Genomic DNA, 53,791 nt, shown 5'->3' on the forward strand with positions numbered 1-53,791 from the left:
GGCCAGAATCGATTAAGGATGCCATCGGGCGTGTCCGTGCCCGGCTCCATGCGGCAGGTGCCAAATGCATACCAGACGGCCTTGGGATCGACTTGGGCGGCGTAGAGGCGCACTTTGTCGACTTCTTTGAGCGCGGCGACGTGGTCGTTGACAAAGGGACCGAGCAGCAGGCGATACCTGCCCTGGTCGTTTCAGCAGGACACGTAGTAGTTGCCATCCTGCGTATCAGGTCCTTGAAGCGGGGTCTCGGCGATTCTTTAATGGGCCTTCGTATTCTCCATTGAATAGCTCCCATGCGGGGGAGCGAATAAGCATTGCCCTAGAAATGTCGACACCGAAAAAACAAACCCGCATGGCCGGTGAGGGCGCATGCGGGCGAGTGGATCAAAGGACGCGGTTAGGCGTTGTTCAGGTCGAAGTGGCCGCGGCGGTTGCCGATGATCCAAGCCATCTTCAAGTCGCCATTGTCGGCATACTCGGTCGGCGCAAGCTTTTGTCCTTGGGCAGCGGCGCTATAGCCATCATGCGCGGCGCGATCGACACGGGCATCCTTGGGATACGGGTTGGACGAACTCATAGATCTCCTTGGTACGTTGAAGGCGGTCGCAGAACAAACACCCGCATTGTTGCACGAATTGCCATGCAGAAATAATGAAATGGTCATCATTTGGCCTCGTGTCCGCGGCGTTGTCCGATCTGCCATGCAGCGCTTAGCAGGTCGTCCATGGCATAGCGACTCGGCATCCGGGTCTTTCCGCGCAAGGCGGCACGGAAGCCGGCAAGGGCAGCCTGGTCGACGGCGCTGTCGCCAGCGAAGGGGTTCGACGAAACGCGTTTGTTGTGCATGTGCTCAGCCCTCCTGACGCGGATCGTTGTGTGCCTGAAGGGATTGGATTCCCCGATCGGTGTTCGACAGCTTTTCTTCGCGCTCAATGTCGTCCCCCAAGCGTCGGGCCTGTTCCTGCAAGCGTGCCAGTGTCCTGGCGTCCAGCGTGACGCTGGCCGCCAGATCCTTCAACAGGGTTTCCATGCGCTCTGCATGGCGAAACAGGGATACGAAGCGATGTACCCGGTTACGGCCATTGTCGAAGTTGTCGTGGAACTCTGCCACGATCGCTTCAACGCCTTCCGTATGGTCGACGACGGTAATCCCCTTCATGTCCTGGCCATGCGAAAGCAGTGGGCCATGAGGAAGTTCTTCAAACTCAATCATGCGATCTCCTTAAGAAGCGGCGGTTGCCGCGAACAATGCATGGTTTCCGACTGATGCCGGCGTCCCATTGCAGGCAGAGATGCGCCTTCAAAAATAAGAGACAAAACCATTATTTCAAAATCGCCTTTTTCGGTACGATCGCGCCGAACAGTCCCTTTTTCTTGTGGCCGCATGTCGTGGCGCTACGCTTGGTTAGCTTTTTGGGAGGAAGTAATGGAAATCGAATACACGTCGGCGATGGGAGAAGCCGGACAGAGATACATCGAGTCCTTGTGCTACGGCAGCCAGGGCGAACGCCTGATTAATCCGCCGTCCATGCCGGGGAACTTCCGCTGGCACGAGCTGCTTGCCCACATGCTCGCCGCGGCGCCGAAAGTCATCACGCCAGCCGTGCTCGAGGCGGTGTCGCCATCCCAGCGACTGCAACTGGTCGAGATGTACCACGACCTGAACAAGACGCCCGGCAATACCACCCGGGCGGCAGCCGAACACATGTGGCATGTGGGATACCGCAAGTACTCGCCGCCACTGTTGCAGCGGATGACGTCGCTTAAGGACCGCGTGCCCGATCCGCAGACGGTCGACCGTGTGTTGGTCTATACCGAGGGATCGGACTTCCGCGGCGAGCAGTTCTTCGACATCAAAACGGAAGAATTGCTTGGCGATGTCGATCCGGAAAGCGGGGAACTTGTTCAGTCCGAAGTTGCCGCCGCCGCCACGCACTGGATGCCCTTGCCACTGCCGGGCCTGTGGGGAGATGCGCCTTTGCTGGACGAAGGCGACTTTTCCAACCGAAGCCGTGCGGAGCTGGTGCATTACATCGCCCAGTGCCGGGCCGAGATCGATGGCCTGAGCCTTGTGGTCGCCCAGCATGAGGAAAGTGCCAAGAACGGCCGGGACTCCACTTATTGGATGATTCGTGCCACCGAGGCGCAGGAAGCTGCCGCGCAAGCGCAGTCCGAGTTGAGCTCGCTCAGGCACGACAAGGCGCTTGGCGAATCCCTCATGCACGCCGTGGAGGGACTGCTGGCCAATCCGGACTCGGCCTATCGCCGTGCGGAAGTGCAGGATCTCATTGCGCGCATGGCGAAAACCGTGGTGCCTGCCGGCGTTTGCATGGATGAGGCCTGCGCCGGCGGAACCTGCAACAGCAACATGTGCCGCAAATCCATGGACCTGCTGCAGTTGGAAAACCCGGCTGGCAACGCATCGAGCGCAGAAGGGGAGGCGGCATGAGCACCGAGTGCATGTATTGCAAGTGCTCGCTGGAGTTCACTGAGCATTTCGTGGTTCGGCGGGCCGTCAAGCCGCCCTATGCGCCGCGCCGCTGGCAAAAAATCGGCGCCTGCTGCGATAGCTGCGAAGCGGCGGGAAAACCGACTTCCATCGAGTACAAGCAACAGTGATCCACCAAGCCCACACGCGCCATGTCGCCGTGTGGGCTTTTTCTTTGCGCTACACCGGCGCAATCAGGCCTTCATCATTTACCCCGTCAGAGAGTACCCGCTTGGAGACGCGAAACGCATGGAAGGCATTTGCCGACAGCGCCTTTGTCCTTGCCAGCTGCTCGGCGTCTTCCGCACTGGTTGCCGGATCCATCCAGGCACGGGCGTCCTGCGGCGACAGGATCACCGGCACCAGGTCGCGCGGATTGCCAAACCCCAGCTGGCCAGCAGTCACAAAACACCATCCCATGCCCGGCAGACGTTCGGGTTTGTACGGCCGGAAGGACGAGATAACGGCGCACAGCATGATCCCGCCCTCTTGCAGCCGCACGTACCACGGGTTGGAGCCATCCGGCGGCAACTCATGGTAGCCCTCAATCGGCACGATAGCCCGTCCCTCGCGCCACATATGCCGGAAGTACCGCTCGCGCATGGCGAAGTCGATGCCCACAGCCTTGAACATCCGCGCGCCATCCTCGGGCGGCTCGAAGCCGAAGCGCACGGTATCCATCTCTTCGCGCCCGAGGTGGAGGCGATGCAGCATCCACGGCCAGCTTCCGGGCGCCATGTTGTAGTGCGGAACGAGGTTGCCGCCCTGGTACCTGCGCGGGTCGGACTTCGTGTCGAAGCCAACGGCGCTCGCATAGGCCATGCGGGAGAGCGTCTGGGTCAATCGGGCCGGCATGTGTCAGGTCCCAAAATATTAAATTTTTCGTTCATTTCCTTCGCTTTGACGCAAAACGGGCGATTTGCCCATTATTTTAGGAGAGAAGGAAAATGAACATCGCAATCGAAGTAAAACCCATCGTCGACCTCACCGCCAGCGGCTGGGCCGCACGCATGTTCCAGGCCAAGGTGCCGGTCCGGGTCAATACCGGCCGTATCAACAGCCGCAAGCTCAGCCACGTCGTCAATCTGGACAGCACCAGGCTCGAAATCGTTCAGGGAGAAGAGACGTCAATTACCATGCTGCACAAGGATGTGGGTCCGAACGAAGTCCGGATTCTCAACCTGCTCGCTGCCGCAGGCCTGCTCAGTCGCATCGGCATCGACGGCAACCTTGGCTCGCCCATCCCGGCGTTTGACGAGGACGAAGCCGCGCGCCGCTTCTGGGTGCTGGCGATCAAAGCTGGCGACGAGGTGGACGTGATCTACAGCCGCGCCCGGGAAGACATCCTGCGCATGACGGTGGTCAAAAACGAGGGTGGCTGGATTCGCCTGCTTCCGCAGGATAAGGAAGATGCCGCCAAAAACCACGTCATCGCCTGTGCGGTTAACGGCCAGACGGTTCCCTATCACGCCAAACTGGTTCGCCCCGGTTCGGTCTATCCGCTCTGAGAGAGGCAACCGTGGACATTCAGGAAATTCGAGCAAGATTGGATGAGCTTGGGGAAACGGCAAAAGCGCGCATGCGCGTGTCTGCCCCGGATTTCGCCGGCGCCGTGGGCGGTGCCGAAATCGACTTTATGACGGACCAAGAGCGCGCTGAGCGCCACAAGCTGGTGATGATGCTTCCCAGTTCGTTTGAAGAAGCCCAAGCAGCGAAAGCCAGGATTCAGGTCCGGATTGCGCAGCGTCGAAGCCAAACCACTAAGCCTGTCGATCTCGACGGAACTGTCTCCCGTTTCTTGTTGCGAGAGGCAACATCGCTTGTCCGCAAGGCGTACCCGGCGGTAAAAATACGACGGGCTTGGACATACCACTTCCATCAGGACCACTGGGAGTTCCACGGTCCGGACGGGTTTTACTGGGATGGCCGCGCGGACGGCGCGTATCACGCACGGTACCAGGGCTGGATGGCATGGCTCAAGACGATGGGAGTCAGCAAAGCCTAATGTTCCGACCTGTCACGGCTGCAAGCACTGCTGGTACACCGCCCCGTACGGCAAGGCAGGCGATTATCTGGGCAAGCCTGAGATATTGTCCAAGCCGCATTCGCGGTGCCTGAAGCTGCAAGCATATATCCCAATGGTATTGGGCGAACACGGCAAGTGGATCAGGTCGGAAGTCCCCAGTGACTGCCCGATGTTCCCATCAGACTGCCGCTTATAAGGTCTCTAGGTCCCTGCCTCATAGAGGGGTAGGCGACCCAGATCCGATCCACGACATCGACTAACGCAGAAAGGAAAAGCCACCATGCAATCCCCCATGATCACCAATGCTGACTATATCGAACCATCCCAAAAGGGGCGATACAGTCCATTGCAAGTATTGAAGTCCGCCGCCGGATACTACATCGGTACGATCTATACCGATGAATACGGCGACAAGGAGCCAGGTTCCCGGGATTCGGGTTACTTTGCGACACAGGAAAAGGCGCAGCAGTTTCTCGACACCGTATCCAGTGTCGCAAATCCGCAGGACTATCTGCGCGATCACCCCTAACCACGGAAAGGCAACATGAGAAAAATTGTTCCACTCTTCCTGATCTGCGCACTCGCCATTTCGCCGGCGTATGCCAGAAAGAAGTCGGCAGCACAGGAACTGGAAGGCGCAGTGACGTCGATGCTCCAGCCGGGGTCTTTCAAGGTGCCGGCCACCGGGGAGATCGAGGTCGCGTTTTCCCCAAACGAAGGTGCCGAAAAGCTGGTGATCAAGACCATCGACTCGGCCCGGTCATCCATCCGTCTCATGGCCTACAGCTTCACGTCGGCAGCGGTTGTGTCGGCCCTATTGCACGCCAAGAAGCGTGGCGTCGATGTTGCCATGGTCGTCGACAGCAAGGGCAACATGGATGAGGACAGGAGCGGCAAGGCCACGGCAGCGCTCTCCACATTGGCCACGGCCGGCGTGTCGGTGCGCACCATCAGCATCTTCGCAATTGCCCACGACAAGACCATCATCGTGGACGAGGCAACGGTCGAGACAGGCAGCTACAACTTCACCAGTTCGGCCGCCACGCGCAACAGTGAGAACGTCATCGTCCACTGGAACAATCCGCAGCTCGCCGCGGTGTACCTGAAACACTTCGAGCGCAACTGGAAACAGGGCGTCGACTTCAAAAAACGATACTAAGGAGAGACACCATGCAAACAGCAGTCGTCGAGAAAACCCGCGAGGAAGTCGAGGCTTTGAAGCGGAACTGGCAGGAGGATCCCTGCTGGGATCTGGGAGAGACGGAAGGGTTCGAGGCCCACCGGGCGGAACTGGCCGCATTCCAGACGGAGAACGAACGTATCTGGCGCGACCAGGCAAAAGTGAGGCAAGCCAAGCAGGAGCAGGACATTGCGGACAAGGCGATCGCTCTGGGCATTCCCGGCAACATTGCGCTGGCCGGCTATATCCTTGACCTGGAGAGGCGAATCAGCAATCTGGAGAGCAAGGTCCTGCCGTTCTGACCGAACATTGACATCATCGACCCCATATCGCAAGCACGCGGTATGGGGTTTTTCTTTGCGCACTCAGCCCCGAAGAACAGGAACATCCTGCTTTTGAAACAGGAAAGCCCTTCGGACCCAGCGACTGCGCAGCAGGCGCGTACAGCCGCGCTGCCGGCGAGCCGAGCGAGCCACGAACCGGCCAATCATAGCGCACAGGGTAGGGCTGGCCACCCGGCGCCATCGCGCCCTGTACCGCCTCCAACACGCCATCAGCAGCGCACATCGCACCGACGCGCCATCCACTCCAGCAGGCACCACGTACCAGCATCACCAAGGACATCGACCGGCCACATCGCATCCGGCGCGAATAGCGCCTTCCGTTGCCGCGTAGCGGCTTCCCCGGCGCGAAGCGCCATCCCCAGCGCAGCGCGCTCACCCCGGCCGCGACCAGCGGCTTACCCGGCGGTGGTTTCATCGCCGCCTTATACCTGCCGAGACGCTAGGCGAGTGCAGGGGGTCCCGGTGTGCGGCACGCCCATACCAGCTAGGTTGCCTGGACGAGCGCAGCAGCTACCGGCAGGCAACCAGGACAGCCCGCGCCGAAAATTCCAGTCCGTGCCTCAAACCTCGATGGGGCCTGCAGTCCAACTGTGCGCGCCTTATATACGGGGCCGGCTGGCGAGAAGAAGCAGGGCTTTCCTGAAGTTGAACCACAATAATTAGCAGCAGTGGTCGATGGTTCGATGTCTACGAGGGAAATCCTCCTAAGGTCCCGCTTGATCCATCGCGCAAACGTCGCCGCCCGCTAAAAACGTGCACCCAACAGCCTCTTTGTTTCAATCTAATTGGACCGGTCCCCAAGTCAACCTGTGCGCAACAGCAGCTTTATCGGCGTTCCGCGCAGGAGCATTTGATGCCTTACCTGATGGACGATCCGCACTGCCTGCGCGCAACGTTTGCGTTCATTTTTCGATCGTGTAATATCCCCAATAGGGATATCCAAAAGGTAGCACGATGAGATGAAGCAACGGGAATTATTGCAGACCGCTATGCACGACCTTGACCTGACGCGTGAAGCGTTTGCAGAAAGGCTTGGATGCGCCAAGCGGACCCTCGATAAATGGCTCCTACCCGATACATCGAACGACTATCGGAAGATGAACGAAACGATTTGGAACCTGGTGCGCGAAATACTCGCTCATGAAAAGCTGAAAGCCAAGCATGAGAGACTTCAGAAACGGATTATAAAAGACGACTAGTTATTTCATTGGAGATAAGAAATAAAGCCGGCGCTTATGAACCACCAAAGGAAAGACATGGGTAGAAAACACAAGACCTTAGCTCAGTCAGAAATCGGCTCTAAAAAATGGGACGAAGAAATGGAACGACAAAACCCCGGTTGGGGCAAGCGGCATGCAGCGCGCGCTCTTATCGGGCAGTTTCCAATTCCAGCTGAACGATTGAAGCGCTTAACAGGCCCAGCGATTGACTTGAACCCACTTCCGCCATTGAAGTAAAGGGAAATGATGAGAGACGTTGCAAAGCAGGCATATGAGGCAACCAAAATTGGCGCCACAGGATGGATGCGCCCAGATGCTACAAAAGGTGAAACACTGGAAGGATTCCAATCGGTATTTCACAGTGCACAAGCGATGCAGGACGCTGGATTGATCTTAATCCAGCAAGTTCACCGTGAAAGCGCTAGTGGGAAAAAGCTGATCGACGCGATTCAATTCATGCGCGCGAAATAGCGACGCACGAATTGACGCTCTGGCGTAGAAAAGAGCTAAACAGGGAGATTGTGATGGCAAATTTTTTGTATGTTGATAATTCCAATATTTGGATTGAAGGAATGCATGTGGCGGCCTATCAAAATGGGCTCGTCCCCGATGTTTGGTCCGCAGTACAAAACAAAATTACAGACCCCACTTGGAAACTGGATTTTGGCAAGCTTTTCGAATTTGCGGGGGGGCAAAAGGCAGATGTCGCAAAAGCTGCTCTTTTCGGGTCGCGTCCTCCACAAAACGATTCAGTGTGGTCCGCAGCGGAGCGTCGCGGTTTCCAGGTCATTACTTATGACCGTAATGTGGCCAACCACGAAAAGAAGATAGATACCGACATCGTTGCCACGATGATCGAAGATTCGTACGAGCTAATGAAAGCAGGCGACGAAATTACGCTGGTGGCCGGAGACGCAGATTATGTCCCAGCCATCGAAAAGCTTAAAAGACGTGGCTTCCCTGTTCACGTCGTGTTTTGGAAGCATGCATCGCGCGAGTTAAAGGATGTCGCCACTAGATTCGTGCCGCTCGATGACTATCTAAAGCACTTGGCGCGCTGATAAGAATATCCAGCGGTTAGCGAACCATTAGTTCATTTTTCATTTCTCCGTTAGCATGCTGGCCATCCGAGTTTTTATCGCGCTAGCACTGGAGAGCCCATGTCATTTGCTTGGCCCACATTCACGACCGAGACGGCCGCCGCCAAGAAGCCGGCAAAGCCGAAACAGCCGGCAAAGCCCCGTCCCGGCGCTGTGATCATCCAGAATGGTCAACCTCTGAGGTATTGCCCGTCACCCGCGAATTGAATAGGAATGGACATTAAGTTGAGGTGCATGTGTAAAGGACATTCAAGAAATCGCCATGTCCATACCATTTGTATTAAAAGCGGGTATTCATCATGCACTATGTCCATACCCTTCGTAACGCAATTTGGCGGGATTTAACGACTAAGTAAGTGCGACCGGCGATGCGCGGTCAACCTACCTCGCGCCGGATGGCGGCGCGATCCGCGCATAGCGCGGACTGCGGGCCAGCCTTCCCTTGAACAGCCGAGTGCCGGCTCTATTCGCCCGTCTCTCGGTGTGTTGACCAACCGCCAAGGCAAGCTTGCAATACAAGAGAGCGAACTCCTCGCCTTGGCGTGCGTATTCTGGACCTCGCCCGAGCCATGTTCGGCGACGTCTTCACTTAGACAGAGTCATAAGCGGATTTGGAAAAGGGATTAGTCCGCATCGCTTCAAGAAGCGGCCATCCACGGTGTTCAGTTGATCGCCGGCAGTCGACCCCAAGCCGACTGTCAACATTCTCTATAGCAGACGTTCCGCTAGCAACTAATACGGAGTTTTCACACGCCTTCGACCCCTCGTTGCCACTGCTGAACTTCATAAACAGACGTTACTTCCATTGTTCGGCAATATGACCGCCACGAATTTTGCCTGTAGCTGAATCCGCTCATGTAGCCTCCGCGTATATAAGAATGGACGCTCAACTATCCCCACTTTTCTACAGAGGCAATCATGAAAAAATTCAGTCAATTATTACTGGTTTCAAGCATTGTGCTGGCATCTGGATCAACTTTCGCAAACGACAAGGTCATGGTCGGTGGCCAATCCATGCTGCCGTCAAAGGACATCATCGATAATGCGGTCAATTCAGCCGATCACAAAACCCTGGTTGCAGCAGTCAAGGCTGCCGGTCTAGTGGAAACTTTGAAAGGAAAAGGCCCATTCACCGTATTCGCGCCAACGGACGCCGCCTTTGGCAAACTACCCGCTGGGACTGTCGATAACCTGGTCAAGCCGGAAAGCAAGGCGGCTCTAACCAAGGTTCTTACTTACCATGTCGTTTCAGGCAAATATGATTTCACAGCCCTGTCTGATGCAATCAAAAAGGGTCAGGGAAAAGCATCGCTGCCAACAGTAAGTGGCGGCAAATTAATGTTTGCCATGAATGGTCCGCATAATATCCAGGTTTCCGATGAGGCCGGCGGTGCCGCCAATATCAGTGTCTACGATGTATATCAATCAAACGGTGTCATCAATGTCATTGATTCAGTGCTGGTGCCGAAGTAAGAATTGATGCTGTAAGATTGAACGGGACCTTAGAATATCGAGACCCGTTGATCCAAGTGAGTCTTCTCCTGAGGGTGAATTGGCGTAATTGCCGACCTTGGCCGAACCATAGAAAGTTCGGCCTTTTTTTGTCTGAAAAGTTTTATCAACAAGAGAGCATACTGCTACTTTGCCGGATCATCATAGGCTCTAAATTTTGATATCTTCAGGATACAATTGAGGACATCTTCATTCCGGAAAAACTATGCGCCGTATTACCATTTCTGTTGACGAGGAGCTTGCCCGTCAATTCGACGATCTCATCGAGCGGCGAGGCTATGTTAATCGCTCAGAAGCATTCCGTGATCTTCTTCGCGTGCGAGTCGAGGAGGAGCGCAAAGTCAGCAATCAAGCTCGGCATTGTGTAGCAACGGTCAGTTACATCTATAACCATCATGAGCGCGAACTGGCCCGGCGTTTGACGACACTTCAACACGATCACCACGACATTTGCGTCTCTACGATGCATGTGCACCTCGACCACAATAACTGCATGGAAACGGTCGTATTGCGAGGCGCATTTTCGCTAGTGAACACCTTTGCTAATCAGCTTGTTGCGGAAAATGGCGTGCGGCACGGAAACATCCATATCGTGCCTGTAGAAATGGCGACGCCTTCTACAAAAAAGCATCGCCATATTCACCTGATGCCAAAGACGTGAAGCACGTCAATAGTCTCAGTAGTTCATGACCAGCGTCGCCCTGAACGAACGGGATTCAATCGGGTGGAAATGCACGTCATTGACTGCCGCCGATTCACCAGGCAAGCGCGACTCATAGTAATAATCAATTGCTGAAGCTTTTCGGTTGAGCAGGTTATAGCCTTCCAGTTCAATCCGCATCTTCGGGTTGATCTTGTAACCGATGCGGCCATTTAGCGTAGTTGTACTGTGCGAACGCACGCTATTGTCTTCGATCAGCGGACGTGGTCCAAAGTAGCGCAATTGCAAGGCTCCAAAATACGGGCCAATATTATCCACTGCAACCGCCACCGATCCTACGCCTTCGACAGCGCCTGGGATCCGGTTGCCAACGGGGTCGGCATCGCGGAATCGGGCACGTGCAAAAGCGATATCCGCATCCACGGTCAACCATTTGGTCGGTTTGTAGTAGTTATTGAACTCGAAGCCGTAACGACGGCTTGGCCGACTGGCCTCGGTCGTACCAGCGTCACCGACAAAGAGGAGTTCCGAGTCGAAATCCAGCCGATAAACCGCCAACGAAGTCTGCAGGCCTGGCACGAATTCGGAACGCACGCCGAGCTCCATGCCCTTTGCCCGCACCAGCGGTGACACGCGGTCAACAGGGTCGCCCGATTTCGGATCAATCGTGATCGTTGTACCTCGTGCATCGTTACTATGGAACCCGTTCCCCAGATTGACGTAGTACTCAGTCTTGGCCCATGGACCGAAGATGAGGCTTAATTTTGGACTGACGATACTGTCATTGCTCTTGCCTGAATTGACCGGGTTGTCACTGCGCACATCGAAACGATAAAAATCGCTGCGAATTCCCGCGACGGTACGGAATTTTTCGCTCCATCGCGTATTGTTTTCAACATAAATACCTGCGCTGCCTTCGACTATATGGTCGGTTCGGGTTGTTGACAGGCGCTGTCGCGACACAGTGTTATGCAGGCCATTAAAGATATTGTCATTCTGCAGTTGCAAACCCACCGTGTTCTCTGACTGCCGTCCCAGCAGCTTGGTTTCCCAGGTGTGGCTGAGATTAGCTCCAAAGGTCGTGCGCCGGTCGGGTTGATTGAACTGGTCGCCGTTGACCGGATCATCATTGAAGTAGGTGAAATTGGAGTACAAATCGAGCTGATTGTGAAGGACGTATGCGTTCGCACGCGTAGCAGAAGAGTCGCCAGTCTTGCGCCAGGCCGTCGACAGGCTATACCGGTGTGACTCGCCGCCATCGGTGGGGTCAATGAAACCGAAGCGAGAAAGTGCACCACTATCGACCGCGCGTTGTGGGATTTGGTCAGTAGCCTGCCATCGGGCGCGGTAGGCCATTGCCGATACATTGAATCCGTTTGCCTCTGTGCCTTCGCTATAACGCAGCACACCATTGGTACGTCGGTAGTTGTCCGGCATTACAAACGGACCGTCATTGTGAAACAGCTCCAATGCATATAATAAATGGCCATTGCCCACTGCTGGCGAATCCGCCAGCAAGGTGCGTCGGTAACCATTCTGTCCGATACCTATGCTCGCAATACCGGCTGCGAGCTTGTCCGCATACACCACGCTGGACGCACCTGCAGACGCGAAGTCGCCTTCAGAGGCGTAGTACGGACCTTTTTTGTACTCCAGGCGAGTGGTCAACTCCGGGATCAGGAAGTTCACATCGGTCCATCCCTGCCCATGTCCGTGGGAGCGCTGATTGACTAACATGCCGTCCACGGTAGTTCTGAAATCGGTACCATGATCAAGGTTGAAGCCGCGCAGGTAAAACTGGTTGGCTTTGCCCTCGCCGCTGTGCTGGCTGACGATCATGCCCGGGGTCGCTTCGAGCAATTCGCCGGCCCGGTAAACCGTACGGGCTTCAAGCTGCTTTTGTGTCACGATGCCACTATTGGCTGAGTCCGCAATGCCGATTTGGCTGGTACGGGAAGTCTCAATAGTGATACTGGGGAGTGTGGCTTCGGCATCGGCTGCGTAAGCTCCCGACGCATGCACCAGAAAAGTGCTGAGTACAGCAGCACTCAGCGTGGTTCGGCGTAACTGGACGCCAACGATTTTCAACCTCACGGCAAGCCTTTCAAATTAACTTGTTCAATTCAGTAGGAAGAAAGGGCGGCAAGAAACAATGGCAGCCCAAGCAATAAACCATCCTTCAGTTTTCAACTAATACGGATACGCGTCGACGCGTTAAATGGATTCATACGATTTCAAATATTGTAGGATGCATTGCACATTTAATCACAAAATGGCGAGAAAAGATGATTCCCAACATCTTTCGTTGATGCCCGACAGAAATCTAGTTTCGCAATGATTTTGGCAGCCTGTATGTTTGTGCTGCGTGAGCAATTGGGTTTGGGTTGACCGTCATACTTACTCTACCAACACCAACTAGGGAGAACCAGTGATAGGCCGGAATTGGCCGCAGGCGGCGCTAGCTGGAGAGTGTGTCGCTGGCAGCTATAGGACACTTTGCGGACCTTGCCTCAATGGCGGTGGCTGGCCCTTGCCGACCGAGGTTGTGCGGAAACGTCCTCAGAACGACCTCAAATGAGAATTTGGCGACCATGATTCAATTTGATCGCATGAGAAGACCTTTCGGCCTATCGTCTCATCGCCGCCATTAACGTATTCGGTCCCAAGATATTTATCATTCGCTTCAAGTTGTACGCCAGGACATGCAAGCTCATTTCGGTTGCCACGTTCGGCAGCCTTTTCATCAGGAAGTGCGTGGCACCCATCCATGCCTTTAGCGTGCCAAACGGATGTTCAACCGTGCAGCGGCGTGTTATTGCCAAGCCGGGCCGCTCGTCCAGTCGCCGCTGCATCCGCTCCAATATCTCCTCGTGCTCCCAGCGCGTAATGCGCCGGTAATCGCCAGTGGTGCACTTTGGTTTTAGCGTACACGTCGGACATGCTGAAGGCCAGTACTTATGCAGCAACTCACCACGCTCTTCGGTCTGGCATCGCCATGGGGCACGTTGACCGGCCGGACACAGATATTCATCGCTTTGTGCCATATAGATGAAGTCGCGCTTGTCGAATTTGCCCAGCGCCCGGTTGTTTGACGTAATCGGCTTGGGCACCAGTGGTACTGCACCTTGCAGTTCGCAGGCACGGATCTCCACACCGCTGAAGTAACCACGATCTGCTATGGCCACAAGGCCCTTCTTTTCAATAACCTGCTGGACATGTTCGGTCATGTTGGCAAGCTGGCTTCTGTCATGGCCGACATTGGTCACTTCGTGAGCGACGATCAGGTGGTGTTTGGTATCGACCGCAGTCTGTACGTTGTATCCCACCATGCCGGTGCCGCGCCCGCTTGTCGCCATGGACCGCGCGTCCGGATCGCTCTCGGAGATCTGCTGGTCTGGCACCTGCTGCAGCTGCTTCTCCAGTGCATTGAAGTCATCAATCTGCCGCTTGAATGAGGCGATCTTGTCCTTGATGTGCTGGACACGCATCTTGGTCGTCAGCTCCGGCTGCCGGTCCGCCCGGTCGAGTTCTTCCATGTAGCGGGCGATGCTTTCTTCGACCTGTTCAATACGTGCCTTGATCTTGCGCTGGGTGTAGTTCTTGTCACGGTTATTGACCGCCTTGAACTTGCTGCCGTCGATGGCGACTTCGCCGCCTTCGAACATGTTGAGTTTGTGGCACAGCAGGACGAACTGCCGGCAGACGTTGCGGATGGCCGTTCCATTGTCCTTGCGGAAGTCGGCAATGGTCTTGAAGTCTGGCGTGAGCCGGTTGATCAGCCACATCAGTTCGACGTTGCGCTGAGTTTCTCGCTCCAGGCGCCGACTCGACTGAATACGATTGAGGTAGCCATAGAGGTAGATCTTGAGCATGACCGCCGGATGGTACGAAGGTCTTCCCGTTTCAGCAGGAACCGCGCCATCAAAACCAAGCGACTTCAGATCGAGCGTGTCGATGAAGGCATCAACGACGCGCACGGGGTTGTCTTCGGCGACATACTCGTCCAGCTGTGCCGGAAACATTGTGCCTTGCGTGCGTTCGACTCCCTCTATGAAGCGCTTCATACGAATCCCCTTTGTTAGGTGTTATTCGTTTGACCCTTCATTCATAGTTTTGTTTACTCAAATTGAGGCGTTTTCACACACCCTGGACCCTAAGCCGTCATAGCCGCTTCCCAATAGCGACCTTCGTCTGCCTATTGGACAGACGAAGGATCGCTCAGTGCGAGTTGGAAGTCATCAAAACATTTTCACACATAGATGGTCGCCCCCAGTTTGCCAAGCGTTCAATTCATGATGTCGCGCCGGTGAAGATTGCAGCCATAGATCCGGACTTGTGATCGAGGCTATTGCCTCTGTCCCTGATGGAATATGCTGGCAGGTTCCTAATCAGTCTGTCGAGCTTGATGCTCCCCGTGTCAAATAGGTTTGGCCTGCCTCGGTCTGACCTGTTCTGCCATCACTTCATGATTGCCCGTGCAATCGGTGGAGGGTTCTTTCCCCTTGTATTTCTTCTTCTACTACTGGACTCTTTGTTGCATGTTCATGTGTTCTATATCTGGTTCGTCATCGTGGAATATTGAAAGTCAGGTTGAAGGTTCGGTCATGCGCAAGCAGCGCCCACATGATCCTGGCGTTTCTGTTAGCCAGCGCCACAGCGGCAATGTTGTGATGCCGCCGCTCTGATAGTTTGGACAGCCAGCCGCTCACGTAGTCCGTCTTTCGCTCTGCCACGCGCCAGACGGAACGCGCACCGTGAATCAATAACATTCTGAGGTAGGAGTTACCTCGCTTGCTGATTCCAAGTAGGTTTTGCTTGCCGCCACTGGAATGCTGACGAGGCACCAATCCCAGCCAGGCTGCCAACTCCTTGCCGCTCTTGAAGTTACGTGCGTCACCAATAGAGGCTACAAGCGCGCTGGCGGTAATAGGGCCAATTCCTGGAATTTACGCCAGCCTCTTGCTTGCTTCGTTCTCCCTGTGCCAACGCTGAATCTGCTGCTCAAGTTCCTCAACATGCCGATCAAGCTCGCGCAAATGTTCTACTAACCGCTGAAGCAGTTGAACGAATGTGCCCGGCAAATCAGCTTCATCAGCGCAGAGCATGTCTGGCACCCGCTTCAATATGTGGCATATCCCCTGGGGCATTACGATGCCGTACTCAACCAGCATTCCGCGAATCTGGTTAGTTTGCGCAGTACGTGCTTTGACGAATCCCCGGCGTGCCCGGTGTAGAGATAGTACCGCCTGCTGTTCGATGTTCTTGATAGGGACAAAACGCATGTTTGGCCGGATTACGGCTTCACAAATTGCCTCGGCATCGGCAGCGTCGTTCTTGTTGGTCTTAACGTAGGGTTTGACGAACTGAGGAGCCATAAGGCGCACGGTGTGCCCGAGCCCTTGAACCTCCTTGCCCAGTGATGTGCACTGCTGCATGCCTTCATGCCGATCAAACATGGCGTAAGCTTGGCTAGGAACGGTAACACCTGATCACGCTTGAGTGCCTTCTTGACTACCGTTCTCCCATGCTGATTTACCGGATGGAGTTGGATCACATTCTTTACCAGGTCCAGGCCAATCGTCGCAATTTGCATTTGTCGCTCCCTTGGTTGATGGTTGTCGCAGTTCCTCTACATATTACTGCGGTGCAATTTTGGGAGGGGGCGACCATTCCATTAGCTTGGACCCGTTAATGCCTTTGACGGCTATATAAAACTGCCATTCGCAACATTAAACAGGCCTTTGTCCCATGGCGATGAGGCCGGTTCGACAGAGAGCAACGCCAGCCACTTCAGTCCAAGTTGGGCAAACCCCGTCAACTAACCCCAAGTTAAGTGCGGTCACTTCGGCGCGGGCCGTGGAGAGCCCGGTCCTCGCGCGCGCAAGGTCGAGTTCGTTGATGTTGCCAATTTCGAAATGACACTGGCTGCTTCGCATATTTTATTCTCGGGTGCGGACCGTCCCCTGCAGGAATACCAGTTCGGCGTAAGTGGCACGCAGGCAGAAATAGGTCTGAGCCACATCCGCCTGCATGTCCAATAGCACCAAACGGAAGATGGCTTCACTGGCGTCGGCAATGGCGGCCTTCAGCCTCACCGCGCTCCAGTCAGCAATTCGATGGGCGGGTGCCAAGTTCCTGCTGTTCGTCTAGTTGACGCTTGGCGGCGCGGCGATCAACCGGCTTGTCATGGCGTTGTTTGCCTAATAAAGCATGGATGGCGCCGCCGTCCGGCACCGGACGACCAGGAAAAAATTTTTTGCCTTCGATGGAATAAACGGAATCCCCGTTTCGTATACGCATGTGTAGGCAGAAGCAAGATGTCTCGCCGCAGCGCAGCAGGTCTGTCAAATTCAGTTTCGATTCACCCACAGGAGTATTGCCATGAAACACTTCGTGATCGTCGCCAGCCTTTCCCTCGCCTCCATCGGCAGTGCCATTGCCGGTCCTGCCACCGACGCGGCGCAAACCCACTTCAATGCGATCGCCACCGGCGACCTCGGCGTCGTGATGCGCGGTTACGCTGCCAATCCGCAGCTGAACTGGGTCGGCGGCCCGCTCGACGGCACTTATGTCGGCGCCGACAACATCCGCGGCACCTGGGAAAAATTCGGCAAGGCGGTCGGACCGCTGAAGGTCACCGTCGCCAACCTCGAAGAGTCGGCCAACCCAAAGGGGTCCACCGTGTCGGCCAATGTGCAATTCGAGGGCAAGCAGCCGATCAAGGTACGTTACGTGCTAACTTACCGTGACGGCATGCTGGTCAGCGAAACCTGGCAGATCGATCCAAAGCTGGCCGTCGCCGCCGGTTATTGAACGCCCGCTCCATCCCGGGGAGGGGATTGTCCCGCGCCGATCCGATGTGCGACCGTTCCCGCTCCAGCTCTCTTGCCCTAGGAATCATGATGAAACCAGTCCGCACCTTTCTGCCGGCCCTCGCCGCGCTTATCCTGGTATCCGGCGCCGCCTTCGCCGATAGCCCGCCGTTGAAGAAGGTCGACGGCATTGCCGTCGATGCCGCCGGCATGACGGTCTATACCTTTGACCAAGACGCCGCCGGCAGCGGAAAAAGCGTCTGCAACGGTCCCTGTGCCGGCCTGTGGCCGCCGGTCGTCGCCCCCGCCGGCCAGCTTGCCGCACCGTATTCGGCAGTCACCCGCGACGACGGCACAAAACAGCTCGCCTACAAGGGCAAGCCGGTCTACCGCTTCGCCTCCGACCAGAAGCCGGGCGACCGCAGCGGCGACAACCTGAAAAACGTCTGGCATATTGTCCAGGATTGAGCGTGCGCTCTCGACCGATTTGCGAAAGCCCTTTATGCAAGACGACAGCGCCCAACTGATGATTGCCTGCATCCCGCGCCTGCGCCGCTATGCGCGGGCGCTGATCGGCGACCGTACCGGGGCCGATGACCTAGTGCAGGACACGATGGAGCGCGGCTGGAGCAGGATGTCGTCGTGGCGCTCCGGCAGCGACATGCGCGCCTGGTTGTTCGGCATCATGCACAACCTGCACATCGACCAGGTGCGCCGGCCGTCGATCACCACTGTCGAGCTGGGCGACGAGACGCCGATGCCCTCCATCCATGCACCGCAGGCCGACAGGATGCAACTGCGCGACATGGAATCCGCATTGAAGACGCTGCCGGCGGAGCAGCGCGAAATCCTGCTGCTCGTCGCGCTCGAAGAGATGACGTATGAGGAAGTGTCGGCCACGCTCGGCATTCCAGTCGGCACCGTGATGTCGCGGCTGTCGCGCGCCCGCGAACGGTTGCGCGCGCAGATGGAAGGACAAACTGTCGCATCCCCGTTGAAAGTCGTGAAATGACCCAATTACCCGTTACCGAAGCCGATCTGCATGCCTACGTCGACGGCCTGCTGCCAGAGTCGCGACGCGACGAGATTGAAGCTTACCTCGCCGCGCGCCCGGAAGAAGCCGCGCGCCTGCAGGCTTACCGCAACCAGAACGACGCGCTGCGCAAGCTGTTCAACCCGGTGCTGTCTGAGCCCGTTCCTGCCCGACTGAATGCGGTTCCCCACCGGCGCAGCTGGATGCTGCAGCAACTCGCCGCCGGCCTTGCGATCGCCTTTCTTGGCGGCGGCGCCGGCTGGATGCTGCATGAGCGTGTCGGCCCGCAAGCCGAGCTTGCGCTCGCTCCGGCATCGGCGCCGGCGAACGTGCAACGGGTCGCCAGCCTGGCGCGCCAGGCGGCGATCGCCCACGTGGTGTATAGCCCCGATGTGAAGCGCCCGGTGGAAATCGGCGCCGACCAGGAAGATCAGCTCGTCACCTGGCTATCAAAACGCATCGGCAGCCAGATCCGTCCGCCGAAGCTTGGCAAGCTCGGCTACGAGCTGATCGGCGGCCGCCTGCTGCCGGGCGAAACCGGACCGGTCGCCCAATTCATGTACCACGACGTCGCTGGCCAGCGCCTGACCCTGTATGTCTCCACCGAGCAGGCGCAGAACAAGGACACCGGCTTCCGCTTCGCGCAGGAAGGACCGGTCAATGTCTTCTACTGGATCGACGGCAAGTTCGGCTATGCGCTGTCTGCAGGCGCCGACAAGGGTGAACTGGCGCGCATTGCCACAGTCGTCTACGAGCAACTTCAAAAAACCTGATGAACAGACATCCAATGCTGATCCTCTCCAATATTTTCGACATTCGTTCGATGTTGCGCGCCGGCATCGCCGCCACTTGCCTGGTCGCCGCCGCGTCCGCCGCCGCCCAGCATGCGCACGGGCACGGGCATGGCGCCGCTACCGACGCACCGCCGCCGGCCTTTGTCGCCAGCACCGCCAAGCCGTTCGCTGCCCTGATGGACGATGCAATGGCGGTGATGGACCACGGCATGAAGCGCGCGCCGATGAACGGCATGCCGGAACATGACTTCATTACGATGATGATTCCGCACCACCAGGGGGCGATCGACATGGCGAAAGGCGTGCTCCTCAACACCAAGGACCCCGAGCTGCGCAACCTGGCGCAGGGCATCATCACCGAACAGCAGAACGAAATCCGCGTGATGCAGGCGTGGCTGCAGCGCCACCAGGCGCAGCATGACGCCCGCGCCGTCGCGCCGAAGTGAACACCTCTCACCATACTGAAAGACAACCATGAAACCTCGCTTCTTATTTGTCGCCGTCACCGGCGCGCTTGCCGTCAATTTCGCCTGGGCCACGTCCGGCACGGCCGACCGCGTGTACACCGCCGACCAGAACAGCAACACCGTCTCCGTCATCAATCCGTCCACCAACACGCTGCTCGGCCAGATCAAGCTCGGCAACCAGCGCCCCGACGTGTTGTCGCCGCTGTACAAGGGCGAAATCAATGTGCACGGCCTCGGCTTTTCGCCGGATCACAAGACCCTGGTCGCGATTTCGAACGGTTCCAATTCGGTGACCTTCATCGATACCGCGACCAACCAGGTGAAGGGCAAGACTTACATCGGCCGTTCGCCGCACGAAGGCTTCTTTACCGCCGACGGCCGAGAAGTCTGGGTGGTGGTGCGCGGCGAAAACTACATCTCGGTGATCGACCCCACCACATACAAGGAAACCGGCCGCATCGAAACCACACCCGGTCCCGGCATGGTGTTGTTTCATCCGAACGGCAAGCTGGCGTTCGTGGTGTCGAGCTTCAATCCGGTGGTGGATGTGATCGACGTGCAGTCACGCCGGATCGTTAGGCAGATCAAGGTGGTCAGTCCGTTTTCGCCCTTCCTGCAGTTCACGCCCGACTTCAAGGAAATCTGGATGACGCACAAGGATGTAGGCAAGGTCACCCGTATCGATACCGCGACGCTGGAAGTCAAGGGCGTGTTCGACACCGGCATGATCACCAACCACATCGGCTTTGCGAAGACGGCGACGGGGACGCTGGCCTATGTCACCATCGGCGGCGAGAATGCAGTCAAGGTCTATACGCTCGACGACACGCCAAAGCTGGTGACGACGATCCCGGTCGGCGCGCTGCCGCACGGCGTCTGGGGTTCCGACGACGGCAGCCGCATGTACATCGGACTGGAAAACGGTGATGCGGTAGACGTGATCGATACCGCGTCCAACAAGGTGACTGCGCGCGTGCCGGTTGGACAGGCGCCGCAGGCGCTGGTGTATGTGTCGAACGCGGCGCCGCAGGGCGACGGCACCGCAAACCTTGCGCCGCGTGGGAACAGCGACCCGATCAATATTGCCTTGAAACCTGCGTCAGGCGACGCCAAGGGCTTCGTGGTAGCGCGTAACCTCGGCGTCATCGATTCCCTGGAAGTGTCGCTGTTCAAGCTGAAGCCGCAGACGGTGTACAGCGTGTATGTGAGCGGCCAGAAGACACCGGTGGCAAGCTTCAAGACCAATGCGATGGGCATGGCCAACGGCACCGCGATCGGGCCGCTGCGCGAAGTGTCCAACAGCCTGTCGGGCAAGGATGCGTCGCCCAGCAAGATCACTGTGATGGAAGGCGATGCTGCCGCCGACAGCGGCAAGGCGGTGCTGGTGGGCGCCAGCTAATCAGTTGGGCGCCGGCGCGGCAAATGGTCCATGATGGCATACTGTCTATCTACAGGGGAACCAGTGAAAACAATGGAAATGAAAAAAGTGCTGTTGTCAGTCGTTGCCGGCCTCGCGCTGGCCGGCTGCGCCGTCACGTCGCCGTCCACCGTGCCGCGCATGGGCCAAGCGAAGGTCAACGGGGTCAATTTCCCGTATGTCGAACAGGGCGTAGGCGTGCCGGTGGTGTTCGTGCACGGATCGATGACCGACTACCGCATCTGGGAAGCGCAACGCCCGGCGGTCGCCGGACGCTACCGCTACATCGCCTACACCCAGCGCTATTTCGGCAGCGAGCCGTGGACCGACGAGGGCCAGAATTTTTCGCAGAAGACCCACGCCGCCGACCTTGCGGCGTTCATCCGCCATCTCGATGCTGGACCAGTGCATGTGGTAGCGTGGTCGTATGGCGGATCGGTCGCCACGTTGGCCGCAGCGCAGCATTCTGAATTGTTCCGCAGCCTGTCGCTGCACGAGCCAACAATCGGCAGCCTGATCGCCGGTTCGCCCGAAGGCAAGGCGGCAGTCGCTGATTTCGGCAAGGATGTGGCGCAACTGCGCGCGATCGCCAATTCGGGCGATGCGCTGCGCGCCACCAAGCGGTTCTGGGAATTCGTGACCCGGCAGCCGGAAGGCGGTTTCGAGAAAGAGCCGCAAGCTTTGCAGCAGATAACGCTGGAGAATGTGCGCTCGGTGCCGCTCACGCTCAATGCGCCGCCCCAGCCCATCATCTGCGACATGGTCAAGGCGATCCGCGCGCCGGTACTGGTGACGATTGGCGCCGACACCCGTCCGCTGTGGGCCCTGGCCGGTCCTGCGTTGAAACAATGCGTGCCGAACGGCGAACTGGCGAGCATACCGAACAGCAATCACGATGCGATCGTGCGCAATGCCCCCGACTTCAACCGGGAATTGCTGGGTTTTCTCGCGCGTCATTGAAATGCTTGATTTTTAGCAACCGGGGCGAGCCGCCGCCGGAACAAGTTAGTCAACATTCCATCAAGGAGACATGATGCACACAAAACCAGATCAGCATGGCGAGCGCACTGACCAGATCGCCGATCCGGGCCGTCGCCGCATGCTGGCGGGAAGCGCCGCCGCGGTGACAGCTGTCGGGCTGGCCGGATTCACCAAGTCCGCCATGGCGCAGGCCGTGACGAGCACCGTGGCCCCTGTTAAACCGCTACCGGCCTATGTGAACTGGAAAAATCCGGATGCGATGATCGTGCATTCATCCAGCACACTGGAGACGAAGCGCGGCGCGTTCGGCTCCAGCATCGTCACCCCCACCAACCAGTTATACATTCGCAACAACCTGCCGGCGCCGGATGCGTCGATCGTCGCCGACCGCGACAGCTGGGAAGTGGCGATAGAAGGCGTGAAGAATCCGCGCACCTTCAAGGTGAAGGAGCTGAAGTCGATGGGACTGGAAACGACGGCGATGGTGCTGCAATGCTCGGGCAACGGTCGGGGCTACTTTCCCAGCAAGCCGAGCGGCACGCCGTGGCAGGTCGGCGCCGCCGGCTGCGTGATATGGAGCGGCGTGCCGGTGCGCGCCCTCACGGAAGCGCTCGGCGGCATGGCCGACGGCATGCAGTACATGACCGGCACCGGCGGCGAAAAGCTGCCGGAAGGTCTCGATCCGAAGAGCGTGATCGTCGAGCGCTCGGTGCCGGCGAAGGCGATGGCCGACGCGTTGCTGGCGTGGGAAATGAATGGCGAGCCGATCCCACTGGCGCACGGCGGACCGCTGCGCCTGATCGTGCCCGGCTATAGCGGCGTCAACAACATCAAGTACATCAAGCGGCTGGCCTTCACCGAGGCGCAGACCGATGCCGCCATCCAGGCGCATGGCTACCGCGTCTCGCCGCCGGGTCAAAAGGGCGATCCCAGCCAGCCGTCGGTGTGGGAAATGGGACCGAAATCCTGGATCAATTCACCTGCGCCCGAGAATGGCTCAGTGCAGGCCGGGATAGCGCAGATCAAGGGCGTGGCCTTTGGCGGCGTGCATGCGGTGAAGTCCGTCGAGGTGTCGGTCGACGGCGGCAAGAGCTGGAAGACGGCGCGCCTCGTCGGCCCTGATCTCGGCCGTTACGCATGGCGCCAGTTCGTCCTGCCGGTGAAACTCGAACCCGGTACGTACACCATTGCCTGCGCGGTGACGAATGCCGAAGGCAGCCGCCAGCCAGAGAACCGCATGGAAAATGCCGGTGGCTACAACAACAACAGCTGGCGCGATCATGCGCTGACCATCACTGTCGTTTAAAGGAAACCGCATGTCATCGACAATCACACGCAGCGCCGCGTTCGCCGCACTGGCGGTCGCGCTTGCCAGCCCGACCGTCTTCGCCCAGGACAAGCTGGCGGCCGGCCGCACGTTGTTCAACAAGACTGCAGTGCCGGCATGCGCGTTATGCCATACGCTGAAGGATGCCGGCGCGGAGGGCGCGATCGGCCCCAGTCTGGATGAATTGAAGCCGGACGCGGCAAGGGTGGAGAAGGCTGTGCGCAACGGCATCGGGCAGATGCCGGCGTTCAAGAACTTGACCGACGACCAAATCAAGGTGCTCGGACAGTACGTCGCTACCGTGACTGCGGCAGGGAAGTAACGTCGTGAGTTCCGTAACTGCCGGGCGGATGCGGCAGGGATCTAGACCGGCGTCGCCTATCCTTTCCTTTAGCAACGGGACACAACCGGCAGGAAGATCTTTTACTTGTTGCTTTCGATTTTTTCTACCAGTGTAGACAACTAAACCGTCCAACTAATTAGGGCAAGCGCATCATATGTAAGCAATGCCTATCAGACTCCAGGAGCCACCAAGCGGACGAAAGCTGATTACGGATGTTGTTGAAATAGTCGCTGAGCAACGTAGTAATGTCTTGAATCAAAATTCGATATTTATATTGGCTAACGCATATGAGAACGCGATAGTGCTTTTTTAGCGTACTCATGCGGCCGAAGGGCTCAGATTGTTGAATTTCACCTGAAACTGACCCACGGGGGTGCTGACAAAGGGCCGCTAAAAGCCGACGCTCAGGGAAAAAGATCCAAAGTGTAGAGCCCCCGCGACTGACGCGCCCTTACTGGGCTTGTCTCCAGTCCAGTTCGCTTCGCGAACCGACCCCCGACTATGCCGGGGGTGGATCCGGCTGCAGGGCTGCGCGCTTCGCTTGCTAAAACCAGAATGATACAAACCATACAAAAGCAGTTTGCCAACTTATCAGGAAATACCAACTTCGGCGCTTACTACGCTAATCAATCCTGCTTGTGTCCATAGGTTATTGCAGGAGGGTAGATGTCAATACCAAGCTATGCGGGGGAATCCAGTTGCACCTGCATGAGACCATTAATCACCGCCTGGGCCACGAACTCGTGACGGTAGATACCACCATTCACGATCAGACCAGTGGCGACCACGGCACCATAGCGCCCACTATGGATCCGGACTATAACCGTCGGTCCCGGGATCACACCGGGTCTGCTGATCTTGCGGTAACGGTAAGTCGACCACTCAAGCCGTTTCCTGCAAGCGCTCGCGGACTAGGCAAGAAGACTGCCATTACCGCCGGTGGGGACTTCCACCCCGCCCTGAGAACGTTTGTCGCGCCCTCAGGCGCAGCAAGAGAAATTTATCATAGTCAGATAACGTCACAGGGACTACTCCCAGTCCGCAAGCGCAGAACTGCTACGAGCGATTCAAGCCAACAAGGAAGGGAACCAGAGCACGGGTAAGGGACCATCGTAATGAGAGTGCTGCCAACATCGGATAGCCGGTTATTAGTTATGACCGCTTGTGGCCGATTCTGTTGAAGAAGTCCCATTGACGTTCAGGGCAGCCGATGTATGGTGACTGAATGGCATGCACCAGCGGAGGCCATCATGATGGGACGTAATCTTGTTGCAAGGGAACGTACCGAGACCATCAACCTGGAAGCGTTCGTCCCACAGGATCATCTTCTCAGAGCGATCGACCGCTACCTCGATCTGACCGCATTTCGCGACCACCTTAAACCGTTCTATAGCCACATGGGAAGGCCGTCGGTAGATCCGGAACTGCTCATCCGCATGCTCATCATCGGCTACTGCTATGGCATCCGCTCCGAACGGCGGCTGTGCGAGGAAGTGCACCTGAACCTGGCTTACCGCTGGTTCTGCCATCTTGGCGTGCATGACCGCGTGCCCGATCATTCCACCTTCTCCAAGAACCGCCATGGACGCTTCCGCGACAGCGATGCGTTTCGTGAACTGTTCGAGTCTGTCTTGCGTCGCTGTATGGTCGAGGGGATGGTGGGAGGCGAAGGGTTCGCCACCGATGCCAGTGTCATCAAGGCCGATGCGCAACGTCAGCGTGCGGTGCCTGGTATGGAACGCATTGACTGGGGTGACCCTAGCCGTCTCGCCCGCCCAGTCAGGGAGTACTTGGCAGCATTGGAGGCCAGCGTGCCAACTGATCCGCCCAAATCGATCTCCCTCACTGATCCTGCAGCGTCCTGGACTGCCACCGCCGGCCCGGCATTCTTTGCCTACTCCACTAACTATCTGGTCGATGTGAAGCACGGCATTATCGTTGACGTCGAACCGTCGTCCTCCAGCCATGCGGCCGAGTCCCGGGCCACGCGCACCATGATCGACCGGACCGAGCAGCGCCTGCATATCAAGCCATACCGCCTTATCGCCGATACCGCCTATGGATCTGCTGCCATGCTGGGCTGGCTGGTCAAGGATAAAGGCATCACGCCACATGTACCCGTATGGGATCGAAGTCAGCGCAAAGACGGCACGTTTATCGTTGGCGATTTTGTGTGGGAACCAGAGGCTGATCAGTACCGCTGTCCCGGCGGCAAAGCCTTGCGCAAGGAATGGCGCGCCTTTACTCATGCTCGGGTACACGTCACGAAGGCCGGTACGGTGAACTATCGCTCTAGCGGGATGGACTGTGCGCCTTGCAAGTTGAAACCATGGTGCTGCCCACACACGGCAACGCGTAAGATTGTGCGCAGTATCCATGAAGATGCCCGGGACGTGGCCCGTCGCATCATGCAGACACCGGAATACGCGCAGTCACGTCGGGAGCGCAAGAAAGTCGAAATGCTGTTCGCGCATCTTAAGCGGATTCTAAAGCTGGATCGGTTGAGACTGCGGGGTCCGACGGGTGCCCATGATGAGTTTCTCTTGGCTGCCACGGCGCAGAATCTAAGGCGCATGGCAAAACGGCTATATGTGGAAGGGATGGTGCCGACGCAGCCAGTGGCATGAAGATGTTCAGATAGCCGCCCGGCGTCCTCATGTGCAGTTAATTGATCTAAGTAGCGAATTGAGGATGCGCTAGCAATCCACATTGCTTCACGACTATTTCAACAGAATCGGCCGATTTCTGCCTGTCAACTTTCTGTTGTGAGCGACTGCTGAAGGCAACAAAGCAGACCAAATGACATTGCCAATTCCGCCCATCTCTGCAGCTCTACTTACGGTGTCGGTGAACCACACCGGCAACGGTGGAGGCTGGTTGGTTTAAGTTAATACTGGTTCGGCAATGGCAGTTCTGAGTTGCTTGTAGTAGTTTGCCTCAGCTTCGGCGGGCGGGATATAGCCTAGCGGCTCCATGAGCCGGTGGTGGTTATACCAAGCCACCCATTCCAGGGTCGCTACCTCGACGGATTGCTTGGTCTTCCATGGGGCGCGACGATGAATCAGTTCTGCCTTGTACAAGCCGTTGATCGTTTCAGCCAACGCATTGTCATAGCTGTCCCCCCGGCTGCCAACCGATGGCTCGATCTTGGCCTCAGCCAGCCGCTCGCTATAGCGAATGCTGAGATATTGCACGCCCCTGTCGGAGTGATGTATCAAGGTTCCATCGTCGCCGGGTTGCCGAGCGTAGAGCGCCTGTTCCAGTGCGTCCAGGACGAAGTCAGTGGTCATCGAAGAACTCACACGCCAGCCGACGATACGACGGGCAAACACGTCGACAACGAACGCCACGTAAAGCCAGCCCTGCCAGGTCGAGACATACGTAAAGTCCGACACCCAGAGCTGGTTCGGTCGATTGGCCGTGAACTGGCGGTTGACCCGGTCCTGCGGCCGCTCAGCGGCCATGTCGGGAATCGTCGTTCGAACGCGCTTGCCACGCACCGCGCCGCGCAAGCCCTGCAACTTCATGAGCCGACCGACCGTGCAACGCGCCACTGCAAATCCCTCTCGATTCATCTGCTTCCAGACCTTCGGCACGCCGTAGACTTGCATGTTGGACTCCCAGACACGCTTGATCTGCGGCTGCAGTGCTTCATCGCGCTGGGCGCGGGCACTGCGTTTGGATGGATCGCGAAGCTGTGCTGCGTGACGTCGGTAGCCTGATGGGGCGATCTGCAGAACCTTGCAGAGCGGCTCAACTCCATACATATCGCGATGGTGATCGACGAAAGACTTCAAGATTTGAATCGGCGGTCGAGCTCCGCCTGGGCGAAAAAAGCACTGGCCACCTTCAGGATTTCGTTGGCGCGACGCAGCTCCTTGACTTCCCGCTCCAGCGCCTTGATACGTTCCCGCTCGTCGGTGCTGACCCCGTCGCGCACGCCACGGTCCACTTCGTCGCGCTTGACCCAATCCAGAAGTGTCTGGGCCGTGCAGCCGATCATCGGGGCAATCGTCTCGATTGCCGCCCACATCGACGGATGTTCACTACGCTGCTCGCGCACCAGGCGCACTGCGCGCTCCCTGACTTCCGGGGAAAACTTGATCTGTTTTTTGGTAACCGTTCACCCTGCCACGACGGCGAGGAATTCGTGATGAATCGTGCAGAGAATTAAGCTGGAACCAGTGAAGGCGCCGTGCCGTGGCCCCAGTGCGCCTGAATCGCCCGGGTGAGGATGCAGAGCACGTTGCGGCCTTGCAGCCTGCAACTGCCGGCGACGGTCATGATGCGCTCGACATAACGCGAGCCGCGTGGCGATTGCGTACCGAAGCTGATCTTGCGCCAGATGACGAAGCGGCGCAGCGTGCGTTCGGCATGGTTGTTGGTCGGCTCCACGCCGGGCGTGGTGAGGAACGTCCACAAGGCGCAGCGCAGGTTCAGGATGTTTCTGCAGGTGCGCGCCGTTTCGGCATGGCGGCATGCCGCGCCCTCCCGCAGCAAGGTTTGAATGCGATGCTGCAGGAACGGCATCTGTATGCCGAACGCCTCGCGGCGCAAGGTGCCGTCCCGCACTCGATGCCAGCAGGCGAACATGCGCTGCGTTGCCGCGATCAATTCGTCGCCGATGCGGCCGGACGCGCCGCTGCGCTCGGCGATCTTGGTGAAGTCGCGCATCAGGTGCGCCCAACAAAGCTGGCGATGCTGTGCATCGACCCAGGCATAGGCATTGTAGCGATCCGATACCAGGATGCCGGCGAACGTCGTACCCAACGCCGTCCTGGCCGCTTGCGCGCTGCGCGTGGCGGCGATCAGGAACACGGCCACGCATTGGGTCGCCACCAGCCACATCCAGTGCCGTGCGCCGCACTGCTTGTGCCCGGTTTCGTCGGCATGCACGACGGCGGCAGCCTGCACGTGCGCGTGCGCCTCGGCGACGATGCCGTCAAGCGCATGGCCGATCTCGCTTTCACCTTCGCTGATGGCCCCGACCGACAGGTCGATGCCGAACAGGTCGGCCAGCACGCCCTGCGTCTGCCGCTTGGACAGGTGATAGACGCCGCCAAGCGTGCCGATGACCGCCAGCAAGCGCGGGCCGGTCATACGATGGGACACGCCGGGCGGCAAGGCGGCGTCGACCATGCGGCCACACCCGCGGCAGGCGCCAGCGAACAACCGGTATTCGGTCACCACGGGCGCCATCGGCGGCAGGTCGATCACCTGATGCCGTGCGATGAGACCGGTGATCTTCACGGCGGCGCCGCAGCCCGGGCAGGGAGCGGGCTGGCAGTCGTGCGCTTGCGTGACTTGGTCAGGCGGCAGCAAGGTTCTGGCTTTGCCGGCATGGCCGGGCTGGGCGCCACGCTTCTTGCCAGTGGGCGACCTCTTCGCCTTCGGGCGATGCGGATCGGCCGACGGCGGCGTGGAGGAGTTGCGCGAGTTGGTGGCGAGCCGTTCTTCCAGCTTGGCGATGCGCTGGTTCAACGCTTCGATCTGCCGTGCCTGTGTCTGCGCCAGCGCCCACAGAGCGTCGATGAGTGACTGCGCCTCTTCCAGAGTGCGCACGCGCGGGGCCGGCTGCGAGAGGTCGATGTCCATGCGTGTGAGAGTCGTCGCACCGCATCCGCGTTGCGTGCCGCTCGCTCACACTCGCTATTCATTGCCGCCGGTCAGCACTTCGCCACGTCGGCCTTGACTCCCGCAATTTTCCTGCGGGGTGAACGGTTACTTAATTTCAGCGCCACCCAGGCTCTGGGCCAGGAACAGAACACCCAGGTCAACAATGGCAACAATGCCGCCTTCGTTTCCGGCATCACCTCCAACGTCAAGCCGACCCAGAACGGCTCCAACAACATCAGCTTCCTGTGATCGCAGCACCCGCTGCCTACTGACTCTCTATTGCCACGACTCTGTGCCACGACCCTACTACTCTACTGCTCAAGGAGCACTATCATGACTACACTTCTCATCAAAGACCTGTCCGCCGCTGCTCACCTCGATGCCAAGGCCATGTCGGCCGTAAGTGGTGGTGCCGCCGCCTATCCCGCCATGCCGTCGTTCGTCATGCCATCATTCGGTCCTTCGCTGTCACTGACCAAGAACGATTTCAACTTTACCGCCACCCAAGGCATGAGCCAGTCGCAAAATACGCTGGTCAACAACGGCAACAACGTCGCCTTTGCCTCTGGCATTACTTCTAATGTTAACCCGAGCCAGGCCGGCTCCAACAACATCAGCCTCGCTTAAACGCAGTGCGCAGCGCATTATCATCGATGTGCCGCGCTCCACTCAAGGAGAATAGCATGACACTACTTACCATTCGTGATTTGCCGCAGGACCAGGAGCTGGACAGTAAAGCCCTTTCCACGATTCGGGGCGGCACCAATTCCTGGCTCGCCGGCCTGGGCTCGGTTGCCAACGTCAACATCGGCATCAACCAGAACATTCAGCAGTTGCAGAACGTGCAGGTCAATGCATTGAACAATATCGGTGTCATCGGTGCCGGCTTCGTACCACCGAACATCAATGTCAGTCCTTCGCAATGGGCCAACGCCGCAATCGCCATTTAACGATATGCCATAACGGAGAGTGGGTAATGGCCCATGCAGGCTTCGCGCGGTTTAAAACTTGCTTTACTTGCCCACGATCTCCAATGGACGACTAGACCGATTTTTTCCAAGAACACGTTACTTGCTCGAGATTGGATGTTTACAGCAGCTTCGCTCGGTGTCGGTCTGTGACATGCTCAATTGATTCTCAAGCGTTAATTTTCTCCGGTGTGGTGACTTTACTGTCATCTTTGGCTGGATCACAAAAGTGATTCAGCCATTTTTTCGATGCCTACGCTGATTGAAAATGACAATTGGGGTCAGCTCAAGAAACTGGAAAAAAATCGTACGCTCAACCTCAGCAAACATCTGGAGAAGCATGACTTATCCTGTTCGACCTGCCGGCTCCGCCGCACCCGTTCGAGCAACGCATCGAACCAGCAAGAAGGCAACACAACTACAGGTTTTGGGGGAGATAACAACTCCAAGGCCACAACCCGTTGGAAACCGACAGAAGCACCTCCAGTAAATCGCATTACCTATGCTCAAAGCAAAGCGCTTATAGGTCCGCAATGGAATGCCGTATCATGCTACGAATCCGAGCGGCTTAGTTTTAGCTGGCAGTTGCGATGACGCCTTGATTGGCATCGATCCGTACCATCAGGCATATCAACGTGGCGAAAGAAGCCCTACAGGTGCTTGCTGGTACACTGCAAGAGCTGTCGACGCTCGTCGTATATTTACAAGCGACTTGTTTCTGGCACCACATTCTGAATGCGACGTAGGGCTCCGCACTCTGAGTAGCGGCCTTCGTCGACGCGTTGAAGTCAAGTAGGAGGCTTTCTGCAAAATATTTTAGGCTGCTTACCAGTTCGGTCAATTTTTACCTTCTGATATGGCCATCAGCTCGTCCCGATATGCATTTGCATTCTGCTAGCTCATTCGTTATAATTATACGCAATACGGCCCAGTCCTCTGCGAAAGCACGGCTGGGTTTTCTATTTGTGGTGCGGAAAAATAATTTCTTTGAAGCCAGCTTATAAAAAACCGCACCTCTCTTATCAGCAACAACTAGACTTGCTGAAACAGCGCGGCCTGACTATTTCCAACGAACAAGACGCGTTGCGCATGCTCGAGGTTCTTGGGTATTATCGGTTAAGCGGCTATCTATACCCATTTCGAAAATTCCCTGCACTTGGAACGACGCCATTTCGCAGACTCGATGAATTTATTGCTGGAACCACTTTCCAACATGCGGTTGATCTTTATCACTTTGACTCGGAGCTCAAGCTTTTGATCATGAGTGCTATTGAAAAGATCGAGGTGGCAGTCCGGGCTAAAATTGCATATCACATGGGTGGTGTCGACCCGTTCTGCTATGCCAACCCGGTGCATCTTGATCCTAAGTTCAGCAAGCTGCGCTTCCATAGAGTCAGTGGAGATCCGATGCCATCGTATTTCGACGAATGGCAGAAAAAGTTTGGCGAAAATTTCACACGCTCGAACGAGGAATTCATTAACCATTTCCGCAGCAACTACGCACCTCCCTTGCCAATCTGGATCGCCATCGAAGTCTGGGATTTTGGCTTACTTTCTCGCTTTTATGCAGGCCTCTTGCATGCTGACCGCATTGCGGTTACTCCACATTTTGGCTTGGGGTCAGAGGAAAGCTTGTTCGCTAGTTGGCTTCGTGCACTGAATTATCTACGAAACGTGTGTGCGCATCACAGCCGCTTATGGAATCGTTCACTGGTAGATCAGCCAAAATCTCCAAAGCGCGGCATGATTCCAAAACTTGACCATATTGTCGGACAGCCGCATGCGATGCTCCATCTGTATGGGATTCTGTGCATCTTGCAGCATCTGTTGAAACAAATCGACAGTAATAATGTTTGGGGCGAAAAACTCAAGAGATTGCTCGCCACTTTCCCCACTCTACCGGCCGTAGCAACTCTGCATGCAATGGGTTTCCCCGCTAATTGGCACAACGAAGCACTTTGGAATTAAGTTTATCTTTCCAGCCACAGAGCCAAAAACGCTGGAAGTGGCCTCAGTCATGACATCAACAGACACCACCCGTTTCTGCCAACCCCGCCATGCAACGCAGGTCACCTGTTCGATAGGGTATCGGGCTCTGCGGGGGCGTTGAGATTAGATGGAATAGCTTTTTGCAAATAGGTACGCAGGGTATCGGTCATCTCCTGCTGGGCGGCGAGTTTGGCCTGCACAGTCGCCAGTTCCAGTTGCAGCCCATGAACCTGTGCAGCCAGCTGCTCAGCATTGGTGACTGCCTGATTTTGCTTCTCCCTGAGTTGCAGCACCTGCTGATCGCGCTGCTCCAATTGCGCTGAAAGCTGCGCGGCACGTTGTTCGAATGCCTGCAAACTGTCAATTTTCTGCTCCAGGCGGCGAATTTGTCCCTGGGCGTCGTACAGCGATTTCTGCGCATGGGACAGGTCTGACACCAGCCGCGCGCCTTCCTGATTCAGTCGCGTGACTTCTTCCTGGCGGACGACGACTGTCTGCTGCGCCTGGCGCAATTCTGCCTGCAACTGCTGCACTTGCTGTTCATGCCGGCGCTGGTCCTGCTCTCGCTGGTCCTTGACTGATTGACGGTAATGCTCAAGCGCCTCGCGAGAATGGCGATGCTTCTCTTCCAGCGACTGCCGGTGAGCCTCATTTTCGGTCAGGCGCACCTTCAGGTCGGTCGCATGCTGCTCGGCGGTATGGCGGGCGATCGTCTCCTGCTGCAGCGCTTCACTTGTCGCGGCATGGGTTGCTTTTTCGGCGGACAGCAATTCTTCCAGCTGCTGGAAGCGGTTTTGCAGTTCGATGAATTCTTGTTTGGCGGCCATCAAGGCGTCGGCATGACGCCGCTCGGAAGCCTGCTGTTCAGCACGTACCGCGTCAATCTGGAGGCTTGCCTCTTCATGCAATCGCGCCGCAAGTCGTTCGACCAGATCCTGCAGTGCTTCACTAATGGAGGACTTGATGTCTTTTCCTCCCCCGTCCTCTTCCTCGAGCTCTTTAAGATAACGATGAATGGTGGTTTTGGAACCGGTGTTGCCAAGGGCGACCCGGACCGCGTCCACCGAAGGATTGATGCGCTGAGCAAGCAACGTATCGCGGGCCTTTCGAACGTCGGTTTTGTAGATTCCAGTCCTAGCCATAGAGAAAGTGTCCGGTTTTTTTTCGTAATGCCTATTGTAACGCTTATTACATGGTACTTTAATACCGATTAAGCATACTTTTAGTCCTTATTCTATATTTGGATAATACAACTTTATCCAATTTGATCCCCTTGGCAGACCCAATTTTGGGGTATCTTAGGCGTAATACCCGGTTTGGGCCCGACGCAGAATTACATGATGGATAAACTCGACCAGTACCTTGAAGCGGCCACCCGCAGTAATACACGGCAAAGCTATCAGTCTGCGATCCGTCACTTCGAGGTCGAATGGGGCGGCTTTTTGCCAGCTACTGCCGATAGCGTCGCGCGCTATCTCGCCCACCATGCCGAAACGCTGTCGGTGAACACGTTGCGTCATCGGCTGGCAGCCCTGGCGCAGTGGCATATCGAACAGGGATTTCCCGATCCGACGAAGACGCCTGTTGTGCGCAAGGTCCTGCGTGGGATTCAGGCGCTGCACCCGGCGCAGGAGAAGCGTGCCAAACCCTTGCAGCTGAATCAATTGGAGCAAGTGACCAATTGGCTCGATACCGCCATTGTGAAAGCCCGGGACGAAGGCAAGCGCTCGGCCGAATTGCGCCATCGGCGGGACAAGGCGCTTCTGTTGCTGGGGTTCTGGCGGGGATTTCGGGGTGACGAACTCACTCGACTGCGGATCGAACACGTTCAAGCGGTCGCCGGTGAAGGCATGACTTGCTATTTTCCGCAGACAAAAGGGGATCGTACCTACCAGGGGACGACCTTCAAGGCGCCCGCGCTTTCCAGGCTGTGTCCGGTGGAGGCTTACCTTGAATGGATCTGCGCATCACAATTAGAGAATGGCCCGGTATTCAGGGGAATTGACCGTTGGGGGCATGTCAGTGACGAAGCACTATGTATCGACAGCCTGATTCCGGTACTACGCAAAATGCTGAAAAACAGCGGTATCCCGTCCTCCGAACTGTATAGCGGGCACTCGCTGAGACGGGGCTTTGCCAGTTGGGCGACGTCGAACGGCTGGGACATGAAGACGTTGATGGAATACGTCGGCTGGCGGAACGTGCAGTCGGCAATGCGCTATGTCGACGCTGCCGACCCCTTTGCCAATTATCGCCTTCAGACCCTCCAGGTTCAAAACGAAGAACTCCAGAAGTAATGGATGGATTGACGCAAATTGGCACTTTTGCTTCATTGATGACGGGGATTGTCACGATTGCTTCATAAAACCGGGCAGTTTTACTTCACCGTACGAGAAAGCACGGGACGCCCTTATCGCCAAGGGGTTGCACCCCTCCGTGGATGCCGTTCGCATCGCCTTGGGCAATACCGGGTCGAAGACGACGATCCACAAGTACTTGCGCGAGCTGGAAGAAGAGGAGGGCGACCGCCCCGCCAACCGGGGTTCGCTGAGCGAGGAACTGCAGGACCTGGTCATGCGGCTGGCGGCCCGCCTCCATGAAGAAGCCATGGTCGAGGTCGCCAACATGCGCACCGAGCAGCAGGCGCAGGAGAAGCGCCACGCCGAAGCGGTCGCAGGTTTTCAGCACGAAGTCAGCACCATGCGGGCCGCCATCGAGCGGCTGGAAACTGACCTGGCGCTGGAGAGATCGGCACACGCTACCACGCGCGAGGAACTGCATCAGCAAACTGTCGCCCGGCACACTGCCCAGCAGCATGCCGCAGATCTCATGGAGCGGCTTGCCGAAAACGAGGCGCACCGCCAATCGCTGGAGGAAAAGCACCGCCATGCGCGCGAAGCGCTGGAGCACTACCGCCAGTCGGTTGTCACCCAGCGCGAGCAGGAAGCCAGCCGCCACGAACAGCAGGTCCAACAGCTTCAGGCGGAATTGCGCATGGCGAATCAGACGATCAGCGTCAAGCAGGAGGAAGTGACCCGGCTGAATCAGGATGGCGTGCGCCTGGTGTCAGACCTGTCGCATGCGCAAAAAGTGCTCTACGACACACAAACCCAACTACGGCAGCTGGAACAGAAGGTCGAGGCGCTGACCGGTGCGGATCAGCGCGCGACAATGCTAGACGAGCAACTGCGCGGCCGTGACAAGCAGATTCAACTCCTGACTGAGAGCCTCGCGCAGAAGTCTGCGGCGGTCGATGCCGCCGTCTCGCAGTCCCGGGCACTCGAACTGGAGATGGTCAGCCTGCAAGCGCGAATCACGACACACCAGGCGATTTCAGACGAACTGCGCCGATATGTCACAAGCGCTGCCGGCGTGGGCGCGTCAAAGGACGATCGGCCCTAACTCAAAGAGACACTTACAAAGTGGTTGGAAAAGAGACCGTCCTAATTCCTTCAAGCGTCTGATTCGGGCACATTTACTTCCGGCCGGTCGGCCGGTGCCACTTTCGCTTCCGAAATTCGGGTACTTTTACTTCAAAGGATGACCACGACAACCGGATCTTGGACCGCCTTTGCTTCAAAGAGGCTCAACAAGACCATGGAAGCTAAAAAATTTTAGTTAAATTCCCAGTTTTTTTAACATAGACAAAGTTGCCTCTTAGAATCTACAAGTCGATTGAACAGGTTTTAATCCTAGGTCTGAACTAGACAAAACCGTCCCCCGTCAAATTAATGAACTAGATTGACCTGTCCAAGCGCAATCAGTATCGTCAATTGTTCTTGCGTTTACCTGTTTCGATGCCAATACTTATCGAAATTGACGAGCCCAGATGGACGTGTGAATTGGCCTAAATGACGGCACGTCCGCCTTATTGCAATCGTCAACGAGAATTCGTCTATCGAGGAGACAACATGCCCAATTCCGCATTCCGCCCTTTGCGGCCATGCCTATCCTCTCAGTCACGCGGTGACCTGTGCAACCAGACTGGGTTTCGTCCCACCCCAGACTAGTTTCCCCTGCTGGGGTTTGCCCGATTCATCTCCGGGCTTTTTTCTTCGATATCCAAACGCGCTGGATGCGCAAACGGAAGGGAGTAATTGTGCCCGCCCTCTGCCTGCTTGGATTGCCTTATGAGCTCGGTCCGAACATTGAGACCTCTGATTCCTTCACTGTGCCAGGATGGATCGACTGGAACGGATTTCGTTTTCGCTTTGCCGGCGTCACGCCGTTGCCACTGGATCGGGTTGTTATCCGTGGGGATGTAATCCTGACGCCGCCCAACCTGCAGTTCCGCTGTTCGGATGAGTTGGCGACGCCAAGCGACCAAAGCGACGCACTTACTTGCCAAGTCGAGTAAGTTTCACCGGTGCGCGTCCCTGAACTCCAGTACGCCCTATCCCAAAACAGTGCAAACGCTTCAATCTGCTCTTCGAGGGCCGACCTGACCGTGACGAAATTCGTCATTTTAGTTGGACAAACGGAATTTTTTTGAAGTCTGCGCCATGTTGCACTAACTTTAACTACGCTCAAATGTGGTCTAAAGGGTGTCCTACATGTCGACTCAAATCATTTCATCGCTTGATGACAGCTTGGTGCGCGCCACGCCTGTAGACATTGTCTCTAGACACTCTCCTAGTCTGCGAATCCGGCTCACCACGCTCTCTATTGACCTCGCGCCGATTCAGGCAACATTCAGTTCATATCATCAAGTCATCATCCCGCTGGACGCCGAATTCCCAGACCACGTTGAGCACGTGATCCATGCACTGCGTCTTCACCCGTTCCACGGTGTCTATCTCGCCTCGGAGGCTTTCGGAATTACGATGAATCCTGTCAAGCAGGAAGTACTCAACTTGTTTCTCTACGAGTTGCTCGCTTACACCCACGCCGTTGCCGGGCTTGATGCAGTGTACGCGGACCTCATGCCTGGCGCGGGGTGGGCAGGCGCCGTAGCGGGAACAGCCCTGCGGCTACCTACTTACCTCATCGAGCCACATTGCTTCCGATCGACGAAAGGGCAACTTGATACGTTGCTGGAGGGTGTCCTCGAATGTGTGCATCGTGACGTGACTACTCTTCGGGCCTGCCTCTGTAAGGAATTTGATTAGACGTGCAACTGATCCAGAGTTAGCTTTCGTGCAGCGTCCATAGACGAACGCTCGACAAGAAGCCATCGGCCAAGCCACGACGACAAAAAAATCATTATTTCAAAAACCATTCTTCAGGTAATGTTCCCGGCGTTGGGGCGCGAAATCGTACGCGCCAGTCCGAATAAGGGCGTGGATGAATGGGAAGGCGAATACCGCAGTTGGGAAAATGGACTTGGCCTTTGAGGCTCGCATGGCATTGGCTGCTTCACGGGTACTCTACTACCGCGGCCTGCACCGACAATTGGCCGAGGACCTGGCTCAACAGTGCGGGTACGAGACCCACCCCGCGCAGCGCGTCTCTTTGTTCATCTCCGACGAGCCTATTTTATTCATGGCTTGGGTAGATGGTTGGCGAAAGCGCGAGCAGGAAGTGCATCCGCGTACTGAGGAACAGTTACTCGCCGAACTCAAGCAATTGAACCTGGACGCCATTACTGGTTGTGGCCAGTTCTACGAGCTGTATTCCCAGCGTTTCAGTGAAGCTGTCACGCGATGGTTTTACCACTTGGGAGAAGCCGAGTCCCGGATTGCGGTGCGACTTCTCGGAGATTTCCCGCTCGAGCCGCATCGGCATCAGCGCTTAGCGTCTCCTGCCAAAGTCGTCATCGCACCACCCGAAGCTGTTCTGCGCCACCCTTCGGCCGCACCGTATTGAGGAATATACATGCCTGCGTACAAGACGTCCAAACCACCACAACAGTCTGCCACACTCAAGGAACTGGCAACCTGTCCCATGCCCGACATGGAGCTTTACCGGCAGCAGATTCAAAGGAAGGTAGACAGCCGCCGGCGGCTGGAAGACCGGCGAGTCGAGCGCAAGATGAGGGAAGAGGAGGGCGCATGATCAGCGAATTGTTATGCCGAATGTTTGGCCATGCCCGGCCGGCCCGGCGTGACCTGGGACTCAAGGCCATCAGCTTCGCACCGGGTTATCAATGCCCTCGCTGCGGCACGCTGGTGCGCGCCAATGCGGCGCATGTCCACGGCAGAAAAGAAAAGAGAACCTGATGCTTGACTTCAGATTTACCCATTTCAGCGCGTCACGGCGAGCGCAGGAAATGGATGCGGCGCGGGTTCTCGTGATCGATTGCGAAGGCGAAAGTCTGCAATGGTGGAGCGAGGCAGACCTGCGCCACGCCATTGCCGAGCACGGCCGCCATCCGGCTTTGATCCGGGCGTTATCCGCTTACGGTGCGACCATCGAGCGTGAGCCGAATACCGACGTGGTCGACTGCCCCGCCATCCATGAACGCACAAGCAGCTATCCCCACGGACGCCGGGTTCCTAAACGCATTCGCATGATCAAGACGGTGGTGCCGGAACTGGTTGTGGGCGTGGGAATCGTGCTTTTCGAGAACGACATGCCGCAGATCGCAGTGACCGGCATGACGCTGGAGGCCTGGACAAACAGCGATGGCACGGTGGCCGGGGTATTTCCGAACCGGGAAATGCTGGCCCTGAAGGCGGGCGATTTCACGGTCACAGAATGGACCGACCTTCCGTAATGAGGCAAGAGCATGCCGCGTGACATCCCAAAACAGAAGCGGTTCCGGCCCTTCCAGCTGCAGCGCAAGTATGAAGAAGCGCCAGCCAAGGCGCTCACCATGACGCCAGCCGAAGTGCGCGACCTGGTCGATGCAGAACTGGCGTTCCTGGCCGACGTGCATGCGGCCGTGAGCTATTCGATGTTCGAGCGGATCAAGCGCCAGCAGTTCTGCGAACGCATTATGCAGAAAATGGATCTACGCATGCCGGTTTCCATGCTGACAAATAGAGAAGCCGGATTCTTGATTGATTTAGAGAAAAACAAATAGGATCGCGACCTTGCGGGCTATTCTTCGTGGCACCAACACGATCACAAACAGTACGAAAGACCACAACGCTATGGCAACCGGAAAGCATCCCTCACTCCGCGGAATCAACAAGATAGCGATTTCACCCGAAATGCGGAAACTTTTACTCGGTGTATGGCATGACCGGTTGACACCGCATGCGATTGTTCTTACATATCTTGCAGCACGCAATTTTGGTGTAATCCGCTTCCCGACACGGCCGGACAGAAGTGTTGACGGGGGAAATAAGGGTCACCAGGATGCTGTTGATCTCCTAGACAAGTATACCGACGACGAACTCGCCAATTTAAGCGCCGAGTTAAACCACATCACGTCCCAAAGCCAACAGATATTGTCCGCGTTGTATAAATCACCTTCGATATGTCTTGAGCGTGCGATTGCGCCAATAGATGCAAGGTCGCAATACCTGACTGCGAATCGAGCAGTAGACAACATTGAGCTCTACCCAGCACTTGCGTTGGCCGCAGAACGTGCGGGCTTAGCATCTATCTCAATGGACGTCGATATTGTGAGCGGGTGGTCGACAACTGCGACTCAACGGTACGGCACGTTGCACCTTAGCCGTGCTTGGGCTATAGATGATGTTTTATTGGTTTCTGATTTGTTGGACGGGCCGATGGAAAGCAATGAGTGGCTGTGCGTCAACCGCAATCCTCGCGGTCTGATGGAATTCCCCATTTCCTCGATTGTTCTAGTCGGAGTTCCGTCCAATATTTCGGACAGAATCGCCAATTCACAGGTCGTGTCCCGTTTAGCGAACGAACTGCAGGAGCAAGCGAATCGCGCCTCCAGCGAACGAACACTTGCACTCAGGCCGACGGAACTCTGGTGGCGCAGCGACTACAAACTGCCCCCTCAAAATATCTTGGACCGCCTCCGCGAATGGGCTGCTGGAATTATTAAAAAATGATGAATTGAAGTCGGCTTTACCAAAAATCATTATTTCATTTTTCAATTTCGCGGCAGAATTGTTTGGTCGGGCGTTTCGCCCTTAACCTGACCCCTATCAGCCACCATGCAAATCGTCGTCCTCCATTCGATCTCTGGCGACCCCGAGCGCCAGCATGTTCTCCTTGCCCCGAAAACCATGGCCTTTCCCGAAGACGCCGCCAACCTGGTCATCCGGCGCGTGGCCGAAACCAACAAGGATCTGGCCTGGGAAGAGGTGCTGCCAGCGCTTCTGGAAGCCGGATTCACGGAAGCCGCCAACGTCATCATCGTCAACCGGCCATGGGACGAGTCGCTGACGTCCAACCAGATGACCTTCAAGGTCCGCTTTCCCGTCACGGCGCCGCATGAGTATGCCGGCAAGACACTCGAGGCCACCAACAGCACGCCGTTCGAGGATGGTTCCGTAGTGCTGATCGATGCGGATAAGCAGATGCTCAATTCGGACGATCAACTCTGGCACAAGGATCAGCCCGACATGCTGCAGGTGCCCATCGGGCCCGTGGAGCTGCCTGACGCCCAGTTCGCCACGCCATCCGAATACCGGCGCGCGGCGCGCATGCTGCTCGGCTCCGGATACCAGTTGGCGAACAAGATCGCCGCGGCCTAACTGACGGGCGCACTGGGCAAACCATCCAAGAAAGGACAACAAGATGAATGCTACGAAAAATCTTTTGCTCGCCGTCTCAATGGTTTGCGCCTCTGAGGCGATGGCGCAATCAGACGAGCGGCAATTCGAAGTCCAGTTTACGAAAAACGCTGAGAATGTGCTGACTGCGATGGTTTATGCGCGGGAAAATTTTGCTACCCCATTCAGCTACAACCATGTGCACCGCTATGCAAAGGACTGCCAGGCAGCTGACAAATCGACGCGCGTCACGCCGGGCGAGCTCACCACAGGCAATTCGCTGCGCATGACGTTCGACGACGCGCCGGACAGTGTCACGCTCGAATGGCAGACGTCAGAGCTACTGGCAATGGAAACTGTTAGCAGCGGCGACTGCACCGTGGATCTGCCGAAGGTGGCAAAGGGCGGCGGCGGGACAACGGTTGCCCTTGCAATGGGGCAGAACTTCGTCGGGCAGAGCGGGGAATACGGGATCAGGGTGAAGCGGGTGAAGTGAGGGGATCGGAATTGACGGGGGTGTAACCAGTCAATTCCGATTCGTTTGAGATCGGCGCATGGCGGTCAGGCCGCAGACAGCAACGTCACCAGCTCGCCGTTGCCGCGACGTGCCTTGAGACCGAGGATCTCGCGGGCGACCACGCCTTTTTTGGCGGACTCGACATCGATCCACTCGGCAAAGCCGGGCTGGTTCACCAGGCAAGTCAAATCCGCTTCCACAGCTTCGCTGTCCTGGCCGGGGGGATTGGAAATTTCGATGCGCTCGAACACACCGGTCAGCGTGACGTAGTCGATCACCACCGTCACCCGGCGGGCGCGGGCGGCCAGCTTTTCTTCCCACTTCGCCTGTGACCTCAATTCGCGGCGAGATGGTGCCAGCGTATAACGGAACTGCTTGACCTGCTCGTCGGTGGCATCGCTCGAGCGCAGCGCGCGCAGCAGTTCGTACTTGCAGATCGCGCCGCGGTCGTTTTCATACTGCTGCTGGGTCAGCACCGTCACCAGCGAGCCGGTCTTCTTTCCCGGGTCGCAGGCAACGATGACGACATAGAAGGCCTGGTCGAGTGTGGAATACAGCAGCAGGTATGCGCGGTGCTGCCAGTGCCGCTCGGGATTGCTCAACCAGATGGCGCGGCCGGCCTGCAGGATTTCCATCAACTGGTCCGCGGTCATCTTCGAGCGCATGATCAGGCTCTCGATCGCGTGCATCGATTCGAGACGATACTCCGGCATGGCGCGCAGCTTGGGCGTGTCAGCAGTCGGCGGCGGAAGGATGGGCGTCGTCAAGCGTTTGCGGATGGGTTGTGCTGTCGTGTACATTTTTGCTGATTCTCCAAGTTTTGTCATTGCTCGGCTCATCCGAGCGACCTTGGAACCATATTAATTCGCATTTTGAATTTATACAATGCGTTTGTGATTATTTTTCAACTTGGGGAAATGGGCGCAAAAAAGCTGCCGTCCCATTGGGGATCGGCAGCTCCATCGTTCACCAGGATAGGTCCGTCACGGGCGCGGCCTCCTGTTTCGACTGGACGTCCCGGATGAGTTTAGTCAGCCCGGGTTCCGCAGCGGCGATCGGCTTGATCTTCGGTGCGAGCGACTGCGCCAGCATATTCACCAGCACGGCATTTGGATACTCGCGGCGGAAGAAGGCTGCCACCTCGCTGCGGTGCTCCATTGGAACGTCTTTCATGTCGACCTGCCGTGTGCGCACACAATCGACAATGGCCTTGGCGATCTGGTTCGTCAGCGCCACTGCATCGGCTTTGTCGATCTGGTTGAGCCGGATGACTTCGCGATAGCCATCCCGCACCTTGTCGGGAGCCTTGTTGCGCACGTACCGGCGCGCTTTTGCCTGCATGCTGAGCGTCTTGTCGGCTGCTCCGAAAAACAGTAAGTCACCACCATTGACTTCGCTTCCGCCGCCCCATACCTTTGGGGTCGCCTGATCCGGATTCGGATGGCTGTAAAACATGTAGTCCTGAATCACATCAATCTCCTTGTTAACCGTCGCTGCCTGCGACAAAATCATGGCAACGGGAGATGTGGGCGCGACGAAAAGGTTTTCCTGTTCCCCGCATATCCACTTGCTATGCAATCCGCATAGAGCGCCCAGGAGAAAAAAATGGGTCTTGCCACCCTCATGCATTACCACACCGTCGCCGGCATGCTGCTGCCGGTCAACAACAGCGTGGTCGATGCGGCACTCAAGAAAGCAGCAGAACAAGTGGGCGAAGCCGCGTGGCGATCGGGTTTTACCGGGTTTACCAAGGGCGGCGCGACGGAGGTGGCTCGTTCCCACCTCGAGCTCATCGGCGTCAAGCCCAGGCCAGTGACCGGCGCATGGTCATCCATCAAGCTGGCCACGACGAAGGACGACGCTGGCAACGAGTACCACAAAATCCGGATTGGATTCGACGCGAAAGAGGGAAACGTCATTGTCTCGCTCGATGCGGACTCGGAAATTGCGCAGCGCCTTGCACAGAAGCTGCTTAATGCCGCGCCCGGCGAGGTCCTTACGCTCAACCCGTTCTCCGCTCTGGTGAACAAGGGCGGTCGGGCCTATGCCAATCACGCCGTGGGTTTGAAGCGCGCGGACGGTACCGAGGTGACCGCGCCGCCAAACCTGTGGGTCCAGGCACAAGCCATGGCCGACGCAGCTGAAGCCACGTTGAAGGGCCTGAACATCACCGACCGTGCCACGATCAACAAGGTCAAGGCCACGAAGAAGGCGGAATTCCACTTGTGGCTCTATCGGGACAAGCTCATTCCCCAGTTCGAAGTCGCCGCGTGACCCTTGACAATTCCACCCGCATGCGCCGTCCTGGCCATGCGGGTTTTGTTGAGGTATATCAACTATCCACAGAAGCTGTGGATAACTTGAGCTAAGTCACTGATTCCATTGACCCCCTTCGGTCGATACAAAAAAGAGGCACCTCTTATTTTTGTTCCGCCATCTCCTGATGCAATGCCATCCGCAGCAATGGGCTGCATTCTTTTGAGGAGAAACGAAGTGGGTTCCAACGTATTTGATTTGAGTGACGACGCGTTCACGGTGTCGAGCCGTCCACGGCCGGCGCCGCCATCAGCAATTGCCATGGTAGCCAACGTCACGGCACTGCCGCAGCCGACTGTTGGCTATGCCGACGATTTGTTCGGCATTCCCCTGCCAAAGAACAAGCGCGATCTGGCGAAGTTTCCGATGAAGCCTGCCGGCCCGGACACTCCGGAGAAGGAACCGTACGTGTTTCGCAAGGAGCACATCAAGACCGCGCAACTGTGGTTCCTTGGTATCGGCAAAAACCTGCTGCTGACCGGTCCGACTGGATCCGGCAAGACCAGCCTGGTGCTGCAGCTGGCTGCTCGTCTTGGCTGGGGAGTGTACCGGCAACAATGCACGGGATCGCTGGAGTTCCAGGAGATGATCGGTCGCATCACCCTGAAGTCCGACGGCAGCACCGGCTGGCAGGACGGGCCGATCCTGTCTGCGATGCGCAGCGGCGGAATCCTGCTGCTGGACGAAGTCAACTTCCTGCATCCCGACACCGTGGCAGGCTTGAACGGCATCCTCGACGGCAAGGCGTACCTGATTCCCGAGACGGGTGAACGGGTGTTCCCGCATCCAGACTTCCGGGTCGCCGGTACCGGCAACGGCATCAATGGCGTGAAGGCTGCAAACTACCGCGGCACGAAGCGTCAGAATGATTCGCTGCTGGATCGCTTTACGCTGGGCATCGAAATCGACTACATGAGCGAGAAGGAAGAAGCCATCTTGCTCGCGCAGGCCGCGCCCCGGCTCGATCCGAAGATGATCGAGATCCTGCTGTCGCTTGCGAAATCGGTGCGCAAGTCCTATGACGAGGGAGACTCCATCAGCGTCACCCTGTCTTCCCGGGTACTGGTGTCGACCGCAAGCGTGCTTCAGCTTCAGGGCAATGACCTGGCCTCGCAAGCAGCGGGGCTGGCAACCGCGTTGGAGACGACCTATCTCTATCGTGTCGACAAGGGCGATCGCTCAACGATCATGACAGCAGCCAATGGCATCCTCCAGCGGGAAAACCTCGTTGCGAAGTGATGCTTGACCCCCACAAGGCCTCATCCTCTCGGATGGGGCCTTTTTCTTTTTGTTGCGAACGCATCTCTGACCGCTCTGGCAATGGTGCCGGGCAATCTTCTGGAGAATCCCATGCGTTCTATCACTCTGTTTCGCAATGACATGACCGCTGTTTCCCGTCTCGCCGCCAAGGCAGACATCCGTTACTACCTGAACGGGGTACTGCTGGAGATCGGCGCGATGTCCTCGCGCCTGGTGGCAACCGACGGCCACATCCTTGGCGTGCTGCACCTGCCGGACGTCGGTGATCCGAAACTGATCGGCCAGTCCGAGCAGCACATCATCCCCAATGACGTTATCGCCAAAATGAAGCCCAAGAAACGCGGTGACAACAAGGTGGAATTCATCATCAACGACCCCGACAAGGACGGTAACGTCAAGGCAGTTGCCCGCTTCGACGGGGAAACCATCGACTTCCAGATGGTCAATGGCCGGTATCCGGAGTATCGCAAAATCATTGGCAAGCGGGCCGCCGGCGGCATCGTCCAGATCGACCCGGAGCTGCTGGTGCGCTTCAAGAAGGCGGTCATCGACCTGGGCGACAGCCGTGGCTGGATGCAAGTCACGGCCAACCAAGCCGCGGGAACGTCAGCGTCCTTCCTGACCTGCTTCGACAAGCGCTTCTTTGCGGTGGTCATGCCGTGGATAAACGAGGGGCAGGCCGGTCCACTGCCGTATGACGCCCCAGCCTGGGTGCATGCCCCGATCGTGCCGCCGGCTCTGCCGCTACTGCTCGAAATGAAGGCCGCCGCCTGATCCCCATCCCGCCATGCTCAACCGAGCTGGCGGGATTGTTTTTTCCAGACATGTCGTTGCGCCATGCAATAACGCATGCATCCAATGGAGAACACAAATGACAACACCCGTACAAGAAGCCGCCTGCAGCACCATTCTCGATACTCCGCTCACTTATGCCGTCACCATGACCATCGCCGAATGGCAGGAGCAGTTCCGTCCGGTCACGAACCATCTTGTTCCAGGCGCCGATTTCAATGGCACCGCGTTCGAAACGTACGGTGTCGAGCTCAAGCACGTGCTGGCGATCTCGGTCGCCGAGCCAAACCGCGTCTGGACAGCCCTTTCGACAGACCATGGCATTGCCATCACCAACGGCATGGCATGGGTGAACCGCCTGCTGTATTTCGTCACCGAATTGCCAGCGCAGGCTAACGTCAACTATGACATTCATGACCATGACGACGACGAGCAATGCAGTCAATGCGAAGCTGTCCTCGACGGCGACGGATGGAACGGCAAGTGCGGTCACTGTGCCGATGCCGAAGACAACAAGATGGAGGGGTTGGCACTTGCCAAGGCGCACGGCTTGTCGTGGTACCGGGTGGGCGACGTCTATACCTTGGACAAGGCAGGCAAGCCGATCCCAGCGCACAATCTGGACAAGTGGTTCATTTCCGCCCAAGATGGCACACCAGCCGCCGACGGCATTGCCGATCTTCCTTTCTCAAACAGCGAAGACGAGGCGCGAGACCTGGCAATACAGTATGCCTACACACTTCAGTCCACCAAAGTAACGTCCGCATGACGCCCGAACTCCTAACCATTGTCGAGCATGCGAGCCCGCACTACGCGCCGCGCACCTGGCACAACGCCGCGACAGGTGATCTGACCATTGCCTTCGCCGTGGATTTCACGACGGCCGGCGAACGGCTAACCAGGAAAGCGTCCACTCCCAACTATGTCGGGATCCCGCTGGAGATGGACATTCCGGCGGCTGCGCAAGCGATCCTGCGGGAACTGGCTAGTCGTTCAGGCTGCTGCCTGAACATTGCTGGCAACGGCATCCGCACGCTGTCCAGGCATGGATGGGAGCAATCGCGCGCAAATGCCTATGTCTACCGTGTGCTAGACCTGGTGCACAGGGGGCTCCGCCTTGAGCGAATCGTGTCCGGCGGTCAGACCGGGATCGACATGGCGGGAGGCGTCGCTGGTGTGGCGCTGGGAATCCCTACGGAGCTGACACTGCCAAAAGGCTTAATCCAGCGTTACGCCGATGGCGTGGACCGCTGTTTCACCGAGGCCCAGATCCGCCAGCAGGTCATCGACGGCGTGGCGGGCCTCGTAAAACCGGAAGTATCATCGGCGAGAGAACGCTACGCCAAGCAGGCTCAGGACTTCCTTTCCTGACGCTTGTTGACCCACAAGCCGCCATTCTTTCACCGGAATGGCGGTTTTTTCGTTTTGTGCGGAAATCATTATTTCAAAAAAAGCTTCCGTGATAATCTGCGCCGAAATCAGGATAGTTCAGGAGCGCAGTATGCTGGAACCTCAAGAATCGTCAGTCCGGGCGCAGCCAAGCGCGGATCGCCCGATCGAGGGCGAAAACACCGCCCGGTCTCTTGCGCCATATGATCCGAACCGACTTCTCGACTACGTAAAGAAAAGATTCAATCTGAAGAACGATGCTGCCCTGTGCCGCGTGCTCCGGGTCACGGCTCCGGTCATCAGCAAAATCCGTCATGGCCGGCTCCCAGTCGGCGCGGCGCTTCTGATCAACATCCACGAAATGACCGACCTGCCCGTGCGCGAGCTGCGTGACATCATGGGCGACCGGCGCCAGATCGTTCGAATCAGCCCGGACCACACCAAGCCGAGGGAGGAGGGCGACCAATGACGCTGGACTACACGACCCGGGAAAGTGTCATCGGCACGGTCGTGACCCTGCGCCATGTGCGGTATTCGGATTTCCTCAAGCGCGAATTCATGGCCACGGACCTGATCGTCGTCATCAAGCCGGAACACATGCCGGCCTTCGAGCAGGACTTCGCCATCTATCGGCAACTGGACGAAGCCCAGCGCGCGGCTTTTCTCGCGCGGCTGAGTCAAGCTTCCCGGTACACCGGAGGCTGGCTGTCACCCGCGATGCTGCCCCAGGCTCAAACAGGCACATTGGATCTCTTCTCGACCGAGTGTTAGCCCGGTACTGTAGCGCGAACCACAAACGCAAATTCTTTTTGTAGTTTTTATTTGCGTCTAAGATTTCATGCGATATACTTTTTGTCAGGCAGTCCACTTTTAAACGCGACGTCCAACCGTCCAATACGACCAAACACAAGGGAGAGGTCACTATGAAAACCAAAATTATCGTTTCGCTTTTCGCCGCAATGCTGATCACCGGCTGCGAAGGCACCATGCCCAAGCTGGGAGACAGCGGCGCAAAAACGGTTGCCACCGGCTCCGCAGGCGGCGCGGCCGCACAGAACGCCTCTTCGCAGCTGGAGAAATGCGACAAGCCGCTGGGCACCATTGCCATCGTCGAGGAAACCAATCAGCCCTGGTTCCCGCTGTTCATGTCCCAATACGGACTGCAATCGACGGTTCCAGTGCTCCGGCTGATCGTGCAGCAATCCAATTGCTTCGTCGTGGTCGACCGCGGCCGCGCGATGGCCAACATGAACACCGAACGTGACCTGCAGGCAAAGGGTGAACTGCGTAACGGCTCCAATTACGGCAAGGGCCAGATGGTTGCTGCCGACTATTCGCTTAGCCCGACTGTGACGGTCAATGCGAAGGGCACGGGCGGCGTTGGTGCACTGGCGGGCGGTTTGCTTGGTCCGCTGGGCGCAGTCGTGGCCGGCTCGCTCAAGAGCAATGAAGCCTCGACGATGCTGCTGATGGTAGACAACCGCTCGGGCATCCAGCTCGCCGCTGCTGAAGGTTCGGCGAAGAACTGGGACATGGCCGGTGGACTGGGCATGCTTGGCGGACTGGGTGGTGCGGCTGGCGGCGGCTTCACGAACACCCCGCAGGGGAAAGTGCTCGTCGCGGCGTTCATGGACTCCTACAATAATATCGTCAAGGCGACCCGCAATTACGTAGCGCAGGACGTCCAGGGCGGTATGGGCAAGGGCGGCAAGCTGAAGGTAAATTGATCTGGCTTCAACCGCTAAACAACAAAGGCCGCGTCATGCGGCCTTTTTCTTTCGCTCAATGCGTTCATTTTTTGCTGAATAGGCTGTCGGGCATCTGCACACCGGCGAGCTTCCAGCTCCAAAGGCCTTCCCGGCGCAACACAAACGCCGCCCGGTCCTTTTTATTCTCATCGAGGTGCACGACCGCGCGGTTCCAGCCGTGGTAGCGGACCGTGAAGTCGGGAGACCTTGTGCCGGCATTATTTTCAGTCGCCGTTTCCACCCGCGCACTTACCGGATTGGTGGAGCCGGTTTTCATCATGGCAATGACGCCGGCCGGCGAAATCATAGAGTCCACCATCTTGTCGACAAGCATGGTGGCCAGACCTGCGCCAAACGCCGCGAACGGGTTGTCTTTCATGCTTTCTGTCTGCGTATTCATGGCCGCCATCATTTGACCTTTGAAGCTTTCTCGAAGGGCAGGGAAGTCGACAAAGTCGGAGAACCGGTCTCCATCCTTGTCCTGCATCGCCTGGCGCATCTGGTAGAGCGTGATGTACGGACTGAAATAGCTGGCCGCTGCCAGCCCTGCGACGATGACCATGCCGCCCACGACCACTTTCCTGTTCATTCCGTCCCCTAATGTGTTGTTTGATGGGCAATTATACGGATTGGCTCCTTAGCAAAGCAGTATTTTTTTCTGCGTATCTCTATCACTTTGCCACCGTGGCGATGCGCCACATACCAAGGAGATAGATATGAACACAGCAGCAATCCCCTACAAGCTCGAGAAATTTGCCACTGGCCGCTTCGACGTGCCGGCTGAGAACGGTTCCCGCATGGGTGCCATCACCGGCGGCGGCACAGGTGAACATGCCGCATGGTGTGCCGAGATCGGCAACAAGGTTGTGGGCTACTTTCCTACGCGCCCGAGAGCCGCGACGGCGATCATGGAAGCACGCGGCGTCAAAGGCCTGTTCGCCCAGATGCAGGCCATTGTCGAGGCCCCTGACGGCATTCTCAAGAACTACCTCGATGACTTCTTTGACTTCCTCCCCGACCTCAGCCTTCGGCTGCCGCTTGCGCGGTAAGGACGGGGATTCCTCCTGCGAGACGCCCAAGCCCGAGCGCGAGAATGTTGCGGCTGGCGTTCACATCACGATGGTGATGCGCGCTGCATCCGCTGCAAGTCCATTCCCTTATTCGTAATCCTTCCCGGACAATCGGGCCAGTGCGCTTTTTACAGTCACTACAGGTTACGGTGGAATACGCTTCATTGACCTCCTCGAACCACACTCCCGCGTAAGCGCTTTTGTACTTGAGCATGGTACGGAACTGCGACCATCCAGCGTCCATCACGGATTTTGCCAGCCGTGTTTTCGCCAGTGCTGCCGCGTTCACATTGCCAATGAAGATCGCCGCATAGCTGTCGACTAACCTGCGGCTCAATTGATGATGAAAATCCTTCCGACGATTGGCGATCTTGGCATGGATGGCCCTCGTCCCATTCGTTTTCTTCGCGCGCTGGGCCACCCGAAGCTTCGCTTCCAGAGCGCGATACAGGTTCTGTGCTTCTATCACAGCGCCATCACTTGTGGCGACAAAGTCTTTCAAACCCAGATCAACACCGACTGAGTCGGAAAACAGGGTTGGCCGCTGCATCGGTTTTGCCTTGGGCGTGGCACAAATGTTGATGTACCAGCGCCCTCGCGCATCCTCGCTGACGTTTCCCGTCCCGAGGTCGTAGCCGCTCAGTCCATAGCTGTCCCAAAGGCCTAGCGGCTTATCGATTCCCGACAGCCACAGCTGACCATTGCGATACCGTAAAGCAGTGGCTTTGAATGGTATCCAACCAAGAGAACGGCGCGAACCACCTGAAACACGCCATCGCAGTTTTACCTTTCGGGCCTGCTTGCGCTTATTGGCATATTCCTCAGCGATTGCCTGAATGGACTGCGAATGCAGAGCGACCCCGGCCTTGCTGGCGCCTTTGGTGTAGGTGGCGAAGTCATACCCTAAAAGGAACTTGCGCTCTCTTTCCCACACCTTGAAGGACAACTCGTTCACATAGTTCCAGACTTGATTAACCCAGTATGCCTTGTCCCGCAACGCTGCGGCATGCTTGTCCTTAATTCTCAGGCGCAGCACGCGAACAACTTTCTCTTTTGAGGAGGTCAGAGTAGGCATATTGACATAGGGCTGTATGTATGCACAGTATATCTATTGCCAAAGGAAAAACAAGGAGGCTTCGCATCCGGCGCTTATATCCTCGCCCTGAAGGACGAGGTTTTACGCGCTAAAGGATAAGATCGACCGCTCGGTCATGGAGACCTGGAAGTGCGCCACCGGCATGCTGTGGGTCGTCCGCCCTAACGGGACCAACCTGGTGCAGCTCGACAGTCGCTTTACCGCCCGCGAAGGCATGGCGATTCTGGAGGCGATGCATCCTGATCGCACCGGCGCTCCCTGGCAGCTCTGGCATGTCGACGTGACTGACCTGAAGGTGAAACCAATCACCGAAGGACAGGCCCGTGACCTGGTCAAGCGAACCCCGCTCTACGACGTCAAGAACAACTTCGTGACGTGCTGGGGAAAAGCGATCGCCGAGATTCGTACCCGACAGGTCCCGACCGGCCCTTGGGAAATGGGTACCGGGCTGGAGATCCACTGCGAGGCCGAACCTGACGAGAAAACGCTGGCTGTCCTGCCGCGCTGCGCGTCGTACTACCTGCAGCAGCAGCACAAGAGCCTGTTCACCGCAGCGGCATCGGTGGAGGTGTTTTTTTGGAAAGAAGCGGCTGTACCCCTGGGAGCATCCGCACCTGAAGAACCAACACTAAATCGACATCACCGCGCCCATATCCATGCGTTCTCCTGACGGAGGACGTTGGTATGGGCGCTATTCTTTTGTCGGCTGGTCAGGAGACAATCGGCGCGGCTAGTGCCTCTTCCGTCCCTTTGGCCGCGATGCGCTGCAGCGTGCGCTCCAACGCGGCGGTATCGGGATAGATCCGCACGCTGGTGACGCGCCCCCAGCGTATTTCAATCAGGTTCACGCCCTCGGCAGACGTTTCGATGCCATCCGTGCCCCGGTTCGTCTCCGTCCAGATCGCCTCGACTTGCGTGTACCAAGGCCAGCCAGATACCCGGACCTCGTGAACGGTGAAGCGAATGCCCTGCAGCAGTCGCAGCAGGCGCTCGTACCATGCCTGGATCGATTCGGGCGTTCTGCGCGTGCCGGACAGTGCGTGCGTCCCGACGAAATAATGCGTTGCGGTGGGCGCCAGTTCGCCGGTGATGGCATCGATTTTTCCGGCGCTAAGCCCCGCGAAGGCCCTGATTATCTTTTGCCTTACGACTTGGTGATACATGCCGCCTCCCCAAAATGACACGGCGAAAGTGTGCCTGCATATCCCGCCGCAATGCAACGATTTCGTTGGAAAAAACCAAGTGTTTGCCAGGCGCGTCGTGCAGGGGTCGTCCGCTACGCCCTCTTTTTCTTTATGTGCCATGTCTTTAACCACGACGAATTTGCGGGGCATCCCATTTGGAGCAGCCAATGAACACACAACAGATCGATGCATTGCAACAACTCGGCCTCGGCGTGCTGGAAGCCGTCAACGAAGGCGGCAATCTGGGCGCCCCAGCGGCATCCTGTATGCGGCCATCTTGGGTGCGGGCGCATCCCTTTCGCAGTTCCAGACCTTCATGGGCACGCTGACAGGCCGCGGCATGCTCGTCCAGAGCGGTGACTGCTACTACATCACCGAACAGGGCCGCGACTTCATGGGCAAGCTGCAGGCGAAGTTCCGTCAGCCGCAGACGGTTTAGGAGCCACTGGCGATGGTCCATCTAACTGAAACTGGCGTCCACGCCGGACGCCGCCTGTGCGCAGCGCCACGCAACGACGGCGAGCGCAACGTCCACGCGGCGATGGCGCCGCTGCACAATCCTTCGGTGCGTGCGCAGGTCTGCCCGGCGTGTCTGAAGACCTGGGCGCTGGAAGCCTACGACCCTAGCGACGACATGCCGGACTACATCGTCATGCTGCGCGCTAATGCGACACCGCCGGTGAGAGCTTGACCCGATGCGCGACAAGCCCCGCCGTTCAGGGCGGGGAAGGATAGCGCGGACGGCGTAGCCGTCCTTGTCAACGTGGAATGTATGCTGTATGTTAATACAGTATGCAGCGACTTCAAGCGTTCAAATACGAATTGATGCCGAATGGCCACCAAGAGCGCCAGATGTGCCGCTTCGCTGGCTCGTGCCGGTTCGTTTTCAATAAGGCGCTGGCGTGGCAAAAGGGGTGCTATGAGCAGGGGAAGAAGAAGCTCGGCTACGCCGGGTTGTGCAAACTGCTCACCGAATGGCGCAACAGCACGGAAACGGCCTGGCTGGCCGATGCGCCGGTTCATCCCTTGCAACAGACGCTCAAGGATTTGGAGCGGGCCTACACCAACTTTTTCGCCAAACGGGCTGACTCCCCCCGCTTCAAGAAGAAAGGTCACTCCGACAGCTTTCGCTATCCTGACCCGAAACAGATCAAACTCGATCAGGTCAACTCACGCTTGTTCCTGCCCAAGCTCGGCTGGCTTCGCTACCGTAACAGTCGGGATGTACTGGGAAGCGTGAAGAACATCACCGTGAGCCAGTCGTGCGGCAAGTGGTTCGTGAGCATCCAGACCGAGCGCGAGGTGGATCAACCCATCCCACAAGGTGGCGCGGTCGGAATCGATCTGGGCGTTACCCGGTTTGCTACGCTTTCCGATGGCAGTTACATCGAGCCGCTCAACAGCTTCAAGCAGCATGTAACTGCATTGCGCAAGGCGCAGCAGGCCATGAGCCGCAAAACGAAGTTCAGCAACAACTGGAAGAAGGCGAAAGCCCGCGTCCAGCGCATCCATTCCCGCATTGGCAATGCCCGCCGCGACTTCCTGCACAAGACCTCCACCAC

General features: G+C 57.3%; 69 protein-coding genes, 2 pseudogenes, 1 riboswitch and 1 other annotated feature (1 of these 73 cut by a window edge). Of the genes and pseudogenes, 53 read left to right on the forward strand and 18 right to left on the reverse strand.

Annotated elements, in window-relative coordinates; all coding sequences use genetic code 11:
- Positions 1-397 precede the first annotated feature (397 nt).
- From G3574_RS03625 to G3574_RS03635, 3 genes are all read right to left on the reverse strand, one after another.
- Entirely contained in the window at positions 398-577 is a 180-nt protein-coding gene (locus tag G3574_RS03625) for a hypothetical protein (RefSeq protein ID WP_205609652.1), read from the reverse strand.
- An 86-nt stretch (positions 578-663) separates the two neighbouring features.
- Complete coding sequence (locus G3574_RS03630) at positions 664-846, reverse strand: hypothetical protein (RefSeq protein WP_163960660.1); 183 nt, start codon at positions 844-846, stop codon at positions 664-666.
- A 4-nt stretch (positions 847-850) separates the two neighbouring features.
- Positions 851-1,213 (reverse strand): hypothetical protein, encoded by a 363-nt coding sequence (locus G3574_RS03635; RefSeq protein ID WP_163960661.1) that lies wholly within the window; start codon positions 1,211-1,213, stop codon positions 851-853.
- 171 nt (positions 1,214-1,384) lie between these two features.
- Here G3574_RS03635 and G3574_RS03640 point away from each other — a divergent pair, with 171 nt between their 5' ends.
- Positions 1,385-2,449: a DUF551 domain-containing protein gene (locus tag G3574_RS03640; RefSeq protein ID WP_163960662.1), complete on the forward strand. Its 1,065-nt coding sequence runs from the start codon at positions 1,385-1,387 to the stop codon at positions 2,447-2,449.
- Complete coding sequence (locus G3574_RS03645; protein WP_163960663.1) at positions 2,446-2,619, forward strand: hypothetical protein; 174 nt, start codon at positions 2,446-2,448, stop codon at positions 2,617-2,619. Before G3574_RS03640 ends, G3574_RS03645 begins: the two co-directional genes overlap by 4 nt.
- A gap of 49 nt (positions 2,620-2,668) precedes the next feature.
- Here the strand turns inward: G3574_RS03645 and G3574_RS03650 are convergent, their stop codons facing one another.
- On the reverse strand, positions 2,669-3,331 hold the full coding sequence (locus G3574_RS03650; protein ID WP_205609653.1) for an SOS response-associated peptidase family protein: 663 nt from the start codon (positions 3,329-3,331) through the stop codon (positions 2,669-2,671).
- Positions 3,332-3,435: 104 nt separating this feature from the next.
- Between G3574_RS03650 and G3574_RS03655 the strand changes: the two genes are divergently transcribed.
- From G3574_RS03655 to nikR, 11 genes are all read left to right on the forward strand, one after another.
- Positions 3,436-3,996: a hypothetical protein gene (locus G3574_RS03655; protein WP_163960665.1), complete on the forward strand. Its 561-nt coding sequence runs from the start codon at positions 3,436-3,438 to the stop codon at positions 3,994-3,996.
- Positions 3,997-4,007: 11 nt separating this feature from the next.
- Positions 4,008-4,493 (forward strand): hypothetical protein, encoded by a 486-nt coding sequence (locus tag G3574_RS03660; protein WP_163960666.1) that lies wholly within the window; start codon positions 4,008-4,010, stop codon positions 4,491-4,493.
- A gap of 301 nt (positions 4,494-4,794) precedes the next feature.
- The gene (locus G3574_RS03665; RefSeq protein WP_407941596.1) at positions 4,795-5,043 is read left to right on the forward strand and encodes a hypothetical protein; all 249 of its coding nucleotides are present in this window, start codon (positions 4,795-4,797) and stop codon (positions 5,041-5,043) included.
- Between the two features lie 15 nt (positions 5,044-5,058).
- On the forward strand, positions 5,059-5,673 hold the full coding sequence (locus G3574_RS03670; protein ID WP_163960667.1) for a phospholipase D family nuclease: 615 nt from the start codon (positions 5,059-5,061) through the stop codon (positions 5,671-5,673).
- Positions 5,674-5,684: 11 nt separating this feature from the next.
- On the forward strand, positions 5,685-5,996 hold the full coding sequence (locus G3574_RS03675) for a hypothetical protein (protein WP_163960668.1): 312 nt from the start codon (positions 5,685-5,687) through the stop codon (positions 5,994-5,996).
- A 1,001-nt stretch (positions 5,997-6,997) separates the two neighbouring features.
- Positions 6,998-7,237 carry a hypothetical protein gene (locus tag G3574_RS03680; protein WP_163960669.1) on the forward strand — a complete coding sequence of 80 codons (240 nt, stop codon included), beginning with the start codon at positions 6,998-7,000 and terminating at the stop codon, positions 7,235-7,237.
- Between the two features lie 57 nt (positions 7,238-7,294).
- Complete coding sequence (locus G3574_RS03685; protein ID WP_163960670.1) at positions 7,295-7,495, forward strand: hypothetical protein; 201 nt, start codon at positions 7,295-7,297, stop codon at positions 7,493-7,495.
- A 6-nt stretch (positions 7,496-7,501) separates the two neighbouring features.
- Entirely contained in the window at positions 7,502-7,729 is a 228-nt protein-coding gene (locus G3574_RS03690) for a hypothetical protein (protein WP_163960671.1), read from the forward strand.
- 53 nt (positions 7,730-7,782) lie between these two features.
- The gene (locus G3574_RS03695) at positions 7,783-8,319 is read left to right on the forward strand and encodes an NYN domain-containing protein (protein ID WP_163960672.1); all 537 of its coding nucleotides are present in this window, start codon (positions 7,783-7,785) and stop codon (positions 8,317-8,319) included.
- Positions 8,320-9,276: 957 nt separating this feature from the next.
- Positions 9,277-9,831 (forward strand): fasciclin domain-containing protein, encoded by a 555-nt coding sequence (locus tag G3574_RS03700; protein WP_163960673.1) that lies wholly within the window; start codon positions 9,277-9,279, stop codon positions 9,829-9,831.
- A 244-nt stretch (positions 9,832-10,075) separates the two neighbouring features.
- A complete protein-coding gene (gene nikR / locus G3574_RS03705; RefSeq protein ID WP_163960674.1) occupies positions 10,076-10,531 on the forward strand; it encodes a nickel-responsive transcriptional regulator NikR in 456 nt (151 codons plus the stop codon).
- 15 nt (positions 10,532-10,546) lie between these two features.
- Here the strand turns inward: nikR and G3574_RS03710 are convergent, their stop codons facing one another.
- From G3574_RS03710 to G3574_RS03730, 5 genes and pseudogenes are all read right to left on the reverse strand, one after another.
- Positions 10,547-12,625 carry a TonB-dependent receptor gene (locus tag G3574_RS03710; protein WP_407941597.1) on the reverse strand — a complete coding sequence of 693 codons (2,079 nt, stop codon included), beginning with the start codon at positions 12,623-12,625 and terminating at the stop codon, positions 10,547-10,549.
- 533 nt (positions 12,626-13,158) lie between these two features.
- The gene (locus G3574_RS03715; RefSeq protein WP_163960675.1) at positions 13,159-14,595 is read right to left on the reverse strand and encodes an IS1182 family transposase; all 1,437 of its coding nucleotides are present in this window, start codon (positions 14,593-14,595) and stop codon (positions 13,159-13,161) included.
- A gap of 501 nt (positions 14,596-15,096) precedes the next feature.
- Positions 15,097-16,124, reverse strand: a pseudogene (locus G3574_RS03720) (IS110 family RNA-guided transposase).
- Between the two features lie 346 nt (positions 16,125-16,470).
- The gene (locus tag G3574_RS03725) at positions 16,471-16,662 is read right to left on the reverse strand and encodes a hypothetical protein (protein WP_163960676.1); all 192 of its coding nucleotides are present in this window, start codon (positions 16,660-16,662) and stop codon (positions 16,471-16,473) included.
- A complete protein-coding gene (locus tag G3574_RS03730) occupies positions 16,637-16,879 on the reverse strand; it encodes a hypothetical protein (protein ID WP_163960677.1) in 243 nt (80 codons plus the stop codon). Before G3574_RS03730 ends, G3574_RS03725 begins: the two co-directional genes overlap by 26 nt.
- 33 nt (positions 16,880-16,912) lie before the next feature.
- On the opposite strand from G3574_RS03730, the gene G3574_RS03735 reads away from it, so the two are divergent.
- The 9 genes from G3574_RS03735 to sorU all read left to right on the forward strand — a co-directional run bounded on the left by G3574_RS03735 (position 16,913) and on the right by sorU (position 23,684).
- On the forward strand, positions 16,913-17,344 hold the full coding sequence (locus tag G3574_RS03735; protein ID WP_163960678.1) for a nuclear transport factor 2 family protein: 432 nt from the start codon (positions 16,913-16,915) through the stop codon (positions 17,342-17,344).
- A gap of 89 nt (positions 17,345-17,433) precedes the next feature.
- Entirely contained in the window at positions 17,434-17,811 is a 378-nt protein-coding gene (locus G3574_RS03740; protein WP_163960735.1) for a COG4315 family predicted lipoprotein, read from the forward strand.
- Between the two features lie 34 nt (positions 17,812-17,845).
- Positions 17,846-18,355 carry an RNA polymerase sigma factor gene (locus tag G3574_RS03745; protein WP_163960679.1) on the forward strand — a complete coding sequence of 170 codons (510 nt, stop codon included), beginning with the start codon at positions 17,846-17,848 and terminating at the stop codon, positions 18,353-18,355.
- The gene (locus G3574_RS03750; protein ID WP_163960680.1) at positions 18,352-19,149 is read left to right on the forward strand and encodes an anti-sigma factor family protein; all 798 of its coding nucleotides are present in this window, start codon (positions 18,352-18,354) and stop codon (positions 19,147-19,149) included. The genes G3574_RS03745 and G3574_RS03750 overlap by 4 nt, the downstream gene beginning before the upstream one ends.
- 50 nt (positions 19,150-19,199) lie before the next feature.
- Complete coding sequence (locus tag G3574_RS03755) at positions 19,200-19,616, forward strand: DUF305 domain-containing protein (RefSeq protein ID WP_407941599.1); 417 nt, start codon at positions 19,200-19,202, stop codon at positions 19,614-19,616.
- A 28-nt stretch (positions 19,617-19,644) separates the two neighbouring features.
- Positions 19,645-21,036 carry a YVTN family beta-propeller repeat protein gene (locus tag G3574_RS03760; RefSeq protein WP_163960681.1) on the forward strand — a complete coding sequence of 464 codons (1,392 nt, stop codon included), beginning with the start codon at positions 19,645-19,647 and terminating at the stop codon, positions 21,034-21,036.
- Between the two features lie 72 nt (positions 21,037-21,108).
- Positions 21,109-22,014, forward strand: a complete 906-nt coding sequence (locus tag G3574_RS03765; protein WP_163960682.1) for an alpha/beta fold hydrolase — start codon at positions 21,109-21,111, stop codon at positions 22,012-22,014.
- A gap of 70 nt (positions 22,015-22,084) precedes the next feature.
- The gene (gene sorT / locus G3574_RS03770; RefSeq protein WP_235952969.1) at positions 22,085-23,341 is read left to right on the forward strand and encodes a SorT family sulfite dehydrogenase catalytic subunit; all 1,257 of its coding nucleotides are present in this window, start codon (positions 22,085-22,087) and stop codon (positions 23,339-23,341) included.
- Positions 23,342-23,351: 10 nt separating this feature from the next.
- Entirely contained in the window at positions 23,352-23,684 is a 333-nt protein-coding gene (gene sorU, locus G3574_RS03775; protein WP_163960683.1) for a SorU family sulfite dehydrogenase c-type cytochrome subunit, read from the forward strand.
- Between the two features lie 710 nt (positions 23,685-24,394).
- On the opposite strand, the pseudogene G3574_RS03780 reads toward sorU, so the two are convergent.
- Positions 24,395-24,544, reverse strand: a pseudogene (locus G3574_RS03780) (6,7-dimethyl-8-ribityllumazine synthase); the annotation flags it as partial.
- Positions 24,501-24,676, reverse strand: a riboswitch (FMN riboswitch). It overlaps the preceding pseudogene by 44 nt.
- 279 nt (positions 24,677-24,955) lie before the next feature.
- On the opposite strand from G3574_RS03780, the gene G3574_RS03785 reads away from it, so the two are divergent.
- On the forward strand, positions 24,956-26,332 hold the full coding sequence (locus G3574_RS03785) for a transposase (RefSeq protein ID WP_163960684.1): 1,377 nt from the start codon (positions 24,956-24,958) through the stop codon (positions 26,330-26,332).
- Positions 26,333-26,587: 255 nt separating this feature from the next.
- Here G3574_RS03785 and G3574_RS03790 read toward each other — a convergent pair.
- Both G3574_RS03790 and tnpC read right to left on the reverse strand, forming a co-directional pair.
- Positions 26,588-27,810, reverse strand: a protein-coding gene (locus G3574_RS03790; protein WP_407941600.1) for an IS3 family transposase whose coding sequence is annotated in 2 segments (ribosomal slippage) — positions 26,588-27,543 and positions 27,543-27,810 — 1,224 coding nt in all. Because the reading frame shifts where the segments join, the coding sequence is not laid out codon by codon here.
- Positions 27,428-27,544: a sequence feature (AL1L pseudoknot), on the reverse strand. Its footprint overlaps the gene before it by 117 nt.
- A 65-nt stretch (positions 27,811-27,875) precedes the next feature.
- A complete protein-coding gene (gene tnpC / locus G3574_RS03795) occupies positions 27,876-29,300 on the reverse strand; it encodes an IS66 family transposase (protein WP_163960685.1) in 1,425 nt (474 codons plus the stop codon).
- A gap of 93 nt (positions 29,301-29,393) precedes the next feature.
- On the opposite strand from tnpC, the gene G3574_RS03800 reads away from it, so the two are divergent.
- The 5 genes from G3574_RS03800 (at position 29,394) to G3574_RS03820 (ending at position 32,257) form a co-directional block, all read left to right on the forward strand.
- Positions 29,394-29,570, forward strand: a complete 177-nt coding sequence (locus G3574_RS03800) for a hypothetical protein (protein WP_163960686.1) — start codon at positions 29,394-29,396, stop codon at positions 29,568-29,570.
- An 84-nt stretch (positions 29,571-29,654) separates the two neighbouring features.
- Positions 29,655-29,948: a hypothetical protein gene (locus tag G3574_RS03805; protein ID WP_163960687.1), complete on the forward strand. Its 294-nt coding sequence runs from the start codon at positions 29,655-29,657 to the stop codon at positions 29,946-29,948.
- Positions 29,949-30,004: 56 nt separating this feature from the next.
- On the forward strand, positions 30,005-30,271 hold the full coding sequence (locus tag G3574_RS03810) for a hypothetical protein (protein WP_163960688.1): 267 nt from the start codon (positions 30,005-30,007) through the stop codon (positions 30,269-30,271).
- Between the two features lie 267 nt (positions 30,272-30,538).
- Positions 30,539-30,883 carry a hypothetical protein gene (locus tag G3574_RS03815; protein WP_163960689.1) on the forward strand — a complete coding sequence of 115 codons (345 nt, stop codon included), beginning with the start codon at positions 30,539-30,541 and terminating at the stop codon, positions 30,881-30,883.
- A gap of 393 nt (positions 30,884-31,276) precedes the next feature.
- A complete protein-coding gene (locus G3574_RS03820; protein ID WP_163960690.1) occupies positions 31,277-32,257 on the forward strand; it encodes an Abi family protein in 981 nt (326 codons plus the stop codon).
- A 101-nt stretch (positions 32,258-32,358) separates the two neighbouring features.
- Here G3574_RS03820 and G3574_RS03825 read toward each other — a convergent pair whose 3' ends face one another.
- Positions 32,359-33,420, reverse strand: a complete 1,062-nt coding sequence (locus G3574_RS03825) for a DNA-binding protein (RefSeq protein WP_163960691.1) — start codon at positions 33,418-33,420, stop codon at positions 32,359-32,361.
- Positions 33,421-33,615: 195 nt separating this feature from the next.
- On the opposite strand from G3574_RS03825, the gene G3574_RS03830 reads away from it, so the two are divergent.
- The 11 genes from G3574_RS03830 (at position 33,616) to G3574_RS03880 (ending at position 41,353) form a co-directional block, all read left to right on the forward strand.
- Positions 33,616-34,575 carry a site-specific integrase gene (locus G3574_RS03830; protein WP_235952971.1) on the forward strand — a complete coding sequence of 320 codons (960 nt, stop codon included), beginning with the start codon at positions 33,616-33,618 and terminating at the stop codon, positions 34,573-34,575.
- 64 nt (positions 34,576-34,639) lie between these two features.
- Positions 34,640-35,680, forward strand: a complete 1,041-nt coding sequence (locus tag G3574_RS03835; RefSeq protein ID WP_328804718.1) for a DNA-binding protein — start codon at positions 34,640-34,642, stop codon at positions 35,678-35,680.
- Between the two features lie 1,151 nt (positions 35,681-36,831).
- Complete coding sequence (locus G3574_RS03840; protein ID WP_163960693.1) at positions 36,832-37,386, forward strand: hypothetical protein; 555 nt, start codon at positions 36,832-36,834, stop codon at positions 37,384-37,386.
- A gap of 232 nt (positions 37,387-37,618) precedes the next feature.
- Positions 37,619-38,083 carry a hypothetical protein gene (locus tag G3574_RS03845; protein WP_163960694.1) on the forward strand — a complete coding sequence of 155 codons (465 nt, stop codon included), beginning with the start codon at positions 37,619-37,621 and terminating at the stop codon, positions 38,081-38,083.
- A 9-nt stretch (positions 38,084-38,092) separates the two neighbouring features.
- Positions 38,093-38,272, forward strand: a complete 180-nt coding sequence (locus G3574_RS03850) for a hypothetical protein (protein WP_163960695.1) — start codon at positions 38,093-38,095, stop codon at positions 38,270-38,272.
- Positions 38,269-38,436, forward strand: coding sequence for a hypothetical protein (locus G3574_RS03855; protein WP_163960696.1), 168 nt, complete (start codon positions 38,269-38,271; stop codon positions 38,434-38,436). The genes G3574_RS03850 and G3574_RS03855 overlap by 4 nt, the downstream gene beginning before the upstream one ends.
- The gene (locus G3574_RS03860) at positions 38,436-38,933 is read left to right on the forward strand and encodes a hypothetical protein (protein ID WP_163960697.1); all 498 of its coding nucleotides are present in this window, start codon (positions 38,436-38,438) and stop codon (positions 38,931-38,933) included. The genes G3574_RS03855 and G3574_RS03860 overlap by 1 nt, the downstream gene beginning before the upstream one ends.
- 12 nt (positions 38,934-38,945) lie before the next feature.
- Positions 38,946-39,242 carry a hypothetical protein gene (locus G3574_RS03865; RefSeq protein ID WP_163960698.1) on the forward strand — a complete coding sequence of 99 codons (297 nt, stop codon included), beginning with the start codon at positions 38,946-38,948 and terminating at the stop codon, positions 39,240-39,242.
- Positions 39,243-39,312: 70 nt separating this feature from the next.
- Positions 39,313-40,191 carry a hypothetical protein gene (locus G3574_RS03870; protein WP_163960699.1) on the forward strand — a complete coding sequence of 293 codons (879 nt, stop codon included), beginning with the start codon at positions 39,313-39,315 and terminating at the stop codon, positions 40,189-40,191.
- 105 nt (positions 40,192-40,296) lie between these two features.
- Complete coding sequence (locus G3574_RS03875; protein WP_163960700.1) at positions 40,297-40,839, forward strand: hypothetical protein; 543 nt, start codon at positions 40,297-40,299, stop codon at positions 40,837-40,839.
- A 43-nt stretch (positions 40,840-40,882) separates the two neighbouring features.
- The gene (locus G3574_RS03880) at positions 40,883-41,353 is read left to right on the forward strand and encodes a hypothetical protein (RefSeq protein WP_163960701.1); all 471 of its coding nucleotides are present in this window, start codon (positions 40,883-40,885) and stop codon (positions 41,351-41,353) included.
- A 65-nt stretch (positions 41,354-41,418) separates the two neighbouring features.
- Here G3574_RS03880 and G3574_RS03885 read toward each other — a convergent pair whose 3' ends face one another.
- Entirely contained in the window at positions 41,419-42,174 is a 756-nt protein-coding gene (locus tag G3574_RS03885) for a hypothetical protein (protein WP_163960702.1), read from the reverse strand.
- Positions 42,175-42,340: 166 nt separating this feature from the next.
- A complete protein-coding gene (locus tag G3574_RS03890) occupies positions 42,341-42,844 on the reverse strand; it encodes a hypothetical protein (RefSeq protein ID WP_163960703.1) in 504 nt (167 codons plus the stop codon).
- 135 nt (positions 42,845-42,979) lie between these two features.
- Here G3574_RS03890 and G3574_RS03895 point away from each other — a divergent pair, with 135 nt between their 5' ends.
- From G3574_RS03895 to G3574_RS03930, 8 genes are all read left to right on the forward strand, one after another.
- Positions 42,980-43,648 carry a hypothetical protein gene (locus G3574_RS03895; protein WP_163960704.1) on the forward strand — a complete coding sequence of 223 codons (669 nt, stop codon included), beginning with the start codon at positions 42,980-42,982 and terminating at the stop codon, positions 43,646-43,648.
- 174 nt (positions 43,649-43,822) lie between these two features.
- Positions 43,823-44,929 (forward strand): ATP-binding protein, encoded by a 1,107-nt coding sequence (locus G3574_RS03900; RefSeq protein WP_163960705.1) that lies wholly within the window; start codon positions 43,823-43,825, stop codon positions 44,927-44,929.
- A 111-nt stretch (positions 44,930-45,040) separates the two neighbouring features.
- Entirely contained in the window at positions 45,041-45,724 is a 684-nt protein-coding gene (locus G3574_RS03905; RefSeq protein ID WP_163960706.1) for a DNA polymerase III subunit beta family protein, read from the forward strand.
- Positions 45,725-45,821: 97 nt separating this feature from the next.
- Positions 45,822-46,511, forward strand: coding sequence for a hypothetical protein (locus G3574_RS03910; protein ID WP_163960707.1), 690 nt, complete (start codon positions 45,822-45,824; stop codon positions 46,509-46,511).
- The gene (locus tag G3574_RS03915) at positions 46,508-47,113 is read left to right on the forward strand and encodes a hypothetical protein (RefSeq protein ID WP_163960708.1); all 606 of its coding nucleotides are present in this window, start codon (positions 46,508-46,510) and stop codon (positions 47,111-47,113) included. Before G3574_RS03910 ends, G3574_RS03915 begins: the two co-directional genes overlap by 4 nt.
- A gap of 130 nt (positions 47,114-47,243) precedes the next feature.
- Positions 47,244-47,600: a hypothetical protein gene (locus G3574_RS03920; protein WP_205609654.1), complete on the forward strand. Its 357-nt coding sequence runs from the start codon at positions 47,244-47,246 to the stop codon at positions 47,598-47,600.
- Positions 47,597-47,902: a hypothetical protein gene (locus G3574_RS03925; protein ID WP_163960709.1), complete on the forward strand. Its 306-nt coding sequence runs from the start codon at positions 47,597-47,599 to the stop codon at positions 47,900-47,902. Before G3574_RS03920 ends, G3574_RS03925 begins: the two co-directional genes overlap by 4 nt.
- Positions 47,903-48,054: 152 nt before the next feature.
- Positions 48,055-48,858 carry a CsgG/HfaB family protein gene (locus tag G3574_RS03930; protein WP_163960710.1) on the forward strand — a complete coding sequence of 268 codons (804 nt, stop codon included), beginning with the start codon at positions 48,055-48,057 and terminating at the stop codon, positions 48,856-48,858.
- 64 nt (positions 48,859-48,922) lie between these two features.
- On the opposite strand, the gene G3574_RS03935 is transcribed toward G3574_RS03930, so the two are convergent.
- Positions 48,923-49,468, reverse strand: a complete 546-nt coding sequence (locus tag G3574_RS03935; protein WP_163960711.1) for a DUF2939 domain-containing protein — start codon at positions 49,466-49,468, stop codon at positions 48,923-48,925.
- A 127-nt stretch (positions 49,469-49,595) separates the two neighbouring features.
- Here G3574_RS03935 and G3574_RS03940 point away from each other — a divergent pair, with 127 nt between their 5' ends.
- The gene (locus tag G3574_RS03940; RefSeq protein ID WP_163960712.1) at positions 49,596-49,928 is read left to right on the forward strand and encodes a hypothetical protein; all 333 of its coding nucleotides are present in this window, start codon (positions 49,596-49,598) and stop codon (positions 49,926-49,928) included.
- On the opposite strand, the gene G3574_RS03945 is transcribed toward G3574_RS03940, so the two are convergent.
- Positions 49,900-51,024: an RNA-guided endonuclease InsQ/TnpB family protein gene (locus G3574_RS03945; protein WP_163960713.1), complete on the reverse strand. Its 1,125-nt coding sequence runs from the start codon at positions 51,022-51,024 to the stop codon at positions 49,900-49,902. The genes G3574_RS03940 and G3574_RS03945 overlap by 29 nt on opposite strands.
- Positions 51,025-51,160: 136 nt before the next feature.
- Here G3574_RS03945 and G3574_RS03950 point away from each other — a divergent pair, with 136 nt between their 5' ends.
- Positions 51,161-51,715, forward strand: a complete 555-nt coding sequence (locus G3574_RS03950; RefSeq protein WP_163960714.1) for a hypothetical protein — start codon at positions 51,161-51,163, stop codon at positions 51,713-51,715.
- A gap of 40 nt (positions 51,716-51,755) precedes the next feature.
- Here G3574_RS03950 and G3574_RS03955 read toward each other — a convergent pair whose 3' ends face one another.
- Positions 51,756-52,208 (reverse strand): nuclear transport factor 2 family protein, encoded by a 453-nt coding sequence (locus G3574_RS03955; protein WP_163960715.1) that lies wholly within the window; start codon positions 52,206-52,208, stop codon positions 51,756-51,758.
- Positions 52,209-52,396: 188 nt separating this feature from the next.
- Between G3574_RS03955 and G3574_RS03960 the strand changes: the two genes are divergently transcribed.
- The 4 genes from G3574_RS03960 to G3574_RS03970 form a co-directional block, all read left to right on the forward strand.
- Positions 52,397-52,558, forward strand: coding sequence for a hypothetical protein (locus G3574_RS03960; RefSeq protein ID WP_163960716.1), 162 nt, complete (start codon positions 52,397-52,399; stop codon positions 52,556-52,558).
- Positions 52,546-52,668, forward strand: a complete 123-nt coding sequence (locus tag G3574_RS28625) for a hypothetical protein (protein WP_268958860.1) — start codon at positions 52,546-52,548, stop codon at positions 52,666-52,668. Before G3574_RS03960 ends, G3574_RS28625 begins: the two co-directional genes overlap by 13 nt.
- 12 nt (positions 52,669-52,680) lie before the next feature.
- Positions 52,681-52,920, forward strand: a complete 240-nt coding sequence (locus G3574_RS03965; protein WP_163960717.1) for a hypothetical protein — start codon at positions 52,681-52,683, stop codon at positions 52,918-52,920.
- Positions 52,921-53,021: 101 nt separating this feature from the next.
- Positions 53,022-53,791 carry the 5' portion of an RNA-guided endonuclease InsQ/TnpB family protein gene (locus G3574_RS03970; RefSeq protein ID WP_163960718.1) on the forward strand. The gene runs 451 nt beyond the window's last position, so 770 of the gene's 1,221 nt are visible here — the first part of the coding sequence; its start codon is at positions 53,022-53,024; its stop codon lies beyond the right edge, outside the window.

It is taken from the genome of Noviherbaspirillum galbum (assembly GCF_010974945.1).
Classification (GTDB): Bacteria; Pseudomonadota; Gammaproteobacteria; order Burkholderiales; family Burkholderiaceae_D; genus Noviherbaspirillum; species Noviherbaspirillum galbum.

Bases quoted from the DNA above. Each gene is read 5' to 3' on its own strand.
- G3574_RS03625 (WP_205609652.1), bottom strand. From the start codon at position 577: ATGAGTTCGTCCAACCCGTATCCCAAGGATGCCCGTGTCGATCGCGCC.
- G3574_RS03630 (WP_163960660.1), bottom strand. From the start codon at position 846: ATGCACAACAAACGCGTTTCGTCGAACCCCTTCGCTGGCGACAGCGCC.
- G3574_RS03635 (WP_163960661.1), bottom strand. From the start codon at position 1,213: ATGATTGAGTTTGAAGAACTTCCTCATGGCCCACTGCTTTCGCATGGC.
- G3574_RS03640 (WP_163960662.1), top strand. From the start codon at position 1,385: ATGTCGTGGCGCTACGCTTGGTTAGCTTTTTGGGAGGAAGTAATGGAA.
- G3574_RS03645 (WP_163960663.1), top strand. From the start codon at position 2,446: ATGAGCACCGAGTGCATGTATTGCAAGTGCTCGCTGGAGTTCACTGAG.
- G3574_RS03655 (WP_163960665.1), top strand. From the start codon at position 3,436: ATGAACATCGCAATCGAAGTAAAACCCATCGTCGACCTCACCGCCAGC.
- G3574_RS03665 (WP_407941596.1), top strand. From the start codon at position 4,795: ATGCAATCCCCCATGATCACCAATGCTGACTATATCGAACCATCCCAA.
- G3574_RS03670 (WP_163960667.1), top strand. From the start codon at position 5,059: ATGAGAAAAATTGTTCCACTCTTCCTGATCTGCGCACTCGCCATTTCG.
- G3574_RS03675 (WP_163960668.1), top strand. From the start codon at position 5,685: ATGCAAACAGCAGTCGTCGAGAAAACCCGCGAGGAAGTCGAGGCTTTG.
- G3574_RS03680 (WP_163960669.1), top strand. From the start codon at position 6,998: ATGAAGCAACGGGAATTATTGCAGACCGCTATGCACGACCTTGACCTG.
- G3574_RS03685 (WP_163960670.1), top strand. From the start codon at position 7,295: ATGGGTAGAAAACACAAGACCTTAGCTCAGTCAGAAATCGGCTCTAAA.
- G3574_RS03690 (WP_163960671.1), top strand. From the start codon at position 7,502: ATGATGAGAGACGTTGCAAAGCAGGCATATGAGGCAACCAAAATTGGC.
- G3574_RS03695 (WP_163960672.1), top strand. From the start codon at position 7,783: ATGGCAAATTTTTTGTATGTTGATAATTCCAATATTTGGATTGAAGGA.
- G3574_RS03700 (WP_163960673.1), top strand. From the start codon at position 9,277: ATGAAAAAATTCAGTCAATTATTACTGGTTTCAAGCATTGTGCTGGCA.
- nikR (WP_163960674.1), top strand. From the start codon at position 10,076: ATGCGCCGTATTACCATTTCTGTTGACGAGGAGCTTGCCCGTCAATTC.
- G3574_RS03715 (WP_163960675.1), bottom strand. From the start codon at position 14,595: ATGAAGCGCTTCATAGAGGGAGTCGAACGCACGCAAGGCACAATGTTT.
- G3574_RS03735 (WP_163960678.1), top strand. From the start codon at position 16,913: ATGAAACACTTCGTGATCGTCGCCAGCCTTTCCCTCGCCTCCATCGGC.
- G3574_RS03740 (WP_163960735.1), top strand. From the start codon at position 17,434: ATGAAACCAGTCCGCACCTTTCTGCCGGCCCTCGCCGCGCTTATCCTG.
- G3574_RS03745 (WP_163960679.1), top strand. From the start codon at position 17,846: ATGCAAGACGACAGCGCCCAACTGATGATTGCCTGCATCCCGCGCCTG.
- G3574_RS03750 (WP_163960680.1), top strand. From the start codon at position 18,352: ATGACCCAATTACCCGTTACCGAAGCCGATCTGCATGCCTACGTCGAC.
- G3574_RS03755 (WP_407941599.1), top strand. From the start codon at position 19,200: ATGTTGCGCGCCGGCATCGCCGCCACTTGCCTGGTCGCCGCCGCGTCC.
- G3574_RS03760 (WP_163960681.1), top strand. From the start codon at position 19,645: ATGAAACCTCGCTTCTTATTTGTCGCCGTCACCGGCGCGCTTGCCGTC.
- G3574_RS03765 (WP_163960682.1), top strand. From the start codon at position 21,109: ATGGAAATGAAAAAAGTGCTGTTGTCAGTCGTTGCCGGCCTCGCGCTG.
- sorT (WP_235952969.1), top strand. From the start codon at position 22,085: ATGATGCACACAAAACCAGATCAGCATGGCGAGCGCACTGACCAGATC.
- sorU (WP_163960683.1), top strand. From the start codon at position 23,352: ATGTCATCGACAATCACACGCAGCGCCGCGTTCGCCGCACTGGCGGTC.
- G3574_RS03785 (WP_163960684.1), top strand. From the start codon at position 24,956: ATGATGGGACGTAATCTTGTTGCAAGGGAACGTACCGAGACCATCAAC.
- tnpC (WP_163960685.1), bottom strand. From the start codon at position 29,300: ATGGACATCGACCTCTCGCAGCCGGCCCCGCGCGTGCGCACTCTGGAA.
- G3574_RS03805 (WP_163960687.1), top strand. From the start codon at position 29,655: ATGACTACACTTCTCATCAAAGACCTGTCCGCCGCTGCTCACCTCGAT.
- G3574_RS03810 (WP_163960688.1), top strand. From the start codon at position 30,005: ATGACACTACTTACCATTCGTGATTTGCCGCAGGACCAGGAGCTGGAC.
- G3574_RS03815 (WP_163960689.1), top strand. From the start codon at position 30,539: ATGCCTACGCTGATTGAAAATGACAATTGGGGTCAGCTCAAGAAACTG.
- G3574_RS03825 (WP_163960691.1), bottom strand. From the start codon at position 33,420: ATGGCTAGGACTGGAATCTACAAAACCGACGTTCGAAAGGCCCGCGAT.
- G3574_RS03830 (WP_235952971.1), top strand. From the start codon at position 33,616: ATGATGGATAAACTCGACCAGTACCTTGAAGCGGCCACCCGCAGTAAT.
- G3574_RS03840 (WP_163960693.1), top strand. From the start codon at position 36,832: ATGTCGACTCAAATCATTTCATCGCTTGATGACAGCTTGGTGCGCGCC.
- G3574_RS03845 (WP_163960694.1), top strand. From the start codon at position 37,619: ATGGCATTGGCTGCTTCACGGGTACTCTACTACCGCGGCCTGCACCGA.
- G3574_RS03850 (WP_163960695.1), top strand. From the start codon at position 38,093: ATGCCTGCGTACAAGACGTCCAAACCACCACAACAGTCTGCCACACTC.
- G3574_RS03855 (WP_163960696.1), top strand. From the start codon at position 38,269: ATGATCAGCGAATTGTTATGCCGAATGTTTGGCCATGCCCGGCCGGCC.
- G3574_RS03860 (WP_163960697.1), top strand. From the start codon at position 38,436: ATGCTTGACTTCAGATTTACCCATTTCAGCGCGTCACGGCGAGCGCAG.
- G3574_RS03865 (WP_163960698.1), top strand. From the start codon at position 38,946: ATGCCGCGTGACATCCCAAAACAGAAGCGGTTCCGGCCCTTCCAGCTG.
- G3574_RS03870 (WP_163960699.1), top strand. From the start codon at position 39,313: ATGGCAACCGGAAAGCATCCCTCACTCCGCGGAATCAACAAGATAGCG.
- G3574_RS03875 (WP_163960700.1), top strand. From the start codon at position 40,297: ATGCAAATCGTCGTCCTCCATTCGATCTCTGGCGACCCCGAGCGCCAG.
- G3574_RS03880 (WP_163960701.1), top strand. From the start codon at position 40,883: ATGAATGCTACGAAAAATCTTTTGCTCGCCGTCTCAATGGTTTGCGCC.
- G3574_RS03885 (WP_163960702.1), bottom strand. From the start codon at position 42,174: ATGTACACGACAGCACAACCCATCCGCAAACGCTTGACGACGCCCATC.
- G3574_RS03895 (WP_163960704.1), top strand. From the start codon at position 42,980: ATGGGTCTTGCCACCCTCATGCATTACCACACCGTCGCCGGCATGCTG.
- G3574_RS03900 (WP_163960705.1), top strand. From the start codon at position 43,823: ATGCCATCCGCAGCAATGGGCTGCATTCTTTTGAGGAGAAACGAAGTG.
- G3574_RS03905 (WP_163960706.1), top strand. From the start codon at position 45,041: ATGCGTTCTATCACTCTGTTTCGCAATGACATGACCGCTGTTTCCCGT.
- G3574_RS03910 (WP_163960707.1), top strand. From the start codon at position 45,822: ATGACAACACCCGTACAAGAAGCCGCCTGCAGCACCATTCTCGATACT.
- G3574_RS03915 (WP_163960708.1), top strand. From the start codon at position 46,508: ATGACGCCCGAACTCCTAACCATTGTCGAGCATGCGAGCCCGCACTAC.
- G3574_RS03920 (WP_205609654.1), top strand. From the start codon at position 47,244: ATGCTGGAACCTCAAGAATCGTCAGTCCGGGCGCAGCCAAGCGCGGAT.
- G3574_RS03925 (WP_163960709.1), top strand. From the start codon at position 47,597: ATGACGCTGGACTACACGACCCGGGAAAGTGTCATCGGCACGGTCGTG.
- G3574_RS03930 (WP_163960710.1), top strand. From the start codon at position 48,055: ATGAAAACCAAAATTATCGTTTCGCTTTTCGCCGCAATGCTGATCACC.
- G3574_RS03935 (WP_163960711.1), bottom strand. From the start codon at position 49,468: ATGAACAGGAAAGTGGTCGTGGGCGGCATGGTCATCGTCGCAGGGCTG.
- G3574_RS03940 (WP_163960712.1), top strand. From the start codon at position 49,596: ATGAACACAGCAGCAATCCCCTACAAGCTCGAGAAATTTGCCACTGGC.
- G3574_RS03945 (WP_163960713.1), bottom strand. From the start codon at position 51,024: ATGCCTACTCTGACCTCCTCAAAAGAGAAAGTTGTTCGCGTGCTGCGC.
- G3574_RS03950 (WP_163960714.1), top strand. From the start codon at position 51,161: ATGGAGACCTGGAAGTGCGCCACCGGCATGCTGTGGGTCGTCCGCCCT.
- G3574_RS03955 (WP_163960715.1), bottom strand. From the start codon at position 52,208: ATGTATCACCAAGTCGTAAGGCAAAAGATAATCAGGGCCTTCGCGGGG.
- G3574_RS03960 (WP_163960716.1), top strand. From the start codon at position 52,397: ATGAACACACAACAGATCGATGCATTGCAACAACTCGGCCTCGGCGTG.
- G3574_RS28625 (WP_268958860.1), top strand. From the start codon at position 52,546: ATGGGCACGCTGACAGGCCGCGGCATGCTCGTCCAGAGCGGTGACTGC.
- G3574_RS03965 (WP_163960717.1), top strand. From the start codon at position 52,681: ATGGTCCATCTAACTGAAACTGGCGTCCACGCCGGACGCCGCCTGTGC.